The organism is Seleniivibrio woodruffii (assembly GCF_029267515.1).
GTDB lineage: Bacteria > Chrysiogenota > Deferribacteres > Deferribacterales > Geovibrionaceae > Seleniivibrio > Seleniivibrio woodruffii_A.
Map to the genome: position 1 here is coordinate 1 of NZ_JAJUIS010000006.1, position 57,671 is coordinate 57,671.

Below are 57,671 nucleotides of genomic sequence, written 5' to 3' on the forward strand. Positions count from 1 at the left end.
CCGCCAGGGATTTTTTATGTCCATTTTTCTGAAAAGCGTCTCATTACTTCGTCAGCTTTCTCACTCCTCGGTCATGTACACATACGTACACTCCCTTTGTCGTTCAAAACCTTCCTTGTTCTGCTCGCTTTTGAGAAAAATTGCTCGTCTTTGCGAGAAGCGAAGCGACGAAGCAATTATATACACACTCCCTTATTTGATCATCATATTGACTGCTGACAACATAAACTCCAGCTATTAAGGTGTATTTTACCAGATTGCACTTCTAAGTCTGATTTGTTTTATAGGATATACAATGCTATATTACATAAAATATACAAATGAGGCTTTTCATGAAAATCGGTTTTCTTTTTTCTTTACTATTAATTCTGACTTCCTGTGCAAATATTAAAGATACTGTGGTTCCTCCGGCAGATACTGAGCTTCGGAGCGGACTATCCGGCAAAGTGATCTATTCTGAGGGTTGCACATATAATGATGCTTATCTAAAAGTTTCTCATTATCAGGGAATATTGAGGATTCCAACTCCTTCATATTTTGGCGGGTTCCCCAAGTCCGAACGTGAAAAGATGCTTCAGCTTTCCGTTCAGAGTGCTGCTTTTGCTTTCTTCAGTCAGCTTCAGCAAACCGGTGTTACTGTCAGACTTCTTTCAGCGGATAATGTTCCTGAGGTCGGCAGTATAATGCTTAAATGCAATATATCAAAAATCAGGATAGGTATCTATGATGACGGATGGAGTGGTTATGGTTCTGCCGGAGACTTCTGGGAAGCAGAGACTGAGTTTAACCTGAAAGCCTATGTTAGCGGAAGAGAGTATTCACTTACTCCTGTGACAGGTAAAGGGCAGATCAAACATGCGCCCATCAGTCCTGGGTCTTTTCTGGATGCTGTTATTCTTTCTGCTAAAATAGCCACTTCTGCCATAAACGGCAGTATGTTCGGAGTTGTTAAAGAGGGTTTTATAGATTATGAAATAGACAATGATGCTAAATCACCTGTTGAGCCTGCGGCGGGTCTTGCCGCAGTGGAAGCTGCAAAACAGCTTGCTTTAATAAAATAATGGGGGCATGACTGCCCCCTCAAATTATCAGCATACCAGTGATGCGCCCAATTCAAAAGCCTTCTGGCGGTCGATTGGGAATTGATTATCTCTGCTTTCCTTCTTTGCAACAGGATCGAATGCGGAACATTCGTATTTCGAGTAGTCATTGAACTGATATGTATTGCAGGCAGTGATATATTCGCAGGAACCGAATATCTTGCCCATGTACGTTTTATTCATTTCAAAGAAATACTCGTAGCCGCGTGTCTTCATCATCTCTTCTTTCTGGTTCATGTCATATATGAATCCGGTCTTAATCTTTTTTGGAAATATGCTTGAATAGTTTTTATCATACATCATGAAAGGATAGAAGAGGCGCTCCATAAATGAGCGGGTCTCTCCTGTCACGTCCGCATAATAAATAGGAGAACCGATAACGAATGCGTCTGCTTCTGATATTTTCTCAAGAAGAGGTGTCAGACCGTCTTTAACGGCACATTTGCCATAACTATTACCGCCGATGAGCTTGCAGGCGAAACAGCTGTGGCATCCTTTAAAATCAATATCATACAGATGTACTACCTCTGTTTCTGCACCTTTAGATTTAGCCCCTTCAACAGCACTTTCAAGCAACAGAGCAGTGTTCCAGTTTTTTCTGGGGCTCCCGTTAACAGCTATAAACTTCATATACCCTCCCAAAATTAAGTAGTGTTTAAATATATAAAAGAAATGTTATAATAAATACCTGAAATGACTTTTGCAACCAGTAGTTAATGAGGTGATTATGAGTTGTGCTAAATGTACTGAAGTTCCAAGCGTCCCGCAAGGTGCAAAGGGAATATATATAAGTGCCTCCCACGAGTATATTCTGGAAAAAATTAGCTCAATACTGGCAAATGAATCATTTTCTACGACAAAACACGGAGCATATATCCATTTTGTAACAGACTGCTTTTCAGATGTTATAAGCAGGTGCGCTGCAAGCGGAGAGCTTACTGAACTGGAAAAACAGAATATAAGTATTCTGCCTTTGGGAGTTGACGAGATATTGGATTTCGGCAAGGCATCTGCGGCAAAATCCCTTGATTCATGGAATACGCTTATTTTATCCAAGGATCTGATCTGGATCCTTGAGAACGGTTCATTCACAGTTCATTTTCAGCCGATAATAGATGCTTCAACAATGACTATCTATGGTTACGAGTGCCTTTCAAGGGGTGTTTTACCGGATACGAGCATGATGAGTCCTGCAAAAATGTTTGATGCCGCAAAAAAGACCGGAATGTTGTTCAATCTGGACAGGCAGTGCAGGGAAACTGCAATCAAGACCTCAGCAGTTAAGAATATTAATAAAAATATCTTTATCAATTTTCTGCCCACTTCCATATATAACCCTGAATTTTGTTTAAAAGATACTGTGAAATGGGCGCATCAGTTGGAATTTGACCCCAGCACAATCGTTTTTGAAGTAGTTGAAACAGAAAAGGTTGACAGTGCGGCACACCTTCAGAATATCTTACGCTTTTACAAAGAGAAAGGGTTCAGAACAGCAATGGACGACGTAGGAAGCGGTTATTCATCATTGAACATGTTTGCCAGTCTTAGCCCGGACATAATCAAAATAGATATGGAACTTGTGCGTGATGTTCATAAGAACATTATGAAACAGTCTGTTTCCAGAGCACTGGTTTCGATGGCAAAAGAAGCCGGATGCAAAGTGCTTGCGGAAGGTATTGAAAATGTTGATGAATTCGAATGGTTCAAAGTGCTCGGAATAGATTATGCACAGGGGTATTATTTCGGGAAACCGTCGGCAGAACCGTTAAGACAGCTTTAATAACACTGCCGGTTAATCTTATTGTTATGGAGATAGTCAGAATCTTTTATTGATACGATATTAAATGATTATATTTCTCAGCCGGATATTGCGGCGAGGAAAATAATAAATAATAATTATCTATATTATTTTTCAGCAACATCAAATTATTTTATCTAATATTACCAAAGCATATCTTAACAAAATTTACAATATACGTAAATACCTCTTTTTTTGTATGAATTATCAGAGTCAAAAACTGTTGCCGGTTTAATAAATCAACATTTGATTAAAATTGTTTAAGCAGGTGTATAATTCATTGTTAGATTACGTTTCATATTTCAGGAGGTTGCCATGAAAAGTAAAAATGAAAGCGGTCTATCAAGACGCCGTTTCTTACAGACCGGAATGACAGTTGCAGCGGTAACGGCAAGCGGTATGGCGATGAACCTTTTATCACCCTCCGAAGCGGAAGCGATGGCTCCGAAAAAGATACCTGCCAAATGGGACAAAACTCATGACGTGATTGTAATCGGTTCCGGTTTCGCCGGACTGGCTGCGGCGGCTGAAGCGGCTGCCGGAGGGCTTGACGTTGTGATACTTGAGAAAATGCCTCTTTACGGCGGTAACTCTATCATAAACGGCGGTGAATACAATAGCTGGACGGATCTTATCCATCTGCGTGAAACACTCAAGCTCGGTGACGACAGCGCCGCACTGCACAAGGCAGACACGCTGAAAGGCGGTGACTTCTATGGAAACCCTGAGCTTGTACAGATACTTACAGATAACTCAAGCGATGCTTTGAACTGGATGGTCACTGAAGGCGGTCTTAAACTACGTCCCATCCTTAACCGTACCGGAGGTCACAGCGCATACCGTACACACACATGTGTGGAAGGTGTCGGACGCGGCTATACAGAGGCGCTTAAACGCATCGCAGAGAAACGCGGTGCAAAAATAATGCTCAACATGCCCGTGAGCTGGATATGGAGAGAGGAGGGCGACAACAAGCCCGTGCTTGGTGTTGAAGTTGACGTTAAAGGCAGGAAACGCAATCTGAAAGCCAGAAAAGCGGTTATTATGGCGAGCGGCGGTTTTTCACGCGACATAAAAATGCGTATGAGCTTTAACCCTGCGATAGTGCCTGAATTTAACTGTACTAACCAGCCCGGAGCCACAGGTGAGATGCTGAGATATGCACAGGCGATCGGCGCGGACAGCCTTCAGCTTTGCTTTATTCAGCTTTATCCCTACGCCGAACCGGAGACAGGTACTCTGGACAGCCCCGCAGTGTATCCGTTCAGAGGACCCGGTTACGGACTTATCTATGTTGATAAGAAGGGCAAAAGGTTTGTAAACGACCTTGAAAGAAGGGACGTGGTTTCACATGCCGAGATAAACACAGGCATGAAACCCACATATTCAATCTTCTGTCAGTCGATGATACCCCTTATGGGAACACAGGATGAAGTTGATAAAGGTATCGCTAAGGGCAGATTTTTCAAAGCGGATTCCATCGCTGAGTTGGCACAGAAACTCGGTTTGCCCGCTGATACTCTGGTTGCCACCGTTAACCAGCACAACCAGTATCTGAAAGATGGCAAAGACCCTGATTTCGGCAAGCCAATAACCGCCAGAATGATACCTATAGATAAAGGACCGTTCTACGGTATCGCCCAGTGGCCGGCAGTGCACCACACAATGGGCGGTCTGCGTATAAACGACACCGCACAGGTAATAGATATCTGGGGTAGTGTGATACCTAATCTCTTTGCATGTGGTGAGGTGACAGGAGGTATCCATGGCGACAACAGGTTGGGAGGAAATGCGATAGCCGACTGCGTTGTTTTCGGCAGGATAGCCGGACGCAGTGCTGTTAAATAAACATATTTCGGGCGGGGTTTGCCGCTCCGCCCGTCTTTATTATAAGGTGACGCCGTGAAAACTTTGATATTTATCATTACGCTGTGCATCTCAGGATTTGTGATTGCGGCGCAGAAGCCCGCCTGCCTTGAGTGCCACCAGCCCGCGGATGTTTTGCCGAAAGACCATAAAAAGGTCAAATTCCAGCCTGTGACCTGCCCTGCATGTCACAAAGGCGTTGATATCGGAAAAACAGATCCGTTTGCTGCCGGTATTCACCTGAAGCACAGCGACGGTGTTGAATGTTCCGTCTGTCACGAGATGAAAGGAAGCGCACCTTTCACGGTCAAGGGCGGAAAAAAGGGTAAGGTTACAGAGGAGACCGACCTTATCAAAGATACTATGGTAAGCTGGCAGACATCTGCTTTACTGGATAATAAACATGCAAATGCGCAGGTGTTCTGTAACGGATGTCATGGCAGGGAGCTGCCGGTATTCGCCGCTGAGGTGAGCAACGACGTTTGTCTGGTATGCCACGGACCGCTGGAGGATCTTCAGAAAAAGACAGAACCTATGGAGTTTAAGGACAGAAACCCGCATAAGTCGCATCTGGGTGATGTTGCGTGCAGTATGTGTCACCACATGCACACAGAACAGACGGCTTATTGCGTGAGCTGTCACCAAAAATTTGAAATGACTATGCCTAAATAAGAAAAGCCGGAGTTTTTTGCTCCGGCTTTTTTTTCAGACGTGTGCGCCTATGTATTCCTTTATATCTTCGATGCTGATAACTGTGAAACCGTTATGTTCCGCATATTCTGTGATATCCGGCAGTTTCATCATACTCCCGTCGGGGTTTGTCAGCTCGCAGAGCACCCCGCACGGTTTAAATCCTGCCAGCTTCATCAAATCTATTGTTGCTTCCGTATGTCCATCCCTTTCAAAGACTCCACCGCTTCTGGCAACCAGAGGGAAAACGTGTCCCGGTGAGGCGAGCTTTGCGCCGTTCATGACAGTCTGAACGGTTGTAAGTCTGTCTGCGGCTGAAACGCCTGTGGTAACACCCTCCGCAGCCTCCACGGAAACGGTGAAAGCCGTTCCGAACTGGCTTCTGTTGTTACGGGTCATCATTTCAAGTCCTAGTCTTTTACGCTGATCCTCTGTGATGCACACACAGACGATGCCGCTGCAGTCGCGGATAAGCCTTGCCATCTGAGCGGTGGTAAGTGTTTCTGCAGGATAGATGATATCCCCTTCGTTCTCTCTGTTCTCATCGTCAACGACAATTACGCCTTCGCCCGATTTCAGAGAGGCTAGAGCTTTTTCCATCCTTTGCTGTGAGTTTCCGAAAATTGACAGACCTTTCTGATTCATGATATGTCTCCTTTTTTACATGAATCAGGGCGTTTTGGGAGAGTAAGATAGCCGCGCGGACGCGTGACACATTCAAAGAATCCTCTTCCATCCGGACTTTAACCGTCGGCTACGGAATCTAACCGTATCTGCTGTCTCTGCTTTGAGGCAGACGCTCGCGGGCTACCCGAAAAGGGATTACCGCCGGTGGGGAATTGCACCCCGCCCTGAGAATATAACTAATATACTTATTTTACAGAAAATTGCAACTTAACAGAGCTTATCTCCGCAAATGAGCTGAGAAAATTCTTCCACAGGACAAGGTCTGCCGAAAAGATATCCCTGACCGTACGGAACATTGTATGACATCAGAAATTCAATCTGTTTGTGATTTTCAATGCCCTCGGCAATAACTTGCGCACCGATATCGTTTGCTATGTTTACAATATTCGGTATCAGGCTGGATTTTATTGAACCGTGCTCAATCTCGCGTACAAATGAACGGTCTATCTTTATATAGTCCGCGTTTATATCCCGCAGGTATGAGAGGCTGGAATATCCTGTGCCGAAATCGTCTATAGATATAACATATCCCCATGCTCTCAGTTCGTCTATTGCTATTGAAACCTGTGCCAGCTCAATGAGTTCGTCCTCTGTCAGTTCAAGATTGATGGTCAATTCAGGGTGCTTAACCCTGTACTGTCCTATCATATCCACTATTGTCTCCGACTGAAAATCCGAGGGGAAGATGTTGAAAGATATCTTGAATCCGGGGATGCTGCTTATGACAGGCGCAAGCTCGTCGAAAGATTTATCGATGATGATCTGCGTGAACTCTTTGGTTTTATGCAATTCCTTTATTATGTTCAGAAATTCATCAGGGGTTGCAACCCTTCCGTCAAAGTCCACCCAGCGGCAGAGTACCTCGCATCCGATAAGTTTTGAAGTTTGCATCTCAACTATTGGCTGATAGTAGCATAGAACTCTTTCATGGTTTATCCCGAACCGGAATCTGTTTCTGAAGCCTTTGAATCTGTTCAGCAGGTCATAGAGAAACTTCATGAAAAAGATAGTGCTGATGGCGGAGAGCATAACTATTCCGAATATCATGGACGCTTCTTTCTGAATTATCTCCGAATAAGAAACGTAGACCGCAGCACAGATGTTCGATGTTTCCGAACATCTGATGGTCTTCATCCCGTGCATGTCGTATATGGACTTTTTTCTTACAAAGCTGTCTATAGTAAGCTCTTTGTTTCCGCCGTAAAAATAAGGCGGTTTATTTTTCTGGACAACATATATTGCGATGTTTGATGCAGTTATGTCGTCCTGATCTATTTCACTGGTGTTGAATACGGCATTAAAGTGATCCACACGGACAACGTGAGCCATTTTTTCGAAATTAAACAGTTTGATGGGAACTTTAAGCCATACCAGAGCACCGTCGGGGGTAATAAGATCCGGCGGTAGCTCATTAAAGGGTTTTTCCAGCTTCCCCAAACCGGAGGTGCAGAGAAGTTTGCCGCCGTAACTGTATCCGATATCTTTGATGAATTTAGATTCAAACTGGGCAAAGCGCATCTGCTTTATCATTTCGTCGTCGCAGTTTGTAATGTCGAGACCGTTCAGCTTTGTCAGTGCCGTTTTGATATCCTCGGAAATCCGATCCATTTCGCCGATATATTTATGTGCATAGCTCTCGTTTTTTTCAGAGTAATCCTCAAGCATAACGGGGATAGCGCCGCCCACGAAAAACAGAAAAAGAAAAACAGATATGAAAAAGATAAGCAGCCTGATTGAATACCGCTTGTTGAGAAATTTAAATATGAAGTTCATTAACCTACCGCTAAATCAAATTTATACATAATACCATATAATACCAAACATGAAACTGATTGTTGGCGTTCCTGTGAATCTTTTACATGGAATAGGAGTAAATATATCCGTTGCGAAATCATGAATATTAAATTAAGCTCGCATTATATCATTGCGAGGTGCTGTCGGAACATGAAAAACAGTCACGATTTTATATATGCCGCGGTTAGCGCGTTACCTGATCCTGTATATGTGTTTTCCGAGAACGGAGACTATGTCGATGTTATCGGGCGAGGTGCAGGCGACGGAAAAATGCTTATTGGCAGAAATATTTATGAAGTTGTTGACAGACAGCTCGCAGACAGGTTCATTACCATAATCCGCGAGACGATATCCGCCGACGAACCCAATATTTATGAATACGATTTCGAAGAACCGTCCTGCCGTGTGGGCGGAGCAGAACCGGGAAAAATATGGTTCGAGGCGCGTGTTGCCCCGTTCAGCTTTATGGATAAAAAATGTGTCATATGGCTCGCCAGAGATATAACAGAGCAGAAAAATACTGAATCCAGACTGAAAGAAACGTCATTTTCAGATCCGCTCACAGGCGTTTATTCCCGCAGTTTTTTTATAACGGAGCTTAACAGTTTCTATCACAGGTTTCTGCGCACTTTCAGAACCTATTCGGTGATTTCCGTTGATCTCGACGGTTTCCGCGAAACAATGGAAACGTACGGACAGAAGGTCTGCGATTCCCTTCTTGTGCACGTTGCTTCGGTGATGCGCCGTGTGCTGCGCCAGTCGGATGTGATAGCAAGACTGGGCGGCGACAAATTTTCCGTTCTGCTTCCTGACACAGATTCCAAAGGGGCGGAAATACTTGCGGAGAGACTTCGCAGCGTTCTGGAAACAAGCGAAATAACTACCCCTTCGGGTAAACTGGTGCTTACGGCAAGTTTCGGATGCTCTCAGGTTTCAGCACAGGATGAAGCCTATGAAAACACGGTTTCACGCGCTGAAATTGCAGTCAGCATGGCAAAACTTGCAGGAAAAAACACGGTTCGCTCCATTCTCTGATATCATTTATCACTGTTTTGCTGATTTTGTGGTAAAATCAAATTAAAAACGGTGAGCTTATGTTCCTACTGAAAGAAATTCCTGATAAAAAAGAGATAAAAACAGCCGCTGGCGATGACAGAAACATCGACCCTTCTGCTGTGACCTCTGTGTTCTGCATACTCAAGGCATCCAGCGACATGCTGGTTGAGATAGAGAAGTTTTTTAGCGGGAAAAACCTTTCTCTTAGCAGATACAACGCTATTTCTGTTCTTGCCTCACATCCCGAAGGACTTTTTCCTTATGAGCTGGCAGATCATATGGGCATTTCCCGTGCCACAGCCTCCTCTGTTATAAAGGGGCTTGAGAGTTCCGGTTATGTCGGATCGGTTAAGTCCGGTGACGACAGGCGCATGAAAAAAATAACGGTTACAAAAGAGGGACTTTCTGTATACGAATCAGCAGTTGCGCAGTTTTATACTATTCTTACTCTGCTTTTTGGTACACATGATAAAAAAGATGTAAAATTAGTGAATACTGTAATGAAATCCATAAGTGAACGTGTGCAAAATTACAAAAATAACAGTTAAAAAATATTTTGTTTTCTGCTAGGTTTCTATATTCAGTTTTTGAAATAGGTTCATATGGACAAGATACTGGTTGTTGAAGACAGCAATATTCTGGGAACTCTCCTTAAAAAAAGGATAGAACTTGAAACCGGTCTGGAGGTTGACCACGCCGTAACATATGCAAAGGCGATGGAATACACATCGGCATTTGATTATTTTGCCGCTGTGGTTGACCTTAATCTTCCAGATGCCGCACAGGCGGGTATGGTTGATTTTGCACAGGATAAAAAGATTCCCGCAATCGTATACACCGGCGACTATGACGAGAATCTCCGCGAAAAGATCTGGAAAAAGAACATCGTCGATTACGTTCTGAAAAAGGATCCGGACAGCGACATATATATCGCGAAACTTCTTAAACAGATGATGCTGAACCGCAATATAGACGTTATAGTTGCTGACGATTCACGTCTGATGCGGAACAGAATAAAGGCGCTTCTTTCGGCACATCTTTTCCGTGTCCACACCTGCGAATCGGGTAAAGAAGCGTTTGAACTCGCCATGAAGCTGGAAAATCTGAAAATAGTAATATCTGACTACCTTATGCCTGAGATATCGGGTTTCGATCTGGTGCGTCTCATCCGAAAAAAATTCACCAAGGACAAGGTTGCTTTCATCGGTATGTCCAGAGAGGGAACGGCGGAGCTTTCGGCAAAATTTATTAAATACGGCGCAAATGATTTCCTGCTGAAACCGTTCAGCCCCGAACAGTTCTATTGCAGGGTAAACCAGAACCTTCAGACTCTGATGCTCATAGACCACATCCGCGATATGTCATATAAAGACTATCTGACAGGTCTTTACAACCGCAGATATTTCTTTATGTATATGAATGAAGTATTTGACATTGAGAAATCAAAAAGCATAGCTGTGCTGGATATCGACCATTTCAAACGCATCAACGATTCTTTCGGGCATGATGTGGGCGACTACGTTTTAAAGAGCATATCAAAGGCGATAACTGAATATGTGGGCAGGCGCGGACTTGTTTCACGATTCGGCGGCGAAGAGTTCTGCATATATGTTGAGCCGGGAGCCGACGACGAATATTTTGACGGACTGCGGAGCATGATTGAAAATTCAGGCGTATCGTATAATAACATAGAGATAAATATCACCGTGAGTATCGGAGTATGCTCAAGCTACGGCAAGGGGCTTGACAACATGATATCCACAGCGGACACTCTGCTTTATACCGCTAAGAACGAAGGCAGAAACAGGGTCTGCTCATCAAGCTGAAAACTCTTGTCCCGCTCTCAGTATTTTAGTAAGATAATTCCATTACGAACAATATCTTCGGGTGATTAATGAGAGACAGGCTATATCAGGAATTTCAGTTCAGAAAAAACCACATCGACAGCGTTATCGACCTTTATCTGGAAGGGAACACCGTTCCGTTCATTGCGCGGTACCGCAAAGAAATGACGGGGAGCATGGATGCGGAGGATATCCGCAATATCATAGACAGGTACGAGTACCTTGAAAACCTTGCCAAGCGTAAGGAAGAGGTCATCGCCGCCATCGACGAACGGGGCAAGCTCACCGATGAGCTTAAAAAGCGTATCCTCGCCGCAGAGACGCTTAAAGAGGTTGAAGATCTCTACGAACCTTATAAATCCAAAAAGAAAACTAAAGCGGACATAGCCCGTGAAGCCGGACTGGAGCCGCTTTCCTTCTATATCAAATCAAATGAAAATCTTTCCGGTCTGGAAAATGAGGCGGCTAAGTATATCAATGAAGCCGTTGCTGACGCTCAGACTGCAATAACCATGGCTTCGGACATCATAACCGAGGACATCGGGCACGATGTGGATGTGAAAAACCGCATCCGTGAGCTTTATACTCTTTACGGCGTTCTGGAATCATCTCAGAAAACCGAGAGCAAGGAACGCAACCCATACGAGGACTATTACCGGTTTTCACAGAAGCTCAGTGAGATACCGCCACACAGGGTGCTTGCCATGTTTCGCGGCGAACGCGAGAAGATACTGAAACTGAAACTGGTCATAGACGAGGAGATGTGCCTCAACGCCATCCAGAAGGTATCTGCGGACAAGGGCGTCGTGAAGAACGACATAACCGTTAAGTGTTTGCGTCAGGCGTTCAAGAAGATGATAGAGCTTTCCCTTGAGCTTGAGTTCCGCGGCGAACTGAAAGAGAAGGGCGAGCTGAAAGCAATAGAGGTGTTCGCGGACAACCTGAAAAACCTTCTGCTTACTCCAACCGTTAAGAACAAGACCATTATGGGTGTAGACCCTGCGTTCCGCACAGGGTGTAAATACGCCGTTGTTGATCCGACCGGGATGCTTCTTGGGCACGGAGTTATGTATCCCACGAAGCCGCAGGAGGACGTCGAGGGTGCGCGCAGAATTTTCCTGAAAGCAGTCAAAGATTTCGGCGTAAATGCAGTCGCCATAGGCAACGGCACCGCCAGCCGCGAAACAGAGGAGTTCATAGCCTCTGTGATAAAATCAGACAGTCTGGACATAAGATACACCATCGTCAGCGAAGCCGGCGCAAGCGTATATTCCGCAGGGGACGTTGCCAAGAAGGAGTTCCCAGACCTTGACGTTTCCATACGCGGTGCAGTTTCCATAGCAAGACGGGTAATAGACCCTCTGGCGGAGCTTGTAAAGATAGAACCGCAGGCTATCGGAGTCGGCATGTACCAGCACGACGTGCAGGGCAAAAAACTTGACAAAACATTGACGGAAGTTGTTGAAGATGTGGTGAATAATGTAGGGGTTGACCTGAACACAGCCAGCGCTTCCCTTTTGTCCTACGTTTCAGGTCTCAGCGCATCACTTGCGGAAAAGATAGTCCGTTTTCGCGAGAGAATAGGGCGTTTCACCTCGCGTCAGGAACTGATGAACGTTGACGGTGTCGGCGAGCAGACTTTTAGGCAGGCGGCGGGCTTCCTCAAGGTTTACGGCGGGCAGGAGAAGCTGGACAGTATGTTCATCCACCCCGAAAGCTATGGCGCGGTGCACGCTTTCCTCACGGCGATGAACCTTAGCGTGGATAAATGCGAGATGGTGAAACTTGCCGTAAAAGGCAAGGACATCCCTTCCATGGCAAATAAACTCGGTATAGGCGAGTACACTATTAAGGATATTATAGACAACCTTGAAAAACCGGACAGGGACATCAGGGACGATGTTGACCCTGTTATATTCAAGGCAGGGGTCATAAGCATTAACGAACTGAACGTGGGCGACATACTTACGGGCAAAATAAGCAACGTTGTGGATTTCGGAGCGTTTGTGGATGTGGGACTTAAAAACGACGGTCTGGTGCATATTTCCCAGCTTGCGGACAAGTTTGTAAAGGTGCCTTCAGAGGTTGTTAAGGTCGGTCAGATAGTCAGAACCAAGGTTTTAAGCATAGATAAGGAACGGGGCAGACTCTCACTGTCCATGAGGATATGATGTTTATACTGGACAAACCATATGTGTCTAAGGTGCTTCTGGACACAATAAAACGGAATAATTACCCTGTATTGGACAACGAGATGGCGCGTGAGCTTCTTGGAACCGGCAGCCACCTCATAAGCCCCGAAAGATTTGCGGACAGATTTCGAAGCAAACCCGTGATATATACAAATTCGGAGAACGCAGTCGCTTGGATAAACGAGAATCTGATGTTCTCTGATATAGTTGAGAAGGTTGATCTTTTTAAAAATAAAGTCAAATTCCGCGACCTTTTGAGCGGTATGTTCCCCGATTTTTTTTATCAAGAGGTGCTCTTCCATGAGATAGAGGCACTCAGAGCGAAGGATTTGCAGTTCCCTTTCATAATAAAGCCTGCGGTGGGATTTTTCAGCCTCGGCGTACACTACGTTGAGGATGAGAACTCATGGAAGACTGTTCGCCCGCAGATAATCGCTGAGATGCAGAAGGTCAGGGACTATTACCCCGATGACGTTCTGAATACCCACAGCTTCATAATTGAAGAGGTCATTGAGGGTATCGAATACGCCATTGACGGATATTACAATGCGGAGGGCGAACCCGTTATACTGAATGTGCTCAAACATTATTTTGCCGGAGCGGAGGACGTTTCAGACAGGGTGTATGTCACATCCGTGCCTATCGTTAAAGAGATATCGGAAAAGGTACGGAAATTTCTCATTTCTCTCGGCAGACTGGCAGTGGTCTCAAACTTCCCATTCCATATCGAAGTGCGCATCGACAAGAACGGCAAAGTGGTTCCCGTTGAGCTGAACCCGCTGCGTTTTGCCGGATGGTGCTGCACTGATATTTCTGTTTTCGCATACGGTGTGAACACTTACGAATATTTTGCAGAGAGCCGCGAACCCCATTGGGATGAAATTGGCGAGATATGCGGAGACAGAGTATACGCAATGATCGTTGTGGAGAAAAGTTCTAAGATAGATGACAGTATGCTGCTGGGATTCAATTATGAGAAGCTGAAAAGCAGTTTTACCCATGTTCTTGAACTGCGCGAGACGGATTTTGTTAAATACGGGGTGTTCTGTTTCCTGTTCGCGGAAACCGACAGGGAGGACGCGCCCGAACTGAAAGCTATTCTGAACTCTGATCTGTCGGAATATCTTTTATACTGCTGAAATAATTTTCCAGCATATCGTCAAGCTGCCGTCTGTCGCGGCACTCGTATACGCTGTTTCGAAGCGAAGCCGCGCCTGGCAGTCCTTTCATAAGCCAGACTATGTATTTTTTTGAAACGTCCAGATATCTGCTGCCTCTGGCATTCTGCATTTCGTATTCCATGATTTTAAAGATAAGCTCTTTCAGCCTGGAAGTATCCAGATAATTGTCAGGATCTTTTCCGTCTGCAAGCGCCTGAAATATCCACGGCTGCTTCATCATTCCGCGCCCTATCATAACGCCGTCAACACCGGTGGAAAGCATCCTGTCGTATGTTTCCATATCGATTATGTCGCCGTTTCCTATGATTGGCAATTTTGCCCGTGATTTCGCATCGGCTATCATTTCGTAATGTACCTGACCGCCAAAGCCTTCCGCTTTTGTTCGCCCGTGCAGAGTAACTGCCGAAGCACCCTCTTCGTGCGCTATTTTAATTATTTCGTTATAGTTTATGGTGCCCGCGTCCCAGCCGAGACGTATCTTTATTGAGAGCGGCACGTCTCCGCAGGCGGATCTTGCAGCGCTGATGACCTTCGCTATGTTCTCTTCGTCCCTTAGCATAGCAGCGCCGCTGCCCGTTTTGATAACTTTTTTGACCGGACAGCCCATGTTGATGTCTATGACGGCGGGAGTGATGGTATCCAGCACAACCTTTACGGCATCCGCATAATTTTCATGGCGGCTTCCGAAAAGCTGAACACCCAGCGGCATATCGCAGTCGTTGGTGCGCAGAAATACCATGGTGCCGGAACCTTTGCGGATGAGTCCTTCGACGCTGACCATCTCTGTAAAGAGCAGCCCGCCGGAGAAAAGCCGCACAACCTTGCGGAAAGAGGGTGTTGAAACCCCTGCCAGCGGTGCGCCGAACATCGGCTGATTTTTCAGCATTTCAAGATAATTACTTGTTAATGTGCTGTGCTCTGTCATGTGCCGTTTCTATGAGTGATGAAAATTTTCTGAGTTTAAAGAACCGATGCGCAGCAAAGGCTATCATATCGCCGTTGTCCGTGCAGAGTTTTTTTGACGGAAAATATACGTTAAAACCTTTCTGTGCCGCGAACGCCTGTCGTATGTATCCGTTGCAGGCAACTCCGCCCGCCACCACGACGTTCTTTCTGCCTGTTTCCTTCGCAACGCGAAGGGTCTTCATTATGAGGGTTTCCGCAACGGTCTTCTGAAAAGAGGCCGCTATGTCCGCAGGGGACACGCTGTTCTCCTTTATCTTGTTCATAACGGCGGTTTTAAGCCCGCTGAATGAATAATTGTTCTCTTTGCGTATGGCTATGGGAAAGTTTACAGCTTTTTCGTTTCCTTCCTTTGCCAGTGCTTCGATGAGCGGACCGCCTGGGTAGCCCAGTTCCATCATCTTAGCCACCTTATCGAAAGATTCTCCGGCAGCATCGTCAACGGTTTTTGCCAGCAGCTCGAAGTTATATGCCGCGTCCACGTCGTAAATATGCGTGTGTCCGCCGGAGATTATAAGGGCTGTATAGGGAGGTTTAAGTTCCGGATGTTCCAGTTCCGCAGCAAGGATATGGGCTGAAAGGTGGTTGACAGGTATAACCGGAATTTTCAGAGCGTATCCCAGTGCCTTTCCGAAAGATACGCCCACAAACAGCGCACCGATAAGTCCGGGGGCTGTTGTAACGGCTATCATATCAAGATCATGCGGGGTGAGCTGCGCTTGTTCCATACATTTTGAGAAGAGTTCCTCAACTTTCAGTATGTGGTTGCGTGACGCAACCTCCGGCACAACCCCTCCGAATTTATTGTGAATATCTATCTGGGAGTTGGTGAAACTCGCCAGTATCCCTTTCTCTGTGTCAAACACCGCAAGCGAGGTTTCGTCGCAGGAGGTTTCGATTCCTAAGATTATCACCTTGCCGCAAGCTCCTTAACGGGGACTATATCAACACCCATGGCTTCCAATTCGGGAAGCATTTCTACCAGAACATTCACCGTCGCTTCGCGCAGGTGACCAATCATGATGATGGAGCCGTTAGCCTTCGCAAGGTTTACGCCGTCCATTATCTTTCCTCTTATATATGCAGGATCGGATTCGTTGTCGATGAATTTGTTGTTTATTGCACAGACCATGCCCGCTTTCAGACATTCGTCGTATGCAACCGTCTTAGGCGAGGTGTAGCTGTCAACATAGAAGTTTGTATAGCTTTTCATAACGCTGAAAACCTGCTGCATCTTCTCGCGGCTTTCAGTAAGTCCAGAACCCATGTGGTTGTTGAATCCGTCTATTTTTCCGCCGAGGTCCTCAACGTTTTTGCGCAGAGATATTTCCACCAGACTTTCAGGCATGTTCAGCAGTACGGCTCCCTTGCCGGGGTCGTTCTGGGGATAGGATTTCGGCTCCATGGGCTGGTGCAGAAATACCGTTTTGCCCAGCCTGCGGAAAATTTCCGCAGATTCCCTGCTGTGGGGGGTATAGGGGATGATAGCCATTGCGAGGGGATATTTCACCCTGCCGAGCTTCTCCGCCAGAGGCACACTGTATCCGCAGTCGTCTATTACGAAAGCAATTTTAGCTCCGCCGTAATTGTGTGCAACAGGGGGCTTCTTTTCAGCTGCGGGTTTTTTTTCAACCGTTCTTTCGATGAAATCTATAACAGTGGCAAGGTTTCCGCTTTCAAAGGTAACTGATTTACCGACTTCCGGTTCAGCACCCATTGCGGAAATACGTCCGGCGATGCTCTCTTTAAGAGATTTAAGAGAGGCGTCGCCCTGATCAATTATGATATGGAGCCTGAGAACGTCGCCGTCCTGTTTTTCAGTGGTTTCTTTGATGCTGCTGCTGTCCAGTCCGTTGTCGAACAGGGAGAGCGCGACGGCATCCATAACTGAGCGCTTGTCAAGCCCCTGTGCGTGGGGGTTGTCATCCTTTGCGATGTCCTTTGGTGCATTGACAGGTGCCTGTACAACTTCTTTAGGCTTTTGTGCGGGAGCATCGTCTTTCAGAATGAAGTGGAGTATGCCCATGGATGCGAATATTGCCGCAACCACGGCAAAAGCTCCCACTATGAGGAGCTTTTTCATATCTGGTTTATTTTTATTACCTTTTTCAGGTTTCTGGCTGAAATTATTTTGCAGCTGCATTTCCTGCCATTTCCTTGATTTTGTCCAGAGCCGCTTTCAACTGAACGTCCTTCACAAGATCAAAATCAGCCTTGGCAGAGTTTGTCGTGAGGTCTTTGTCCAGTTCTTCATCCTCTTTTTTGTCCTGATGTTCCGCCGGATCTTCGTGTTTCGCTTCGATTTTTACATCGGGTTCGATACCGATTCCGTGGATGGAGCGTCCTTTGGGTGTGAAATACTTAGCCGTTGTCAGCTTTATGCCGGAACCGTCGGAAAGATGTATAACGTTCTGCACTGAAGCCTTTCCGTATGTTTTGGCACCGACAACCACAGCTCTTCCGTAGTCCTGAAGCGCTCCTGTAAGAATTTCCGAAGCGGACGCACTGCCTTCGTTAACAAGGAGGACTATGGGCTTTTTAAGCTCTTTGTTGAAGTATGAAGTGGATTTATAATCCTGTCTCTTCTGTGCTCTGTCCATTGTATAAACAACTATCTGGTCGTTTGGCAGGAACACACTTGAAACCTTGATTGCCTCGGTAAGCAGACCTCCGGGGTTGTTTCTCAGGTCAATTATGTATGCCTTAGCGCCCTGCTGGTCAACAGCGTGGAGTGCTTCGGTGAGCTGACCGGAGATATCGTTGCTGAACTGGATAAGTCTGATGTATCCGATATTCTTTTCTATCATGGTATATTTTACGGATTTTATCTTGATGATGGCTCTTTTCAGCTTAACGTCGAAGGGTTTTTCAACGTTTTTGCGCATAACGGTGATGGTGACGTCGGTTCCCTCTTTGCCGCGCAGCTTGCTCACCGCGTCGTCAATGGTGATGTCCATTGTGCTTTTGCCGTCAATTTTTATTATCTGGTCCCCCGCTTTTATGCCTTTTTTAAATGCGGGTGTGTCTTCAAGGGGGGCAATGACGGTGAGAATTTTGTCTTTCATTCCAATGGTTATACCAAGACCGCCGAACTCGCCCTGAGTTTCAACCTCGAATTCGTTAAGTGTTTTTGGATCCATAAAGGCTGAGTGGGGGTCAAGTTCCTGTGTCATACCCTTGATCGCGCCGTAGATAACTTTTTTGTCATCAACAGGTTCCACATAGTTATTTTCTATCAGATAGAGAGCCTGTGTAAATATGTCAAGGTTCTGATACTTATCCTGTTTTGCCGCATATACGTTTTTGGAGCGGAAAAGCGCCACGGACGTAATTATAAGGGCAATGGTTAAAAGAAGTGTCAGAAACGGAAGAAACCTGAATTTGAATCTCATTTGTATCTCCTAATATATCAAGAGGCAAGCCATTCCAGAGGATCGACCGCCTTGTCATGTATGCGTATTTCAAAATAAAGATACGGTGTATTCGTTTCATGGTCAACATCTATTGTGCCCAGATTTTGTCCTGTTTTCACTTTTTCGTTCTTAGAGACGCTTATTCCGTCCATATTTGCATACAGACTGTAAAAACCGGACGGGTGAGCCACTATGAGGAAGTTGCCGAGACCCCACGCGTTGTCCCTGTGGATTACTATACCGTCATATACCGCCTTAACGGAGTTTGACGTGGGCACAATCTTTATCCCTTTTTTAAGTATCACACCTTTGAATCCTTCGACAGTTTTAACGCCGAATTTTTCTATAACATGACCGTGAACAGGCCATATAAGTTTTCCTTTTTGTCTTCCGAACTCGGAGGAAAGCCCTTTAAAGCTGACCGGAGCGGACTTTGCGAAATCCCTTTTAATTTTGGCAAGCTGTGCCTGCAACACTTTTGCACGAGCCTGAAGTCTTGCCAGATACTCTTTGCGCACTTTTTCGTCTTTAACGGCGTCGCGGTACATTTTATCGGTGTTCTGCTTTTTCTTACGGTAATTTTCCAAAGCATATTTTTTTTCAGCAACCGCAGCCGCCATTTTTTTCTTTTTGATTTCAAGCTCGGCTGCCGTTTCTTTTATCTCTTCGTTTGTTTTTTTAAGCTCAACAACGGAATCGTACAGCTTTGAGTTTACCTCGCCGATAATCTGGCTTAAAACGGCGGCGTTCTTCGCACTGTCGGACATTATCACCGCTTCCAGCATGTCGTATTCGCCGGAGGAAACCATATATTTATTTGCCGCTTTAATGGTTTTTATCAGTTCTGCGTGCTTACGCTCCAGCTTTCTGCTTTTTGCGGTCAGCCGCCTGTGTTCCTCTTTCACAGAGGTGTATTTCAGATTTATCTGACGTACGGCACTCTGCTGGCTCTGTAACTCTTCCTGTGCCTGTTCCAGTTTCTGTGCCATCTTCTTTTTTTCTTCCGCCGCCTGTTTGACAGACTGGTTCTGTCTGGATATCTGCTTGCGTATGTCGGTCAGCTTATCCTGTTTCGCTGCAAAAGCATTGAAACAGAAAAGAACGGCGAGGAGAAAAACGCTATATTTCATTGATGCTCTTCTGTTTCATTAGAAATGTCACGACGCTGTAAACAGCCGAAAGCCCCGCAAGGGACATAAGAGCCACATAAAGCACAGTGTTGTGCCAGAATCCCGGTGTTGTCAGCACGAAGAATGAATCTTTCAGTATGTATCCTGCCGCAAAGCCAACAAACAACTTGTTGAGAAACCATGCCAGAAAGAAGGCACATGTAGCCTCAAACTTTGATGATACGACGTAGGGCAGGGTGATGAACCGTCTTGTAGCACCAACCAGCGTATAAACCATGATGGCTCTGTGATGTCTGTAAAGGCTTAATCTTATGTTATTGAAAACTATGAACGCACACGATATGCCTGTCAGAAGGGTGAGCGTGAAAACGAAAAGACCGGATATGCTTTTGATACGCTGCATCTTTTCGTTCTGTTTTTTACCTGACTCAACGGATTTGACGCCGTCTATGCGGGCTATCTTTTCAGAGAGCGAAACCACCTGAGTGTCGCTGTCTGTTTCGTTTACGGTATTTATCTCGAAAAAGCGCGGGAAAAGCTCTTCAGGCAGCTCTTTCAGGTTGTCGGCGTTGGGTGCGACCTCCAGAACGCGCTCCTTCGCGTCGCTCCTGTTGAAATATACTATGTCGCCGTCAATTTTCATTTCATTCAGTTTTGTTTTAACCTCTTTTGCGTCGGCATCGTCCTGAATAAAAACGCGCACCAGACGGCTGTCTGTCACGTTTCCAATGGCTTTTGCAACGGACGAGTTTACTGTAAACACGGCAAAATAGAGAAACAGCAGTGTGCCGAGGGTGAGTATGGAAGGGATGCTGTGTTTTAGATCTTTGCGGAACATCCCCCATCCTTTTATAAATGCGAATTTATATTGCTCAAACATTAGCGGTTCCTTGTGCTTTGCTGTCGAATGTGAGTTTTCCGCGGTCGAGATGTATCACCCGTCCCGGGTAATCTTTTATTATGCGCTGGTCGTGGGTGGCTATGAGTATCGTAGTACCCTTTGCAGACTTGTGCAGCAGCATATCCATTATCTTATCCGCGTTTTTCGGGTCGAGACTGCCTGTAGGTTCGTCCGCAACCACTATCAGCGGGTCGTTGAGAAGCGCCCTTGCAACCGCCACTCTCTGTTTTTCGCCGCCGGACAGTTTTTTCACGTCGGAATCCCTGTGCTGAAAGATGTCCAGCGCTTTAAGGATACTGTGTATTTTAGGCTCTATGATGTTTTTACTCAGATAGAATATTTCCAGCGGAAGCACAAGGTTTTCGTAAACCGTGGCGTCTTCCAGCAGTTTGAAATCCTGAAAGATAACGCCCACGTTGCGCCGCAGAAAAGCCTTGCTGTTGTGGTTCATACTGCCGATGTCCTGTCCTTCCAGCTTAGCTATGCCGCGGGAGGGCATTATATCGGCGTACATCAGCCGCAGCAGTGTGGATTTTCCGGCACCGCTGCTGCCTGTAACATAAACAAGCTCGCCCTTGTCGATTTGAAGTTCAATGTTTGAAAGTCCTTTGTTTCCGTCCTCATAGGTCACGTCGACCTTGCGGATGTCAATCATCTTATACCCCTGAAAACAAATAATACCATATCGGCGTGGTCAGAAGGGAAAGCGGAATACCCACTCCCAGCATCATTACAGCCAGTTCTTCGTCAAGTCCGTATTGGATAGAGACTATTCCAGCCGTTATCATGGGTGCCATTGCCGATTCGAACAGCGTCACCTGCATGTTTTTACCCGCACCGCCGAGTATCAGAACATACAGCAAATAGAAGAAAGCCGGAGCGAGAAAAAGTTTATAGCCGAGACCGAAAAATAATTTATTTATTATTCCGCCGGATTTAATCAGTTTAAGCTGATATCCGACAGATACCATTGCAAGCGGAGTTATGGTAAGTCCCAGAGTTTTCATTGAAGACTGCGCCCACCACGGAATTTCAAACGAACGCAGAAGAACCGCCAGCAGCATAGCCTGAAACGGCGGGAAGGTGAACACTTTTTTAATCAGTCCCATGGGGCTTACTGAACCGGATGAGTAATACGCCGCGGTGGCTATTCCGAGGGTTGAAAGCACAAGGAAGCTGCCGGGCTGGTCGCAGAGAACACCCACGCCTAGATATTCAGCTCCATAATATGCTGTTATCAGCGGAAAACCAACAAAAGAAGTGTTGCCCAGACCAGCGGTCAGTATAATTGTTCCAGTGGTTTTGCGGTCGTATTTTTTCCATTTCGCAATGAAAAAGAACAGCCCGAACGCCAGCGCAAAGTGTATCCACGGCATGAACACCGGAAACAGCAGCGACGCGTCGAACTTCATCCTGTGGATGAAAAGGAACGTTATCGCAGGCATGGACAGGTTTATTATGAAGTTGTTCAGCACTATGGGCGTGGAAGAGGGCAGAAGCTCCATCTTCCGCGCCAGCATACCGAACAAAAAACAGAATATAAGTAATACTAATGAATCCATAGGCGTTAAGAATAGCAGATTTCCGTGCGGATGCAAAATAATAAATTGACTTGTAAATTGCGTTTTCTCCATTTATACATTTATAGTCGATGCGGAGAGGCAAATGTTTAACAGCATAAGAAACTGGACGGTTTTTTTCTTTGTGGCTCTGTTTGCGGGCAGGATAGGCGACGGCGATTTGAGAGGCGACAGCATCAATTACGCCTCCATATCAAAAAACGTACTTACCGGCGACAATCCGCTAATCCTCACTCTTAACGGCGACCTGTATATGAACAAACCGCCGCTCTTTTTCTGGCTTAACGCCCTTTGTATGAAGATTTTCGGTGCAACGGTGTTCGGCGCTAAGATTGCCGTTGTCATAGCTGTTGCCGGAATCGCGTGGGTGCTCTATTCACTTGCAAAAAAACTCTTCGACGACGAGGACATAGCTGTTGCTGCGCCTATGATGTTCTTTTTTTCTTATGTGGTTTATAAGAACACGCAGATGCTCAAAATGGAGGCACTGCTCTCATTCTTCATAATAGCTTCCGTTTTTCTGATGGTACTTTACATTCAGCACCAGAACAGACTTTACGCTCTTGCAGCGGGGCTTTTTATGGGATTTGCGGTTTTCACAAAGGGACCGATAGGCTATACTCCGCTCATAACAGCTTTCGCGTTTGTTTTCTTTGGCAGAAATATCAACAGAAAAAGATATCTGCTTGATCTGTTTCTGATGCTGCTGGTTTCAATACCCGTATATGCGTGGTGGTACGCTTACGTTCTTGTTAAAAATCCGTATTTTTACGAGCATTATTTCCTGAAACAGAATCTGGCGCGGTTCGGTACGGAACAGTCGGAGATTGCTGATTATGCAATCCGTCCGTTCTGGCAGTACCTTAAATATATGTTTGTCCACGGTATATATTTCACCCCGTTCCTGCTTTACGGTCTCTATAAATTGTTCAGCAACAGGCGCATTACGGAGCAGATAAAGTATATGCTTGTCACTACAGGCGTTTTCTTTGTCGTGATACATTTTGCGAAGACCAAGGAACACAGGTACCTTTACGAGTTTTATCTGTTTGCAAGCGTGTTTGCTGCATACGGTCTTATGGGGCTGGTACGGCGTGGACTCTCCGGTCTTGTTCGCGGTGCCGCGGTATTTGTCCTTGCGCTTTATACCTTTCTGCCGCCGGTCACAAAGCCCACAACCTATGACGCTCTTTTGTTCGCGGATAAAGTGGCTAAGGAGCGCGGGATACCGGTTGTTGCTGAAAAGAGTGAGATAACTGATCCCAACGATATCGCTGCAATGAACTTTTATTTCGACAGCTATCTCAGCGAACGACCACAGAATGGCGAATATATAGAGATTGTTAAGAAGAACACGAAGGTTTTTGACGCAGAAAGACTGTATGTTTTCAGGAGATTAGCGGTTTATCTGATTACTCAGAAAGAATCTGCTTCACAGTAGGCAGCATTTCTCCGATGAAGTTGCTGCTCTCGTGTCCGCCTTTTTCGTATCTGTAGATATTGCATCCGAATTTTTCCGCTATTTCAATAACTTTAACGGCGTCCAGCACCTCGTCGTCCATGTTCATCAGTATATGGATGTTGGGATGTCTGCTTTTCAGCGGCTGAGCTTTGATGGCTTCGAGCTGCGCAGGTTTTATGAAGCTGAGTTTGTTCGGATGTTTTTCCATGAGCATGGAGAAGCGTTTATCCAGATAGAGCGACGGATTGACGCTTATGCACTTTTGTCCTGTGATGACAGCCATGTTGAAAGCGAAATAGCCGCCGAATGACGAACCGAACAGCACGTCGTATTTCTCCACCTGTCTGATGCTCTTTTTCGCGTCGAAATTGCGGTAGTCGAAGACTTCGCAGTCGCATATCTGCATCAGATGCACAAGTTTATAGCTCTGCGCAAATTCGTAGTCGTCGGCGAGAACAGATTGTACTCCGGGAAAATATAACAGTTTCATGAGACATATTACCATTGAAAACTGTTATTTCAAAGATAATATTGTCATATGATTATATATTTTTGATGAAGTTTTCGAGTTTTTCCCGCATTTTTTTGGATTTCGACGGATCTTTTCCTTCGGTTGATATGGAAATGACGAAATCACCGCTGCGTATCACGGAAGTTGTATGAAAATCCGAAGCGTCCGGATCGTCTGCAATATTTACAGGAATACGCAGTTTTTTGCAGATGTCAGCCGCCTTACCGTTTTCTTCTCTGTCGTCTGTACAGCAGAAAACAAGAGCGTATTTTTCAGTTATGTCAGCATCCTCACATTTTCGTCTGATAACGTCTGCGCCGCTTTCCGCTATCTCCTGCGTAACTTCCGGCGCAATTACCGTTATTTCGCAGCCTTCGTTCAGAATAGCTTTCAGCTTTCTTTCCGCAACCTTCCCGCCGCCTATGAAGAGTATTTTACGCCCTCTGAGGTTAAAACTGAACGGCTGCATCACATCACCTTCCACAATGTGATAAGGCAGCAAATCACCGCCCATATCACCGATGAGGTCTCCATCAGCCGCACGGATTTTGTTATGTCCGCTGTTTCCGCCGACCTGTCGCTGTCACCGATATACGGCTTTTCGGTCAGTTTTCCGAAATAGCTTACGGTGCCGCCCAGCCGCAGGTTCAAAGCTCCTGCAAAGGCGCTCATGGGGTGAGCTGAGTTCGGGCTTGCGTGGGAAAGTCTGAATTTTCCGAAGCACCTTATGGCGTTCTTCGTGTTAAGACGCAGGATGAGCGAGGCAAGGGTGACGGGGATTATGGAAAGTCTCGCGGGCAGGAAATTCAGCACGTCGTCGAAACGCGCGGCAAACCTGCCGTAGTAGAGGAATTTTTCGTTTTTGTATCCTATCATGGAATCCATTGTGGAAACTGTTTTGAAGAGCACAGCACCCATGGGACCGAAAAGCGCCGCAAACAGCATTGGGGAAACCACTGCGTCAACGTAGTTTTCGGAGACAGATTCCACGGCAGATGTGACGATTTTTTCTTTAGGCATGTTTTCCGTGTCGCGGGACACAATTTTTGAAAGCTCTTTTCTGCCTTCGTCTTCGGATTTTTCAAGTCCTTTTCGCACGTTGTCAGCATGTTCCGCCAGTGACCGGACACTGATTGAAAAATAGATTATAAGGGTGCTTACGACAAAATACCAGAAGCTGCCCGCTTTCGCCGCGTAATAGAGTGAAACGCCCGCCGCAGACAGTGTGAATGTCAGTGTTATCACGGCAGAAAGCACGCCTTCGAATATGGTGCCCTTGCGCCGCAGCGATTTTTCGCAGTAGCTAACTGCGCTGCCCGCTATGCGCACAGGATGGAACGGGATATCCGGTTCGCCCAGAAACCAGTCCAGCCAGAAAGCGGCTATCAGAGCCATGAAGTCAATATAAAGAAGAGAGGATAGTGTCGGTGTCAAGGTGCTGTTCCAGTGTATCGGCGAGCAGGTCAAGCTGCGCCTGTTTATTTTTATGGTACGAATAGTCGGGGTTGATTGCTTTTCCGCACATGGCGATAACACGGGAAGCGATGTCCGCGCTGTCGAAAAGTCCGTGGATATAGGTGCCCAATACTTTATTTTCAGTGTCGGCGATGCAGATATCATTTTCCGCACAGAGCTGTGTATACGTGTGCGCTGTGGTCGATTCGCCCATGTGTATTTCGTATCCGGTGAAATCTATGCCGTCAAACTGCGCCAGACCGTGATAGGTCTTATTCAGAAGGGTCTTTTCTGGGGTAATGACGGTTTCCATGTTCAGAAGCCCAAGCCCTGCGCACTCCCTGTCGTCGCCTTCGATGCTGTCGGGGTCTTTTATTGTACGTCCAAGCATCTGGAACCCGCCGCATATGCCAACAACAGCGGTTTTGCCCGCCATTGACAGTATCTTTTTGTCAAAACCGCGCATCCGCATATCTTTCATGTCGGCAATGGTGCTTTTGCTGCCGGGGACGATAATTATGTCAGCGCCCGTCAGTTCGTTGGGCGATTTTGCATAGATAAGGTTGATATCGGGACAGGTGGCGAGCGGTGCAAAGTCCGTAAAGTTCGACATACGGGCGAGGCGCACCACGGCAACCGTGACGAAGCCGCCCTTTGTGCTGTCGTTTATGCTCTGGCTGTCCTCCTCCTCAAGGGTGAGGTTCAGCATGGGTACGGTGCCCACGACTGGCACAGGGACAAGCTCCCTGAACATTTCAATGCCGGGCTGGAGCAGTGAGATATCGCCGCGGAAACGGTTGATTATGAATCCTTTTACGCGGGGTTTGCCGTAGTCCGGCAGAAGGTCATAAGTGCCTTTCATCCATGCGAAAACACCACCTCGGTCTATGTCGCCGATTATATACACGGGAGCGTCGGCAAACTCCGCCGTTCTCATGTTTACAATGTCTGTTCTGTGCAGGTTTATTTCCGCAGGGCTGCCTGCGCCTTCGATTATGACGCAGTCATATTCTTTCGCGAGGCTTGCGTAGGCTTCAATGGCGGTTTTAAGATTGTCCTGCGACATTTCGTAATACTGTCTGGCGGTGAAGTTGCCCACTGGTTTGCCCATGCGTATCACCTGACTGGTGGAGTTGCCGATGGGTTTCAAAAGGACGGGGTTCATCCGCACGTCAGGCTCTATGCCCGCCGCCTGCGCCTGTAAAATCTGCGCTCTGCCCATCTCGCCGCCTTGTGCAACGCCGCTGTTGAGCGCCATATTCTGAGACTTGAACGGAGCAACCTTTATGCCTCTGCGCCCCAGCATACGGCAGAAGCCCGCGCATATGACGGATTTGCCCACACCGCTTCCGGTGCCCTGAAACATGATGGGTTTTGCTTTCATGCAAATATCCTGAAATACACTTCCGCAAGACGGCAGAAAGTGTCCATATGCACCTGTTCCTTTACGGCGATGCGGATATATTTGTCGGAAAGTCCAACGAAGTTTGAGCAGTTGCGCACAAGTATCCTGTGATTCAGCATATATTCGCAGAATGACGGGGCGTCGGATTTCATCAGCTTCATCAGTATGTAATTCGTTTCGCCGGGGATAATGCGGAGATTTTCATTCTGTGCCAGTCTGCCCAGCGTATTTGCCTTTATCTGGCGAAGCTGGCGCATGTATGCGGAGATATCCAGCTTAACGGCTTTGAGGCAGACCTCCTGTGCCAGTGTGTTGATATTCCACGGTGACATGGAGCTTTTAAGCTCGCCCAGCAGGTGTTTGTTCTGGGAAAAAGCGTAGCCCGCACGCAGTCCGGGGATGCCGTATGCCTTTGAAAAGGAGCGCAGGACTATTATGTTTGAAAGTGTGCATCCTATGAGCGTGGGGTTTCTGTCCACGCAGAAATCTATATATGATTCGTCTACAACAAACATCGTTTTTTTGAACATATCGGCAATGAACCGCAGTTCGTCTTTGCCCACAAGCACTCCGGTGGGGTTGTTCGGGTTGCAGATGAAGCATACGTCCGCGTCCGGCAGACATTGCAGAAGCTCGTTGTCGTCGAATGCAAATTTTTTCTTTTCGCTCATGATGCAGTCTGTGACGGTCATTCCGGTAAGCTGTGCGTGCTTCATATAGTCAACGTAAGTCGGTTGTACTATAACGGCGCGCTTTTCCGCATATATTTCGCATATTCTGTGGATAAATTCAGTTGTGCCGCTGCCGGCGAGAAAGTTTTCCGAGGGCAGGTCGTGAAGCTGTGCAACTGCGTTCGTCAGCGTTCTGCTGTGTGGTTCAGGCAGTCGCGAAACGATGCTTCTGATGTTCAGTCCTTTAAGTAGCGCATCCGGTGTGAAAGGGGAAACGTTGCTGCTGAGGTCGATTATCTCGTCCACATGACAGCCTGCCGCCTCCGCCGCAGAATATACGTTGCCTCCGTGCTGAAACATCACCATAAACACCCCGCAACAAGGAACAGAAGCGCCTCGGACGATTCGCACATAGCGCCCAGCATATCGCCCGTTATACCGCCTATCCTGTTTTTATACAGTCTTGTAATAAGATAGATAAAAATGAGAAAAGCGGTATTGAAAATAACGAACTGATAAGCACCGAAAAAATAGGATATGCCCAGCAGCAGGATGCCCTGTGCGAATACGGCGGGCGGAAAATTACCGAAAAATGCCGCCGCAGTGCCGGTTTCCCGTGCGTATTTAAACATGTAGAACCCGAAGACCATGCTGAACCGCGAATAGGCGGGGATTGCCAGCAGATAGAGCGGGTTTGATATGGAATAGGCTGAGAAAGCCTTTATCATAAGCGTCATAACTACAGCGACAGCGCCCATTGTGCCGATGCGGCTGTCCTTCATTATCTCAAGCATCTTTTCGCGGTCGCGGAACGAAAACAGACCGTCCGCCGTGTCCGCCAGCCCGTCAAGGTGCAGAGCACCCGTTATCAGCACTAGGTACAGCACCGTTATAACAGCCATCCCCGTCTGCGGCAGATAAGCCTGCGCAAAGGTGTAGAACGCCCAGAGTGGCAGCCCCACCGTGAATCCCACCGGAACGAAGCTGTAGACCGCTTTGCGACCGTCAAAATCTTTGGTGTTGAACCGCAGAACCGTCAGAAAGCTGAGTGCATCGAGATAGCTTTTAAAAATGTTACATCTCCTTGCCGGAAACGCCCGCTTCGGCAAAGGTGGCTATCTCGGTTATGACCCTTACGCCCGCTTCAACGGAGTGCATCGCCATAACCGCGCCCGTTCCCTCGCCAAGCCTGAGTCCGAGATCGACCAGCGGTTCAAGCCCCATGTATTGAAGCATTTTTATCTGCCCCGGTTCAACGGATTTGTGTCCGCTTATCATATATTCAACGGATACGGGTGAAAGCCCGAAAGCTATCAGTGCACCCGCCGCGGAGATTATACCGTCTATCATAACGGGTATTTTATGATACGCGCCCGCAAGGATAACACCTGCAATAGCGCCTATCTCAAGCCCGCCGACCTTTGAAAGCACGTCCAGAGCGTCCGATTTATCCGGCTTGTTCAGCTCTATGCCGCGTTTTATAACGTCTATCTTGCGATTCAAAGCCTCGTTGTCGATGCCCGAACCGAAACCTGTCATAACTTCCGCCGTTTCACCTGTGAAAACCGCACCGATGGCGCTTGAAGGCGTTGTGTTGCCTATGCCCATGTCGCCTGTGGCTATGAGGTTCAGTCCGTGTTTTTTTATCATTTCGTCAGCAATCTCAAACCCCGCCATGACGGAGGCTTCCGCCTCTTCGCGGGTCATTGCCGCACCTTTGGAAAAGTTTGCAGTGCCTCTGCGTACTTTCTTTATAATAAAAGTATTGTCAGGGTCGGCAGGAACGGCGTTCACATCGCATACGGCGCCGATATCAGCCACCAGAACCTTTGATTTAGCCTGTTTTGAAAGGATATTTATAGATGCGAGTCCGGCGACGAAAGCACCCATCATCTGACCTGTGACCTCCTGCGGAAATGCGGCGACGCGCTCCTCCACTATGCCGTGGTCGCCCGCCATAACGAACACCATGCGTTTGTCAACTTTCGGCTTCATTGTACACTGGATGGCGCATATCTTTTCGCCTATATCGTTGAGCCTTCCCAGCGCTCTTGGCGGCATTATCAGGTTCGCAGTTCTGTCCTGCGCCTGTTTAAAAATCTCTCTGTCCGTCGGTTTGATTCCCGCAATAATCTCAGCTAAATTCACTTTTTTCCTCCCTTGATGAAAAGCGGTATGGACGATATCATGAAGATTACGCTGTCTGATACTGCGGCGAGTCTTGTGTTCAGCTTGCCCAGCTCATCTGCGAATTTGCATCCTTCCGGATTTGCAGGCATAACGCCCAGCCCTGTTTCGTTGGTCACTATCACAACGGGCTTTTTACAGCTTTTCAGGCGCTCCATGAAATGCTCGATATGCTTTTCTGTGTTGAGTTGTTTATATATAAGGTTGTTAAGCCACATGGTAATACAGTCTATAAGGATTACGTCCTGTTTCTCCGCGTTGTCGAAAACGCTGTGCAGGCTGACTGGTTCCTCGATGGTTGTCCAGCTTGCGTCCCGCTCGGCTTTGTGCAGGTCTATCTTGTTCTGCATTGCATCGTCGAAGGCTTCTGCCGTTGCCACATATGTTTTGAATTGATATTGCCCGCAGAGTTGAATTGCGTATGCGGTCTTTCCGCTTTTAACGCCGCCCGTAACAAGTGTTATCATGTGTGTTTCCTGATTATTTCCAAAGATTTGAGGAAATCGTCCTGTCTGAAAACCTCAAGACAGACCGTCGCCCCGTAAATTTTTGCATTAGCAAGGATGGATTCTAGCAGATTGGGTTCTATATGCTCAAGACTTTTATGGTGTTTTCCGTCCGCTTCGCCTTGCAGGTGATATTCGCGGATGTGTGATTTATATCTGTCGAGAAAATCACGGGCTTTATCTCCTGCGTGGGGGTTGTCGAAACATAACCCGAAGCCCATATCCGCGGCATCATCGAAAAATGAGCCGTAAAAATCGGTGTTTTCGATTATTATGTTATGTTTCCGCCGCTTATCCATTTCGTTCAGAAAGAAAGCGCTTTCTGCGGGATGAATCACCATGCGCAGTGGTTTAAGTGATTGGAGTTTGTCGATGTACGAGTCTATTACCTGCCAGCCGTCAGTTGTGTTGAGGTCTGCGTCGGTGGGCAGGTGGATGCTGTAGTCCATATTCAGCGCCGCAAGTTCCGCTATCTCACCGTTGGCTGGCATGTCGAAATCGTGCCTGCTGTCGAAGAACAGAAGCTCAACCTCATGAACAAGCGGTTTCAGATATTTTACGTTGTTTGCCCTGCTGTCGGGGATAACGAATGACGGTGCGGATATTTTCATCCGGTCAGGGTAGCCTTTTTTTTCTTCCCTTGCAAGATTATAGATAATGCAATAATCTCAGTGTATGTTCAGTTCATTCATGATAGCCGCGGACAAGAGCGGTTCCGGCAAAACAACTCTGACAACAGGAATAATCAGATATCTGACCCGCAATGGACACATTGTTGCGCCCTTTAAATGCGGACCGGACTACATAGATACGCGCCACCTTGAGCGGGCGTCCGGCAGAAAAGCCTATAACCTCGACAGTGTTATGCTGTCGCGTGAGATTGTGCAGAACGTTTATGCGCGTGGCTGTGCCGGTGCGGACTGTGCCGTTATCGAGGGTGTTATGGGTGTTCTGGACGGCGTTTCCCATACGGATTTCGCCGGAAGCAGCGCCGATATTGCCGCCATCGCCGACTTGCCGTGTGTTCTCGTGCTTGACTGTTCCGGCAGTTCATACACCGCGGCGGCAACCATACGCGGCATAGCGGAGCTTGGCAGGATGCGCATTGCGGGCGTTGTGCTGAACAACATAGCCTCAGACCGCCACGCATTTCTGGTGCGCTCTGCGGTTGAAACTCATACTGACTGCAAGGTGCTGGGCACCCTGCCGAAAAACAGCGAAAACCTGCTCGGTTCAAGACATCTTGGCATAAAGACCGCCATGGAGGTTGAAGAAAGCTATCTGGAAGCGTGCGCAGATTTTGCATCGGCGAACGTGAACGTGGATGAACTTCTGACGCTGTGCCGGACGGAGAAACCTGTTTATGCGCCGCAGACAGCGGTGAAAACTGATAAAACAGCATACGTTGCATATGACAAAGCGTTCCAGTTTTACTATAATTCCAATATAGAGTTCCTCGCTTCGGCTGGGTACGAAGTGAAATTTTTCAGTCCGCTGGCTGGAGAAGGCATAGACGGCGCGGACTTTGTTTACATAGGTGGCGGATATCCCGAACTGTACGCAGAAGAGCTTTCGGAAAGCCCCACTGCAAAGATTATCAAAGATTATGCGGAGGCGGGCGGAAAGCTCTATGCAGAGTGCGGCGGGCTGATGTTCCTGTCGCGCGGCATCCATACCGACGGCGGTTTTTTCCCAATGGCAGGCGTTTTCGGCTGCGAGACCAGAATGTGCAGCAGGCGGCAGGCGCTGGGCTACGTCCGCGCTGAGCTTGTTAAAGACTGCATCATGGGTAATGCCGGGCAGGCGAACGTCGGACACGAATTTCACTATTCTGCCATGGAGGGCTATTCAGGAGAATATGCCTATAAGCTGACCCGCATAACCGACGGCAAAACGTCCGGCGACGGGCTGATATATAAAAACAGCTTCGCGGCTTACACGCACCTGCATTTCCTGTGCGATAAACCGCTGATAAAGAATATGATATAAATCAAGATTGCTTCGTCACATGCGTTCTGCGCCAGCTCGCAAAGACGTCATTGCGAGGCGCGGAAGCGACGCGGCAATCTCATAATATGTTCAGGAGTTGAGATGAAAATTTACGGAATCGGAATAGGACCCGGCGACCCCGAACTGCTCACCGTCAAAGCGGTGCGCCTTATGAACGAAAGCGACGTCGTCGTTGTTCCCCAGTCAGACAAAACAGGCAGAAGCCTTGCACGGGATATTATCAAAGACATTGTCCCCGAAGGGAAAATATACATGTACTATTTCCCAATGACGGGAGATAAGGCAGATCTTGACACCAAATACGCAGCGCTTGCCGCCGATATCTACGGTATGGTCAGAGAGGGAAGAAAGGTAACGTACGTCACCATAGGAGACGCGCCGATATATTCAACACTGAACTATCTGGCGCATAAGCTGGAGCACCACGGCGTTAAGATGGAGTTTGTGCCGGGCATATCCGCCATTTCCGCTGTGCCGAACATCCTCTGCCTGCCGGTTACTGAGAAGGACGAGAGCTTCTGCACCGTTGAAATGAAGGACGATACGGCGTTTCTTAAAGAGTGTACGGAAAAATTCGCCACAGTGTTCGTTATGAAGGTGCATAATAAACTGGACGTGCTGAAAAAATTCGTGCGCGAAAACGGGATAAAAACAGCCTACGTCATATCCCGCGCCACTCTTGCTGACGAAATAATCCTCGACCTCAACAGCGACGAGACTAAACAGATAAATTATCTTTCCACAGCAATACTTAAAAAAGGTGAAGCGTGAACAAGGGCGACAGGATAGAGAAGGAATCTTTTGAGATAATAGAGGCGGGATGCGACCTTTCGGCATACGATGAGCGCCAGAAAAAGGTCGTCATGCGGTTGATACATACCACAGGTGATTTCGAGTTCGCTAAAATGACCCTTTTCAGCGTTAACGCCATAGATCGGGCAATGGACGCTCTTGAACGCAGACTGCCAGTGATATGCGACGTGAATATGGTGAAAACTGCCATCACAGCTAAATACTCCGAGGCTGTCGGCATTGAGCGGCACTGCTTCATAACCAACGAAAACGTTATTACAGAAGCAGCGGCACAGGAAAAGACCCGCGCGGAATACAGTATGGAATACGCTGCAAGGCACTTTCCTGACGCTATATACGCGATAGGCAACGCGCCCACGGCTCTGCTTAAAATAATGGAGTTGCACAAAGAAGGAAAAATCAATCCCGCTCTGGTAATCGGGCTTCCAGTCGGTTTCGTTATGGCGGCGGAGAGCAAGGCTATGCTGACCGAAAGCGGCATGGAGTACATCACCAACGTTGGTACGAAAGGCGGCAGTCCGTGTGCCGGAGCAGTCGTTAACGCGCTAATAAAAATTAAGGCTGGGATATGACGTATCTATTTGCTGCCATAACCTTTATCGTAGGATGTATTTGCGGTTTTGCCGCGGCGTATCTTCTGCGCCGCAGGGAACAGGAGATGGAAGAGGGGCTTAAAAACGTATTCGCGCAGGTGTCCATGGACAGCCTTTCACGCAATTCCGAAGAATTTATCAGGCTGGCGAAGGTTACACTGGACGCGAAAACAGGCGAGGGTGAGCGTCAGCTTGAAGGTAAAAAAGAGCTTATAGACGCCCAGCTTGTGAATATGAAAGAAAGCCTTGAGAAATTACAGGTTTTCATGAACTCGCTGGAAAAGGACAGGGAATCGAAATTTGCCGAGATTTCGGAACAGATAAAGGGAACCGTGCGGCAGACGGAACGGCTTACGGATGTTGCAAATGACCTTAACCGCGCGCTGTCTTCATCCGCCGAAAGGGGCAGATGGGGCGAACGCATGGCGCTGGACATAATCCGCGCTGCGGGTATGATAGAGACGGTCAACTATAAAGAACAGCAGACCATGAAGAACGGCAGCAGACCTGATTTCACGTTCTTTATGCCGAAAGGTATGGTGTTGAACATGGACGTGAAGTTCCCGCTGGATAACTATGTGAGGTATTACCAGACAGAGGGTACGGAGCGGGATGCCTGTCTGAAACTTTTCATAAAAGACGTTAAAACCAAGATAAAGGACGTTAAAGACAGAGGATATGTTGATAGAGGTGAAAACACTCTGGACGTTGTTCTGCTGTTCATCCCCAATGAGAGCGTATATGAGTTTATATACGAGAACGACGACACGGTTATGGATTTCGCGCTGTCAAACGGCGTGGTGCTGACATCGCCTATGTCTCTGTTTGCCGTGCTGGCTGTTGTCAGGCAGTCTGTGGAGAACTTTGCGTTCGAAAGCACTTCCGCGGATATGCTGAAACTGTTCAGCGAATTTTATAAGCAGTGGCGGATGTTTACGGATAAATTTGAAACACTGGGTAAGCGTATAGACGACGTTAAGAAAGAGTTCGAGGCGCTGACCACTACCCGAACAAAACAGCTTGAAAGACCATTGGAAAAGATAGACAGTTTAAGGAAAGAGAAAGGTTTGGAGATAGAATAGGCGGGGCAACCCCCGCCATTTTTTCATCTCAGTTTCCAATCTGCTTTGCGTTTTTCAAAAAAAGCGCGGATGCCCTCGGCAGCGTCCTCTGTTTTGCAGAGTCCTGCGAAGACCTTTGAACCGTTATCTATGGACGCATGAAATCCCATGTCGTATGTCGTGCTCAGTCCTATTTTACCCGCCGCCACAGCCAACGGGCTTTTAGATGCCAGTTTATCGGCTATCTCCTCCGTTTTCGCCTCAAGCTCGTCGTCCGGTACCACCCAGTTCACAAGTCCAAGCTCAAGCGCCTGCTGTGCCGTGAGCTGATCGCCCAGAAGTATCATCTCCATAGCCTTCTTTTTGCTGACGAGTTTTGAAAGCGGTACGCCCGGTCCTGTACATATCAGCCCGATATTCACCGCCGTTGTGCCGAACCGTGCCGATTCCGCAGATATTGTCATGTCGCAGCCGAAGCTGAGGCTTGCGCCGTTTGCAACACAGTAGCCTTTTACGGATGATAAAACGGGGGTTCTCATGTTTGCGATGGTGTGGTTGTGCCTGTCCATAAGCGAAATGAACTCAAGCAGTTTTGAATCATCAACTTTTTCAAGCTCGTGCAGGTCGATACCCGTAGAAAAATGTTTACCGTTGTTTTTAACTATCACCACACGGACTTCATCATCCCTGTCGAAATCCTCCAGAGCCTTGTTAAGCAGGAGTGCGAACTCTTCAGAAAATGTGTTGTATGCGTCAGGGCGGTTGAGAATGATGTAGCCTTTATGACCGGATTTTTCAGTGATGATTACAGAATTGCTCATATTTTTTCCTCCTGCTAAAACCATGTTATATTATAACGATTTTTTTGGAAGGAACAAGCAAAAAAAAAGGCGGAGGTTTCAGCCTCCGCCTCTGAGACGAAATATCGTCCTTAATTACTTAGCAGTACATTTACCGCCCGCACAGTTAACATATGCGTCAAGATAGTAGAATCTTGAGATGTCGGACAGTTTGCATTTATCTTTCAGGAAGTCATAAACTTCCATTGCGCGTCCGCCGGAAGCACAGTGGAAAACAACGTAACCTGTTTTGGGAAGCTGTGAAACGAAAGCGTCGCATCCTTTCGCAGTCTCTTTTGAGGAGATGTTGATTGAGCCGGGGAAAACGCCGTCAGTGATTTCGTTTGCGTTGCGCACGTCAACAACTGTAACGTTTGCAGGTTTTTTAGCTGCGTCTGCAACAGTGCTCATGAAAAACTCTGTGCTTACGATACCGGGTTCATCGCCCTGGGGAAGACCAGATGCTGCTGCAGCGGGAGCGGCAGCCTTAGGAGCTTCAGCGGGAGCGGCAACTTTGCCTGAGGGAGCGAGGGGATAGCCGGCTGCCTGCCATTCGGGCACGCCGCCTGCGTAAACTTCAACTTTTTTATAGCCGAGTTTGAACATTTGCTCTGCTACAAAGTGAGATTTTTCACATTTAAATCCGCCACAATAAGGGATGTAAAGGGTTTCTTTGTCAGCAGGGAGGTTAGCTTTTGCTGTTTCCCACTCTGTGTCGGGGATATTGACTGAACCGGGGATGGAGCCTTTTGCAAAAATCTTTGCGGGGCGTGCGTCGATGAAAACTGCTTTGCCGTTGTCAAAGAATTTTTTAGCTGTGTCGATTGTTATCTCGCCATAGTTTTTTGCTTCCCAGTCGGGCATACCGTCAAGATACATCTTAACATTAGTGTATCCTTTTTCTTTAAGGTATTTTGCTACGATGAGAGATTTTTCACATTTGACACCGCCGCAGTATGTGACGATGTAGGAATCTTTTGCGAGACCAAGTTTTTCGAATGCAGGCCAGAAGTCAGCGATTGCTGTGTCTGACATAAGGAAGGCAGTGGGAATGTGTGATGCTGCGTAAACTTTTGCGGGGCGCGCATCAACGAGTGTTCCTCTGGTTTTGTCATAGACGCCGTTTCCGACTATCTTGTTGACCTCATCAAACTTAACCAGTTCAACTTTGGCAGCTTTTGCCATGTCGGCAACACTTGCTGCCTCGGCGGCTTTGGCAGGAGCGGCGGGAGCTTTTGCTGCTTCTCCGCAGCCCATAACAAAAAGAGCCGCAATCAGCGAGAGTAACATAAACAGTCTGCTCATAAAACGCATAAAATAACCTCCAACGTTTCTAATGCACTGTTGTCCACAATCTCAAACATAGTTTGTTTCTTATGTATATCGATATTCAAAAATACATATATTCTGTATACTGAATACAATATCCATCCATATTTAGCTTTGTTATTAATGAAATAAAAATTCAGAAACTTCTTTGTGAGTATCAACTGATGTTTTGATTATACACATTCGAATATATTTTTCAATGAATATTGTATAATGTATACAATTTAAAGAAAAAAAAAGGCGATCCGAAGACCGCCTTTTGCATTGGTTTGTGAATATCTTAGTGATGTTCAGGTGTTTTAAGGTCAAGAAACTTTTCAGCGCTGAAATAAAGAACCATTGCAACGCCTATTCCCAGAAGGAAAATTCCCCACTCTGCTATTGAAGGAGAGTATATGCCGAGACCTGAAAGGTCGGCGTGTACACCGGAACCGTCTGTCGCTTTACGCATAACGGGCATCTGACCTGCGACAATGTAGTTAACCCTTGTGAAGTACAGACCTATCATGAAGATAAGACCTGCGATGCCGTATTTTTTTGTGCTTCCCTTTGCTGTAAGAAGGATAACAAGGGGAATTATGACCGCAAGAAGCATCTCGCCGATCCAGAAGTTAGCAGCCAGAGGTCCGGCGATGAGTGCCATTGCAGACTCGTATGAACCAATAGGCTGTGTGAAGATGGATGTGAGGAACTTCCACAGGTACATAAGCATCATTATGCCGATACCGCCGCCCATGAGTTTTGCAAGTGCGTCCATGGAGGGTTTGTATTCTTCGGGGATGCTGAATTTGTATGCTATGTTATGCACAAGCATAAGAAGAGCCGCACCAGCTGTTATGCCGGACACAACGAGGAACAAGGGGAAGTGTACGCCGTACAGCCAGGGACGTGCTGTGAGTGAACCGAACACGAAACCGAGGTTGCTTGTTGCGAGCGTACCGACCACCATTGCCGCGAAACCGAGCATAGCTGCGGTTTTGTGGTCTTTTTCAGTGGGATGTGCTTTGAATGCGTAGTAAAGCTCCAGAGCGAGGATAACAAGTTCTATTGAGTAGAACACGCCCATCCAGAGGATAGGAGCTGCAAAGTTTGGTGAAAGCATCATCCATATTATCATGCGCACAGGGTGTCCGAGTTCCATAAGGATCTGTGTGAAACCTGCAAGCAGAACAAGAGTCGCGAGAACGACAATGCGTCTGCCTATCTTTGCGAAGTTCTCGAATCCGAACGCGTGTCCCAGACCGCCTATGAAGGCGAGACCTGTTGATGTGATAACAAAGTATGCGTATGTACCGATGAGCATACCCCATGGCACCTCGCGGTTAACTGCATACATTGCTTCGTGACCTTTTACAAGCACAACCACAGCAGTAACAGCGCCTATGCCTGCAAGAACCAGACCGATGATTATAAGCGGCATAACAGGGATATCTTTGTTAAAGGTTATCAGACTTTTAATGGCTGATACCATTCCTTGTTTTGTTTCAGTATCGTGAGCTGACATTCTTTCCTCCGACCTTACTTGATTATGTAGAACAGTCTGGGTCTAGTGTTTTTCTCCGGCTTGAGCTGATATGTATCATGCTTTGCCAGCAGCTTCGCAGCTTTTGAATTGGGGTCGTTCAGGTCGCCGAACACCCTTACCTTTGTGGGGCATGTTTCCACGCACGCGGGCTCTCTGCCTTCGGGAAGTCTGTGATAGCAGAAAGTACATTTTTCGATTGCGTGGTGAACTTCACTGACGAATCTTGCATCATAGGGGCACGCAGTCATGCACGCTTTGCAGATGATGCACTTTTTATAGTCGATAAGAACCACGCCCTCGTCTGTTTTGTAAGTTGCGCTTGTGGGGCAAACGCTTGCACAGGGGGTGTTTTCACAGTGCTGGCACTGTGAAGGTTCAAAATCCAGACGCAGGTTGGGGTATGTTCCTTTCAGATCTTTTTCCGCAACCCAGATTCTGTATTGCTCGTCGCCAACTTCAACGCCGTTTTCAAACTTACAGGCGACTGTACACGCCTTGCAGTTAAGGCAGTTTTTAGCATCTAATACGATTCCGTATTTTTTCTGACTCATTTCAGCCTCCATTAAGCCTTAGCGATTGTTACAAAAGTTTCGTGCATAGCAGCGTTGCCTGATATCGGCTCAAGGTAGTCCTCAAGAATGGCTGCCTGAGATGCGCCCTTTTTGTATACAAGGCTGAGCTGGGGTGAAAGACGTCCGTATCCGTGTGCGAAGAATACGCAGTCTTTGCGTATCTTTTCTGTCGAAAAGACTTTTACCTGCTGTTCGCCTACGGAGCTTTTCACAGTTACATAGTCACCGGAGACAACACCGAGCTTTTTCGCTTCCTGTGTGTTTATCCAGATAACGTTCTCTTTCTGGATCTCCCAGAGATATTCGTTGTTCTGTGTTCCGGTGTGTGTGTTGAAGCCGTGGCGACCGAGGATCATACGGTATTTGCCGGGTTCGGGCTGACGGGGTGCCGCATAGATTGGCAGCGGGTTCAGACCTTTGTCGGCATATTTAACGTTTGCAAGCTCGATTTTTCCGGTTCTTGTTTTGAAGCGGAACTCAGGATTGCGTGTTTTTCCGTAAACAGCCTGATCGGAAAGATAGAAAACGCCTTCTTTCATCATCTGCTCGTAAGCGCCGGGATGGTCTGCGAGCTGACGTTTGATATATTCTTCCATGGGCTTGCCGAAGATGTCTTCAACAACATCGTATTTGAAGTCTTCGACTTCAAGTTCATCGGCATCGTCCCAGAGTTCGGGCAGTTTAAGCATTTCGTTTATTATGCCGCCTGCGATTTCGAACATGGATTTTGTTCCGAAAACAGGTTCCACAACGGGCTGACGGAATGTAGCGATAGGCCATATACCTGCGAGGTTGTGAACGGAGTCCCAGCGCTCAAGGTAAGTTGATTCGGGGATAACAAGGTCTGCGAAATATGCAACCTCAGTCATCTGAATATCTATAACTGCCATGAACTTGATCTTTTTCAGCATTTCCATCGTTTTTGCACGGTTGGGAACTGCTTCGATGAAGTTCTGTTTGTAAACTATCATCGCTTCAACAGGATAGGGATCCTGCGCGATTATCGCGTCTCTGAATCTCAGCCAGCTTCCGTCTTTTTCGCCAAGGTATGCCACGCTGTCTGTGGGCATATTTTCGGATCTTTTGTCCTTGGGCAGTTTATTTTTAACAGTGGACGCAACGTCAATACGGTCGTCTGACATTTCAAAATAGGGGAAGAGGGGGTCAAGGTTTTTGATCGGCACAGACGCTTTCGGGCAGATACCGCCGGGGGCATCCCAGCAACCGCAGATAGCTGTAAGGATAGCGCAGGCTCTGCGGAAGTAAACGTCGTTAACGTACCAGCTTGTTCTTCTGCCGGGGTATGCAACTGCCGCGGGAGCAGCTTTTGCAAACTCTCTTGCAACCCAGCGGATCTCAACAGCGGGGATTTCGCACTCTTTTTCAGCCCATTCGGGTGTGTGGGGAGCAATCATCGCCTCAAGATCTGCAAAACCATCGCAGAACTGTTCAACAAAAGCCGCGTCGTACAGTTTTTCTTTGATGATAACGTTTATAACGCCGAGAACGAACGCAAGGTCTGTTCCGGGCTTAACTGGGAACCATTTGTCAGCCTTTGCCGCTGTGTTTGTAAAGCGGGGGTCAAGGTAGATAAGTTTTGCGCCTTCGGGTTTATATTTAACAAAGTCGATTGTGTCGGGAGTAACGATGGCTTCAGCTCTGTTTGCTCCGAACATGATTACGAACTTTGAGTTTTTAAGGTCAGCATCCGGATATACGCCGTAAACGGAAGACCATCCCTGAATAACAGAGGACAGGCAGAGAGTGGGGTGGCGTACGGTGTTTGTTGAACCGTATGACTGCACAAGATACTGGAATATCTCTTCCTGAAAACCTTCAGAAGATGCAAAGGCGACGGAACATCTGTTCTCGTTTTTAACTTTGAACTCTTTCAGTTTTTCAGCAACAAGTTTAAATGCCTCTTCATAAGAGATTTCTTTCCATTTTCCCTCGCCTCTTTCGCCGACGCGCAGCAGAGGTTTGGTAAGTCTTTCAGGGTTATAGGGTTCTTCGGCGCCTGCGTTTCCTCTTGCGCAGAGCATGGCGCGGCTTTTGAAAAACTTAGGATTGGGGTTAAGTTTTTTAAGTCTGCCGTCCACGACATGAGCGAAGAAACCGCATTTGTTCACGCACATTTCGCAGCTTGATGCGATGTGCTTCTCTCCTTTCTCGCCGGTAGGAGCGGACGCATGTCCGCCAGCCACTGCTTTAAGAGTGGAGAGGTTTGCAGCTACGAGGCCGGTCGCAACAACACCGCCTGAGGCTGCGAGGAACTTTCTACGGCTAATATTCATACCGGAAAGCGTCATAGGGGGACCTCCTGATTGTGTAACAACATAAGTATCTTACAAATACTATTCATACATCTCTATGTATACGGTATACAATATACAAATTTTCATACATTTAAGCAAGTGATTTTTAGCTTTTTTTGTCAGTTTTTAAACGTTGTTAGATTTTTATATAACGCTTTAAGTGGTTCATATAAAAAGGCTAAAATTAGTTGTATTATTGTTGGATGTTTAAGTGTATTCAGCGGAAAACGGACGCAGGTTTATTCTCTTTAATTATAATTTATTTAAATTAAGATACATATGGTTTTATTTTAACGTATTGATTTATTGTTACATTATTATGAAGAAAAATTGATGAAAAAGTATGATTTGCAAAGAGTGGAGATGATTATTATCAAGGTTTCAGCATCCGCAGCTGCGGATGCCATTGAAAAAAAAGTGCAGTATCCGATGATTCACCGGACACTGCACGGCATGTTTCAGACTCTGTTTACACGCAGGGGACATTCGCAGTATTTCCCGCACCGTTTCATCTTGATAACATCGGGGGAACCGCATTTTTCGCAGGTTGTCGCTTCATCTTCCTGACAGAATCCCTGACACCATTCATGTCCGCACACGATACATTTCAGGTCGCGTTCGCATACCTCAATATTCTCGTCATAGGCAATGTTAAGTATGTAGCCGTTGATAAGGGCGAAAGTGACAGATTGTCTTGCCTGTTCAACTATTCTGCCGAAGGTCTGTCGCGAAACGCCCATCTGGTCGGCAGCATCGTTTTGTGACAAACCTTCCAGATCTGCAAGGCGCATCGCCTCAAGCTGGTCTGCGGGGATAGCAATGAATTTCATGTCTTTGTTTTCTTCCGGATTTACAGGACCGAAAGATTTGTAAGTAAGCCTGTGCTTAACAAGCCTCTTCTTTACGGGTCGTGCCATATTTCTTCCTTTCGCGCATAAAATAAAATATTAAAAATAAAATGGTGCTATTAATATGCGCTGATTTTTTCCGGTTTATTACCGGAACGAAATATGGACAAAACAGCAGGCGCGGCAAAATTTGCCGTGTTGTGCGGCTTTGCATAGAACGTACGCTTCGAATAAATTTGCGTTTGCGGTAATAAACTCATGATTCCTCAATGCGCGCAGGATGTATATGCGCACATAAATAAATATACTACTATCAATACCTGATTTCTATGGATATTCAAGAATTAAATTCGCAAAATTAGATTTTTAACTAAAATTTATTGTTTTAAAAGGGCATAAAAAAAGGGCAGGTGTGAAAACCTGCCCTTCTTATGGAACCTACAGGGGATTAATATCTGTAAGTGAAGGAAGCGTATACTTTCTCAACTTTGTCAGCTACTGCTGTCATAGTGTTCATAGCAGTTGCATCTTCAATTTTTACAGGTGCTCCAAGGTAGCTGCCTGAGTTGGTGTAGTCATAGTCAAAATACTGATAGCCGATTGTAGCGAACAGTTTGTCGCCGACGATAGGCTGGTGATAGTAGAGTTCATAAACATCACCGCGAACAGCGAGTTTAGAACCTACAAGGTCGTCCTCTGCGCCTGTCATTGCAACCCAGTATTTAGAACCGTGGTTGTATTCGAAGCCGAGTTTACCGCCTGTTACAGGAAGTTCAGGAGTTGAGAAACCTACCCAGTAGCTCTGACCGTTTTTGCTGCTGTCAGAACCAAGAAGGGTATCTTGTCCCATAAACTGATACATTGCGCTGTTTGATGTATTGCCGTTCGGGTGAGATTTGCTCATAGAGTATGATGCGAACCAGTCAAATCCGAAGTTTTTACCCTGTGCAAGGAAAGAGTGCCATTCCATGTCACCAAGGTCAGCAGTTGCCTCAGTTCTTGATGATGAGCCTAAAGTGTTCATATCAAATGTGTATGCGTCATAGTCACCATCAAGATCATAGTCTGAACCTGTGATGCTGTAAGGCATAACAACTGAACCTGTAAAGCCGTCTGTTACACCGAATCCTCTGGCATAGTTGTACCAGAATTTGTAGGTTTCATCGTCATAAAACTTAACGATTGTTCCGAAGAACTCAACGTCGTCAACAGAAGGTGTTGCGATAAGACCGTTGTTTGCGCTTGTGGCGTTGCTTGAACCCCAGCCGGATTCATAGCCTTTTCCATAGCAGAACTTGATGAAAGAACCGGGGAGTGCTTCAATAACGTTTTCAAAATCGAATTGAAGTGATCCGCCGTCGAACTGCCACTGGATTATGTGTGCAAGGGGAGAACCGCCCTGTGTAGCATTGTTGCGAAGCTCTTCGCCGGGACCGTAGTCGGAAGGTCTTCTACCGAAAGAGAAGTGATAGGGAATGGGACCCATATCATTTTTATACACGAAGTATGCTCTTTCAACGTGAAGTTTGTCGTCTGTGGGAACTGCCGCAGCGTTGCCGTCCATGTACATGGAGTTATATCCGCCGTTGAACCAGCGTGCGTCAGTTGCATCGCCCCAAGTTTTGTACATCACAAGACGACCGGTGAAAGTAAGGTTTTCATTAACAGCGCTGTTCAGACGAATGCGCAGTTTGTTAGTGAAAATAGTGTCGTTGTTTGTGTCGTATTTGCGGGGTTTAATAGAGTTGAACATGAGCATCATCATGTCATATTCACTTGCTCCGCCTAAATTGGCGTCAGGAGTTGTTGTGATGACATTATCTGCAAGCATTATCGGCATCATTTGCAGCATTGCCTGGCTGACTGCGCCCACTTGCTGTTCTGCTGTCATTGCGTTCCATGTAGCTTCACCGACCATTTGGCTCATCATTCCCTGAATCATAGGGTCAGCAGCTACCGTTTGCATAAGGTCTGCAAATTCAGCAGATGAACCGTATGCTTGTTCCCATGCATCGTTGATGCCATCGGGCATAGCTGTGTCGTTCACGCCAATAAGCGTTCCGTTAAGCCACATTCCCATCATGTCGTTGGCAAAAGCGGGAAGTGCTCTCATGTCTTCATACTGGATGCTGTCAACTCTTGTTCTGAGTTCTATGCCGAGATCAACTTTATCTTTGATTCGGTGAACTTCGTTTTTGTCAACACGCTGAGACATCGTGTTGATCTGGTTTTGAAGATCTGAAATCTGGCCTTTCAGTTCTTCAAGGGTGACATCCGCTGCATAGGCAGAAGCAGCAAACATCGTAAGGAGAATAAATGACAATACTTTCCTCATACAATACTCCCTATAGTATTACGAACGGCTTGTATGTAACCGCTCTATGTAAAAGGGCATACAAGATTTACCCTTTTAGTTACCTTTGAAAAGTTCCGGGACTGCTTCGCTTTCTTCAGCCATAAAATGAATGGCTGACTCATTCAGCCTTCGGCTGGTGGTCGCAGAGACAATAAGGTTCTGTCTTTGCAAACCCTGAAAGGGTGAAACAATCTCATGATAGGGGAATTTACTCTCCGTCGGAGAGCACATCCTCCAGAATCGTGTCGATATCCTTTATAAAACTGTCGAGCAATACGGCTGCTGCTGCGTAAAAGGGCATTTCATTTCTTTGCTGCACCAGCTTTGCGAACTCGTCCGTGATAACGGCGCCGTAAGTATCCGTTAGTCTGTAAAGGTTCTGGAGTGTCGCGTACCATGTTTCAATATTTTCAGGCTGAGCAAGCCTGCCGAAGAGCGCCGAGAGGAACTCCAGTACAATATAGATATTATCCTCAAGGTCGGGTGTCTCCGTGTCGAGAACAAATCCTTCGGTTGCCATCCACTCTCTGATTTTGAAAGTGCTTTCTCCGTAAAGGGTTTTGTTTTCTTCTGTGTAGTATGAGATATAGGGAACAACTTTGCTCCCTTTGAAGTCCTGTTTGAAAAGTTTGATGAAGTCGCTCTGCATCTCTGTCTGATCGTATAGTGCGGGAAAATCCGACGTGTATTCATTAAGAAAGTCGCCGAAAGCCTCCCAGTTGTCTCTCAGAAGGTCGTAAACGTTGTCGTCCGGATAGCGGAAGAGCAGCGACAGGAACATTGATGAGTTTGCAAGAGCTGTGAAAGGTGCTGTGTCGAGATCGGCGTCTTTAAGCTGGTTTTTCGACGCTTCAAAATCGCCGTTTTTAATATTCTCTTTAAAATCCGTATATATGGACATACAAATAAACCTTTTTATCGAGAGTTCTTTAGACAAGTGTTTCTGTCTTTGTAATTCTATTGGCATTTTTTATATTTGTAAAGCCAAATATATATATTTTCTGCATACTTGCATACTCTGATATGGAGATATAGGGTTATTTTCATGCTTTAAAAATCCTATATGTTTCTGGGAGTTGACATATCTAAAACAGTCAAAATCAGACTGATTTCTAAATTTTTTATGAAGAATAATCTGCGTACATTTGTAATAAAAATGTAGAATATTCTACTTTACTCTCCTTGTGTTTTGATAAGTATCTGACATCAGTAGTTTTATTTTTACGGCATAAAGGTTGCTTCGTTAAGCCCTGTAAAATGTTACGGAGGAATTATGCGTAAATATATTTTTGTACTTTCTGTTCTTCTTTTGGCTTTCGCTCTGTCTGCCTGCGGTTCAGGAGGTAAATACAAGGAGCTTAAAGCCGTGAACGGGGTTGTAACGATTTCAGAATCCGATGTGAGCGATACGGAGGCTCATTATTTCTACACTGTTGTGGACGGAAAGGAGATAAAGTTCTTTCTCATCCGGGCAGGGGACGGGGTTGTCCGTGCGGCTTTTGACGCTTGCGACGTTTGCTATCCTGAAAAGAAAGGGTACAGACAGGAAGGCAGCGTAATGGTATGCAACAACTGCGGGCAGAAGTTTGACACAAGCAGGATAAACGAGGTTAAAGGCGGCTGCAATCCTTCGCCTCTGCAAAGGGTCAGTGATGGAAAACAGATAACTGTCAGGGTTGAAGATATCCGCTCCGGCGGCATGTACTTCTAGGGTGCCGTATGAACATATTCACGCTGCCTTTCAGAAATCTCAGACGGAAACTGCTGCGCACAGGAATACTTGTGGCGGTCTTTACGCTGGGGATACTTTCCGTGGTGCTTCTGTATAACGTTTCCCGCACTATCGGGCACTCTCTTGAGGAGAAGATGACGGCATTCGGCGCGAATGTGGTCATATATCCGAAAACGGAATCGCTGAAGATAAGCTACGGCGGTTTTTCTATGGGTAATCTCGCCTATCAGGTGAAGTATCTGCCGGAGAAAGAGACTGTAAATGCTATCTACAGTATTGAACTGAACAAGAATATAAGCACAGTGGCGCCTAAGCTGCTGGAACTTATACACTACAAAGACAAACCCGTAGCCGTAATAGGCGTGATTTTTGCGCAGGAGATGCGCATCAAAAGTTATTGGTCGGTCATTGGGGGCAAGCCTGGAAAGGCTGACGGAGTGATCGCAGGAAGCAGGGCAGCGGAACATCTGGGACTGAAAACGGGTGAGATTATCCCTATCGGTGATAAAAAGTTCGTTGTTTCAGGTGTTCTTAAACCCACTGGTACAGAGGACGACAACAGCATATTTGCAGACCTCCACAGTCTTCAGACGGCGGTAAATAAGCCCAACCTGATAAATTATGCGGACGTTGCCGCCCTTTGTGCCGGCTGTCCCATTGAGGATATAGTTCACCAAATATCGAAAAAACTGCCCGATACCGAGATAAACGCCATGCAGAATATAGTCAAACAGCGTATGGCTACCATCCAGACCGTTCAACACCTTGTACTTGGGCTTGGAGGAGTGATACTCCTTACAGCTTGCTTCATGCTGTCCATGTTCATGCTTGCTTCCGTAAATGAGCGGAAGAACGAGATAGGTATATTGCGGGCTCTTGGTTATTCAGGCAGTAAGATATTCATAATATTCAGCTTCGAATCGCTTATAATCGGTGCTTTGTCCGGCATACTCGGTTATGCAGGCGGATATCTTGGCAGCGGAGAACTGCTGAAAATACTTTCGCTGGGCGAAAATGCACATATCACGTTCAACTGGCTGCATCTGCTCATAACTGTTGCTGCGGTTTCCGTGCTTTCCGTATGTGCGTCTGCGTTTCCCGCTCTAAAGGCGGCACAGATGCGCCCCACAGATGCGTTCAGCAGAATATAGGTGAAAAAATGCTTAATCTGAAAGACATACATAAAACATACACAGCAGACGGCGTTTCTTCTGAGGTGCTGAAAGGCGTCAGTATAGACGTTTCCGAAGGCGAATTTGTCAGCATAGTCGGCAAGTCAGGCTCCGGCAAAAGCACGATGATGAACATCATGTCCACCCTTCTGGAGCCGGACAGCGGGAGCATATTTTTTAAAGGCAGGGAACTTACGCAGGCTTCCTCCGCCGAAATAAACAGCGTGCGCCGCAACGATATATCAGTTATATTTCAGGCGTATCACCTGTTCCCTTATCTCACAGCGGCGGAGAATGTGCTTCTGCCATTTATGCAGGGTTTTGCCCCCATAGGAAAGGCTCTGAGGGAAGAGGCTTTTGAGGTGCTTTCACGCGTGGGCCTCAGCGGCAAAGAGAACCGTCTGCCGGTCAAACTTTCCGGCGGTGAACAGCAGCGTGTGGCGATAGCGCGGGCGCTTATCAAGAAACCTTCCGTGCTGTTTGCGGACGAACCTACCGGAAGTCTTGATAGCAAAACAGGAAATGCTATAATAGATTTACTGAGGGAACTGAATGCGGCGGGGCTTGCGGTGGTGATGGTTACGCACTCGCCGGAATACGCCAAAGCGGGACACACAATAGTCAGCATGGAGGACGGTCTGGTAAGTGGAATCGAAAAGAACGCCGGATAAAGACACACTGCTATCAATCGGCATTATTGTCCTGTCCACCGCTGTTGTGACATACTTTCACTACAGCGTTCCGGGGCATTTCAATGCCGTGCATCTGGCGCATTACTATATATTTTATATAATCGTAATATACGCCGCCTTTAAATTCGGTTTTAAAGGCGGTGTTATAGTTGCCGCCGTAATGACGGTGATATACAGTCCGAATGCTTATATAGGTGTGCTCAGCGGACATTTCGGTCATCATCATGTGCCGTCTCTTGTGGAGATATCCATGATATATGCCGTGGGGATAGTTTCCGGCTATTTCTCAGGCAAGCTGAAAGACGAAAAGCGCAAGGTTGAAAAGATGTCGGCTGAAAAGCTGCTGCTTGAGAAAAAAATGGCGCACGACGACAGACTGCGTTCGCTGGGACAGCTAAGTGCCGGTATAGCCCATGAGATACGCAACCCTCTTGCGGCGATAAAATCCGGCATAGCAATGATAAAAAGCGGAAAGAACGACCCTATGATAACTGATATCCTCGAATCGGAGATAGAACGTCTGAACAGCTTTGTGGACAGATTTCTGCAATACGCCCGTTTCGGCAACAATGACCCGTGCGATATCCCCGTGGGTTCATTTCTTATGGAGATAGCTGAGCTTTCAAAACTCACAGCGTCCCGCAGGGATGTGGAGGTCAGGGTTGAAAATACGCTTCCGCAGGGATTTACTGTCTTCGGCGACAAGAACTCATTGAAACAGGCGGTGCTAAATCTGGTTCTGAACGGTATCGATGCAGTTGAGGGAGTGCCGGAGGGCAGGGTTACTCTCTGCGCAGGGCACGAAAACGGAAGGACTTACTTTTCCGTTGCGGACAACGGGCACGGTATGGATAATACTGACAGGATTTTTGAGCCTTTTTACACCACAAAGGACGACGGAACGGGACTTGGGCTGCCGATAGCCGGAAAGATAGCTCTGGCGCACGGCGGAGAGATCAGCGTTAAGTCGGGAAAAGACGGCACGGTGTTTACAATGTATATACAGGACAGGCAAAAATGAGCGTTTTAATAATAGAGGACAACGTTTCTCTGGCTACGCTGGTTTCAATGTTCCTCACAGGGGAGGGCATAGCGAACGATGTAGTGCACAACGGATTCGAAGGTTTATCCAAACTTTCTGAACAGCGCTACGACGTTCTGGTGACGGATATCCGCCTGCCAAAAATTTCCGGCATGGAAATATTCGAGAAATCGAAACAGCTTTACCCTGACATGCCTGTGATTATAATGACCGCCTTCGGAAATATTCCCGATGCTGTCGCCGCCATGCGCAGCGGCGCATATGACTACATAACGAAACCTTTCGAGAATGAAGATCTTCTCAATACTATCAGAAAAGCCATAGAGGTCAGCAGTATCCGCAGGGAAAACAGCAGGCTGAAACAATACATGAGAGAATCGAACATGCCCAGAATGGCGGGCAGCAGCCCGGCTTTCAGGGCTATGCTTAAACTTGCCGAAACCGTAGCCCCCACTGATGCTCCGGTGCTTGTGCTGGGGGAGAGCGGAACCGGAAAAGAGCTTGCCGCGAGGTATATTCACGCAAAAAGCAGCCGATCCGACAAACAGTTTGTCGCGGTAAACTGTGCGGCTATACCGGAACAGCTCTTTGAAAGCGAACTTTTCGGACACAGGAAAGGCTCGTTTACAGGTGCGGAAAGGGATTATAAAGGAAAAATAGCCGAGGCTGAGGGCGGAACCCTTTTTCTGGACGAGATAGGTGAAATGCCTCCAAGTGTGCAGGTGAAACTTCTGCGTTTTTTACAGGAGTCTGAAATTCAGCCTGTTGGTTCGGCTCTGCCTGTAAAGATAGATACAAGGGTTGTCGCCGCTACAAATAAAGACCTTAAAGAGATGAGTGAAACAGGCAGTTTCCGCGAAGATCTGTTTTACAGGCTGAACGTGTTTCCTGTCGAGGTGCCGCCGCTGGCACAGCGCAGGGAGGATATCAGCGAGCTGGTGGAACTTTTTTCCAGAAAATACGGTTCAAAAGTTACTTTCTCAAAAGAGGCGGTGGCTAAGCTGGCAAATGCCCGCTGGAAGGGCAACATACGCGAGCTGGAAAATACTGTCTACCGTCTCTGCATACTGAAAGGGCAGGGAGAGGTTGCGGAAAACGACATAAAGGCGGATAATGCCGATATCGTCTCCTGTATGAATATGCACCTGCCGGAAGACGGGCTTGACCTTGAAGAGATGGAGAAGACCATCATATCCCGTGCGCTGGCGAAATTCGGCGGCAACAAGAGCCGTACGGCAAAGTATCTGAATATTCCTCGCCATGTGCTCCTTTACCGGCTGGAAAAATACGGAATGGAATGAGGATTTAATGAGTTATATCGAAGAAACGGCAAACCATGACGAAAAAATAGTATATACCTGCGGAGTAAAGATTTTTCCGCTTCTGCCGCCGATGTTGTTCGGTGCGTTTCTGGCTCTGGTCGCTTTCAGCGGAATGACTGCCGGCGCATCATCAGGACTTGCCTATCGCGGTATATATACTCTGGTTCTGCTGGCAGGTCTTTATCCGTTCTTTTTTGCTTTCATGCACATAAAAAATACTGAAATAGGGTTTACTGACAAACGGTTTGTTGTTACACGCGGCATACTTAGACGGAGCGTTGTTCAGCTTAATACGCGTGATGTAAATCTTATAATAGCGGGTAAAGGCGTTATGGGCAGATTATTCAACTACGGTACTATCGCGGTTTTTTCATCAGGCAGTCTGCTTGCTGTTGTTAAAGGCGTGGGCAGTCCCGACGAACTGCTTGCAAAGTTGCATAAATATCAGGATTTTGTCGAGAGCGAAGAGAAAGAGAGCCATATCCTTTTGAACTGTCTCCCTCTTTAGTAAAAAAAGGCGCCCGAAAGCGCCCTTGGCTAATCAGGCGGTCAGTTTTTCATACAGGGGATAAAGCTGTATTTCCTCTCTGCGGATGCGCATTTTAAGAGTTGAAATTATCCTGCCGAGTTCTTTTGCATATTCCATATCGTTTTTTGAAGTTTCAAGCCTGTTAATGAAATCCAGAATTGTACCTGTCAGTCCTTTCATCTCGCTTGCGAATTCGTTTGCCGTTATTGCCGAACCGCTTTTGGCGAGCTGGGGATATAGTTTCGTATCCTCTTTGATAAGGTGGTCTGAGAGGAGTTTTTTACCCTCAAGCAGTTTTTTACGTCCGGCGTCGGTGACAAGACCGAGGTTCTGAGTCTGCTGAAGTATTTCAAGAAGTTGTTCGTGGTCTTTTTTCAGTTCGTTTATAAGTGCGTTCATTATAAGCCTCCGTATTTTTCTTTCTGAGGTTATAATATGTGCGGAATTCGTTTTGATGTTTGATTCAGGTCAATTTGAATGGAAAAAATAAAAAAAGACCGCCTCCTTTAGGAAGCGGTCTCTGAAAGTTTCTTACAGACTGCTTATGAAGGGAATCGCAAGCAGTGAAACGATGTTGATTACCTTGATCATCGGGTTGATGGCTGGTCCTGCGGTGTCTTTGTAGGGGTCGCCCACTGTGTCGCCTGTTACAGCAGCTTTGTGTGCGTCGCCGCCTTTTCCGCCGAAGTGTCCGTCCTCGATGTATTTTTTAGCGTTGTCCCATGCACCGCCGCCTGTTGTCATTGAAACAGCGATGAAAAGACCTGTTACGATAGAACCGACTATCATACCGCCGAGCGCCTTGGGTCCGAAAATGGCAAGGATGAGCAGGGGGGATACTATCGGGATAAGACCGGGGATGATCATCTCCTTGATAGCCGCTTTTGTAACGATGTCCACGCAAGCAGCATAATCCGGTTTGCCTGTTCCTTCCATAATGCCTTTGATTTCTCTGAACTGGCGTCTTACTTCGTCAACCACAGCACCGCCAGCCTTACCGACTGCGTTCATGCAAAGTGACGCGAAGTAGTAGGGAATCATACCGCCGAGGAAGAGACCGATTATAACCACTGGGTCGGAAAGAGTGAAAGCTGAATCGCTGAACGCTTTTCCCATACCCTCAAGGTGAGTGCGGAGTTCCTGTGTGTATGATGTGAAAAGAATAACCGCCGCAAGTCCGGCAGAACCGATGGCGTAGCCTTTTGTAACCGCTTTTGTGGTGTTGCCAACAGCGTCAAGAGGGTCTGTTACGTCTCTTACGGAGCTTTCCATGTGAGCCATCTCAGCAATACCGCCTGCGTTGTCTGTGATGGGACCGAAAGCGTCCATCGCAACAACGATACCTGTCAGCGAAAGCATGGATACTGCTGCCACCGCGATACCGTAAACGCCCACGCAAGTATATGAAAGAAGGATGCCCAGTGCGATTACGATTGCGATGAGTCCTGTGGAGCTCATTGATATCGCAAGACCGGCAATGATGTTTGTTGCGTGACCTGTTGTGGAAGCCTTTGCCAGCTTCTGAACGGGTGAGTAGTTTGTACCTGTGTAAAATTCTGTTATCCAGAATATCGCTCCGGTAACGGCTATACCGACAACGGCAGCGCCGAATACGTTGAGAGCGGAATAAGTTGTTCCGTTAAGCTCAAGACCGTTGGGGAAGAAGCTGTTCGTTATGAAATAGAACGCAACGAGAGCTATTCCTGCGGAAACGATGAGTCCTTTGTAAAGGGCTTTCATTATGTGCTGGTCTTTGCCGAGTTTGACAAAGAATGTGCTCACTATGGAAGCGAGGATTGAAACACCGCCGAGCGCAAGAGGATATGAAACAGCGGCGCTGTCTGCGAATGTTATAGCGCCTATGAGCATAGCCGCGATGAGCGTTACAGCGTATGTTTCGAAAAGGTCGGCAGCCATACCTGCGCAGTCGCCTACGTTGTCGCCTACGTTGTCGGCGATAACAGCGGGGTTTCTGGGGTCGTCTTCGGGGATGCCCGCTTCAACCTTACCCACAAGGTCTGCACCCACGTCAGCGCCTTTTGTGAAGATACCGCCTCCAAGTCTTGCGAAAATGGAGATAAGAGATGCACCCAGACCGAGACCGACAAGGTGGTTGACCACTTCTCTGAGTTCCGCTTCAGGCGCGGTGAGCTTGAGAATGGAAAAATATCCGGCAACGCCGAGAAGACCGAGACCGACAACAAGCATACCTGTTACCGCACCGCCTCTGAACGCTACGTTCATAGCTTTAACCATTCCTTCTTTTGCTGCCTCGGCTGTGCGCACGTTTGCTCTTACAGAGATAAACATGCCTATGAAGCCTGTGAGTCCTGAAAGAAGAGCACCGATTGCAAACCCGATTGCAGTAACTGCACCGAGAGTGATGAAAAGAAGAACAAAAATGACTGCCCCAACTATTGCAATGAGGGTGTACTGCCTTTTCATGTAGGCTGATGCGCCCTCCTGAATAGCAGATGCGATTTGTGTCATTCTTTCGTTGCCCTGCGGCAGACTGAGAATCCATTTTGCGGAAACTAGTCCGAAAATGATTGCCGCAACAGCGCAAATGATCGCAAAAATATCTGTCTGAAATGCCGTCACTTAAACCTCCGTTATAAAAGTAATTTATGAATCCTGCAGCTTTGAGCTGATTGTTTCTATAACTGCAGCCGCATCATTGATTGCCGTATATATAAGGTTGGGATGCTTCTGCTCGGATATCGAGCCGTCCGCCATTTTCATGTATGAAGGGGATATGGCGCCGCCTATCATGTATATTCCTTTGCGTGTTGTCTCGAATTCGCTGTTGAGCATGACGAGCCTGTCTCCCTCTTTGGCAACTTTGCATATCCCTTCCGTACAGGATATGGTCTGTATCTGAAGATTGTCCAGAAGTGTTGATGAACCCTGAGAACCTATGCACGCTATAACGTTTTTCATAGGAAAGCTCATAGCGTGGTAAAGCTGTATACCGTCTGGTTCGTGGAACTCGTTTATACGGATAACCAGCCTGTCGATTCCCTCTTCGTCCACCTCGCCTATCCTCGGTGTTGCGCCGGGAAGAAGACGTATGTGACCGCCGAGGAGTATCTCTTCTCCGAGTCTTTGTGCCGTCTCTTTGTTTACATCGAATTTTTCAGAAAAATGTGCCCAGTAAACGGGCTGATGGTCGTTTTCCTGTCTTTTGACCTTTAATATGGAAATAACGACGTCCGCCGCTGTATTTCCGCCGCCGATGACCAGTGTTCTGAGTCCCAGATATTTTCTGGGATCGTCAAGGGTCTTCGCGACCATTTTGGCGTCGCCGTATACTGTCAGTTCTTTCGGAATGCTGTTTCCGAAGGACAGCACCACCTTTTTACCTCTGAAAGCACCTTTGGATGTTACAACTGAGAAAAAGCCCCTGTGGGTTTCAATGTCCTTAAAATCCGCTTCCGTAACGACGGACAGGTTCTCGTGCTGAACGAAATGCTGAACGTACTGAACGTACATTTCAACTGTTACAGGCTTGTCAGGCGGACGCAGTTCGTCTATGAGAAAATTGTCAGCCATATCCTTGGGCTTTGAGGCATATACCTTTTTACCTTCAGGATATGTGTTTATGATTCCCTGATAGACAGATTTTCCGCTTTCGATGAGCAGATAGGACAGACCCTTCTTCTTGCACATGAAGGCACATGCAACACCGGCGGGTCCTGCACCCACTATTACAACATCATATATAGTATTCATGGTGCGCGATTCTATATCCGAGGCTTTTTTGTGTCAATAAAAATAAAATGCCCCTGTTTAATTACGGTATGTTTTATTTGCAAATCAAATAGGTGAAGGCGTGATATTCTATAATCGGCAGTTCCGACCTCCGGTTTCAGGTTACGAATGGAGAAAACTGGATATGCCAGTCATTATCATTTCAACTCCGAAAGCGCCCATAAAAAAGCCGTTGATGCGTATCAGTATTGCGAGAACCTTGTCGAAAACTGCTGTGATGCTGTCTTTAAGATGATATCTTACGGCGGCAAGCAGCGCGACTATGGCAAAGGCTGCCGCGGCAACTGCAAAGTTTACTCCGGCAGCTTCAAGTCTCCCCATTTTACTTCCAAGCAGTATGCACACGGATATTGTTCCCACGCCTGTCATGAAGGGCATGGCAATCTCCGAAGCGATGTCGTCGAGACTGCCGCGTATGCTGATCAGCGCCTTCTGCCCCTGTATGATGGACATCAGCGATATGCTGAGAAGCACTATACCGCCGAAAATCCTGAAAGAATTGAAGTTTATCTTGAACACCGAACGGAATATCCATTCGCCTGTGAATGTGAAGAAAAGGTTTATCGCCAGAGATATCATGGTTGCCATGAAGAGCACCCGCAGAAAATCCCTCTCTGAAAGATCCTGACGCACAGGCGCAAGGTATACGAATACCGCCACTGGGTTTACTATCGTTGCCAGAAATATGGCTTCCCTGAAAAAATCACTCATGCTTGTTTGTACCATACATTCATGCTTTCTATGCCGCCGCCTATATTAGTGTTGTTGAAAAGCGTGCCTGTGAAGGTGTATCCGCATCCGGCGAATGTTTTGTTCATTCCGTAGGATACGCTCCTTGCTATGGTATAATAACATTTAACCCCATCGTTATAAAGGCTTTTTTCCATCTCTGCGTTAAGCGCCGCCGCAAATCCCAGTCTGCGGTATTCCTCCAGAGTTGCGAAGTCGCTCATTTCCGCGTAGTTCTTTTCTCTGTCGGTCTCCGCACTGGCTGCCGCAATTAGCTTTTCTCCTGAAAAGATGCCGAAATAGCGCGTGTTTTCCGTCATAGTTCTCCGCAGATAGTCCGCGTTGTGGATGGGGAAGGGATACGTTTCGAAAACTTGTCTGTAAAGCTCTGACAGAGAAACTGTATCTTTTGAGGAAAGCCTCTGTATCCGCAAGTCGCTGGCATGGCTTTTCACCTCCGTATTTTCGGCTTCAATGAGCACATCGGTGATTATTATTCCGTTTTTAACAGCCATCCGCTCGGCTTTTAGATATTTTGCCATGAATGAAACTTTTTTCCCGTTTTTCAGAGGAAAAAACGCCTCGCATTGGTAGCCGTTTTCAGTGAACAGATCAGGTTCTTTGACCTTGGCGATTATTTTTGAATAGCCAGCTTTTTTCGCCGTCAATTCTATTCCTTCAAGGTCAGACAGACAGAAGCAGGGCGCAGTTTCGGTGATGTATGCCCTGTCGCTGAATTTTCCGTGATGTACTGTTGCGTTGTATAATTTTTCAAACCTGTCAGTCATTATCCCTCCTCCTGATACGTTCGTTGTCCTCCGGAATGAGGGCTATCCGCTTGTCATAGTCTGCCATTAGCTTTTCAATTCCAACTGGCGGCAGACATTCTGTACCTTCTGTATTGAACTGGAGGTTGCAGTCGGTGCAGTTCCGGTCGCAGTATACGGGCTTGTATTTGTCCGGTTCTTTATAGGTGCAGATTATCCCTTCATAGTTGCGCAGAATAACCTTGTTCGCAGACCACGACACCAGATAATTAGGCGAAACGGGTATCTTTCCGCCGCCGCCGGGGGCATCTATGACGTATGTCGGCACCGCAAGTCCGCTTGTGTGACCGCGCAGAATCTCTATTATTTCTATTCCTTTGCTGACCGGCGTTCTGAAATGTGAAAGACCTTCGGAAAGATCGCATTGATATATATAATATGGACGTACTCTGTTGCGCACCAGCTTGTGCATAAGCGCTCTCATTATCATCGGGCAGTCGTTTACGCCGGCCAGAAGAACGGTCTGGTTGCCAAGAGGTATTCCTGCGCGTGTCAGCTTTTTTATAGCTGTCACGGCAGATTCGGTTATCTCGCGGGGGTGGTTGAAGTGGGTGTTTATCCATAGATTGTCATATCCTGAAAATATCTCCGCAAGCCTGTCTGTGACACGGTAAGGCAGAACAACGGGCATACGCGTGCCTATGCGGACGATTTCAACGTGGGGGATTGATGATATTCTGTCCAGAAGCCATTTAAGCCTGCTGTCGGATAGCATCAGCGGGTCTCCGCCGGATATAAGAACGTCCCTGACTTCAGTATGTTCGCGGATATATTGAAGCCCTGTCTCCAGCGTCTCTTTTGACGGTATGGTGTCTTTGTCGCCCACTTTTCGTTTTCTGGTGCAGTGACGGCAATACATGGCGCACATGCTGCTCACATGGAAAAGAACTCTGTCGGGATATCTGTGTGTTATGCAGCGGACAGGGCTGTCGTGGTCTTCGCCGAGCGGATCTGCCATGTCCCACTGGTCGATGTTCAGCTCTTCCACAGAGCAGAAGGACTGTCTGAACACCGGGTCGTCTTTAAGGTTGTTTCTGTCGATAAGGGATGCGTAGTAGGGAGTGATTGCCATAGGGAATTTTTTGAGAGTTTTCTGCATCATTGTCCGTTCCGATCGCCCGAAACGAACGTCCATAATGTTTTCGAAATCCTCAATGGTGCTGATACTGTGGCGAAGCTGCCATTTCCAGTCTTTCCAGTCG

54 protein-coding genes and 1 riboswitch (1 of these 55 running past the window's edge) are annotated in these 57,671 nt (G+C 47.0%); of the genes, 20 read left to right on the top strand and 34 right to left on the bottom strand.

The features are described from left to right. The first annotated feature begins 332 nt into the window (after positions 1-332). On the top strand, positions 333-1,061 hold the full coding sequence (locus Q7P67_RS07645; protein ID WP_303851370.1) for a hypothetical protein: 729 nt from the start codon (positions 333-335) through the stop codon (positions 1,059-1,061). Positions 1,062-1,088: 27 nt separating this feature from the next. On the opposite strand, the gene Q7P67_RS07650 is transcribed toward Q7P67_RS07645, so the two are convergent. Continuing rightward, a complete protein-coding gene (locus tag Q7P67_RS07650) occupies positions 1,089-1,730 on the bottom strand; it encodes a flavodoxin family protein (RefSeq protein WP_303851371.1) in 642 nt (213 codons plus the stop codon). Between the two features lie 97 nt (positions 1,731-1,827). Between Q7P67_RS07650 and Q7P67_RS07655 the strand changes: the two genes are divergently transcribed. The 3 genes from Q7P67_RS07655 to Q7P67_RS07665 all read left to right on the top strand — a co-directional run bounded on the left by Q7P67_RS07655 (position 1,828) and on the right by Q7P67_RS07665 (position 5,436). After that, a complete protein-coding gene (locus Q7P67_RS07655; protein ID WP_303851372.1) occupies positions 1,828-2,880 on the top strand; it encodes an EAL domain-containing protein in 1,053 nt (350 codons plus the stop codon). A gap of 333 nt (positions 2,881-3,213) precedes the next feature. Next, positions 3,214-4,746, top strand: coding sequence for a flavocytochrome c (locus tag Q7P67_RS07660; RefSeq protein ID WP_303851373.1), 1,533 nt, complete (start codon positions 3,214-3,216; stop codon positions 4,744-4,746). Between the two features lie 54 nt (positions 4,747-4,800). Beyond that, the gene (locus tag Q7P67_RS07665) at positions 4,801-5,436 is read left to right on the top strand and encodes a cytochrome c3 family protein (protein ID WP_303851374.1); all 636 of its coding nucleotides are present in this window, start codon (positions 4,801-4,803) and stop codon (positions 5,434-5,436) included. Between the two features lie 33 nt (positions 5,437-5,469). Here Q7P67_RS07665 and ribB read toward each other — a convergent pair whose 3' ends face one another. Both ribB and Q7P67_RS07675 read right to left on the bottom strand, forming a co-directional pair. Then, a complete protein-coding gene (gene ribB / locus Q7P67_RS07670; protein ID WP_303851375.1) occupies positions 5,470-6,099 on the bottom strand; it encodes a 3,4-dihydroxy-2-butanone-4-phosphate synthase in 630 nt (209 codons plus the stop codon). 75 nt (positions 6,100-6,174) lie between these two features. Beyond that, positions 6,175-6,317, bottom strand: a riboswitch (FMN riboswitch). A gap of 31 nt (positions 6,318-6,348) precedes the next feature. Next, entirely contained in the window at positions 6,349-7,914 is a 1,566-nt protein-coding gene (locus Q7P67_RS07675) for an EAL domain-containing protein (RefSeq protein WP_303851376.1), read from the bottom strand. A gap of 171 nt (positions 7,915-8,085) precedes the next feature. Between Q7P67_RS07675 and Q7P67_RS07680 the strand changes: the two genes are divergently transcribed. From Q7P67_RS07680 to Q7P67_RS07700, 5 genes are all read left to right on the top strand, one after another. Continuing rightward, entirely contained in the window at positions 8,086-8,970 is an 885-nt protein-coding gene (locus tag Q7P67_RS07680; RefSeq protein WP_303851377.1) for a sensor domain-containing diguanylate cyclase, read from the top strand. A 59-nt stretch (positions 8,971-9,029) separates the two neighbouring features. Beyond that, positions 9,030-9,539 (top strand): MarR family winged helix-turn-helix transcriptional regulator, encoded by a 510-nt coding sequence (locus Q7P67_RS07685; protein ID WP_303851378.1) that lies wholly within the window; start codon positions 9,030-9,032, stop codon positions 9,537-9,539. Between the two features lie 54 nt (positions 9,540-9,593). Further along, on the top strand, positions 9,594-10,817 hold the full coding sequence (locus tag Q7P67_RS07690) for a diguanylate cyclase (protein ID WP_303851379.1): 1,224 nt from the start codon (positions 9,594-9,596) through the stop codon (positions 10,815-10,817). A gap of 68 nt (positions 10,818-10,885) precedes the next feature. Then, positions 10,886-13,006, top strand: coding sequence for a Tex-like N-terminal domain-containing protein (locus tag Q7P67_RS07695; protein ID WP_303851380.1), 2,121 nt, complete (start codon positions 10,886-10,888; stop codon positions 13,004-13,006). Then, the gene (locus tag Q7P67_RS07700; RefSeq protein WP_303851381.1) at positions 13,003-14,166 is read left to right on the top strand and encodes an ATP-grasp domain-containing protein; all 1,164 of its coding nucleotides are present in this window, start codon (positions 13,003-13,005) and stop codon (positions 14,164-14,166) included. Before Q7P67_RS07695 ends, Q7P67_RS07700 begins: the two co-directional genes overlap by 4 nt. Here Q7P67_RS07700 and Q7P67_RS07705 read toward each other — a convergent pair. From Q7P67_RS07705 to Q7P67_RS07740, 8 genes are read right to left on the bottom strand one after another with little or no spacing between them, the layout of a single operon-like run. Then, positions 14,123-15,094, bottom strand: a complete 972-nt coding sequence (locus Q7P67_RS07705) for a tRNA-dihydrouridine synthase (RefSeq protein WP_303851382.1) — start codon at positions 15,092-15,094, stop codon at positions 14,123-14,125. The two genes, Q7P67_RS07700 and Q7P67_RS07705, sit on opposite strands and share 44 nt — an antisense overlap. A 10-nt stretch (positions 15,095-15,104) precedes the next feature. Next, positions 15,105-16,085 (bottom strand): tRNA (adenosine(37)-N6)-threonylcarbamoyltransferase complex transferase subunit TsaD, encoded by a 981-nt coding sequence (gene tsaD, locus Q7P67_RS07710; protein ID WP_303851383.1) that lies wholly within the window; start codon positions 16,083-16,085, stop codon positions 15,105-15,107. Next, positions 16,082-17,254, bottom strand: a complete 1,173-nt coding sequence (locus Q7P67_RS07715) for a divergent polysaccharide deacetylase family protein (protein ID WP_303851384.1) — start codon at positions 17,252-17,254, stop codon at positions 16,082-16,084. The genes tsaD and Q7P67_RS07715 overlap by 4 nt, the downstream gene beginning before the upstream one ends. A 43-nt stretch (positions 17,255-17,297) precedes the next feature. Next, on the bottom strand, positions 17,298-18,563 hold the full coding sequence (locus Q7P67_RS07720; RefSeq protein WP_303851385.1) for a S41 family peptidase: 1,266 nt from the start codon (positions 18,561-18,563) through the stop codon (positions 17,298-17,300). Between the two features lie 17 nt (positions 18,564-18,580). Then, on the bottom strand, positions 18,581-19,714 hold the full coding sequence (locus tag Q7P67_RS07725) for a murein hydrolase activator EnvC (RefSeq protein WP_303851386.1): 1,134 nt from the start codon (positions 19,712-19,714) through the stop codon (positions 18,581-18,583). After that, positions 19,704-20,594: an ABC transporter permease gene (locus tag Q7P67_RS07730; RefSeq protein WP_303851387.1), complete on the bottom strand. Its 891-nt coding sequence runs from the start codon at positions 20,592-20,594 to the stop codon at positions 19,704-19,706. The genes Q7P67_RS07725 and Q7P67_RS07730 overlap by 11 nt, the downstream gene beginning before the upstream one ends. Beyond that, positions 20,587-21,270: a cell division ATP-binding protein FtsE gene (locus Q7P67_RS07735; protein WP_303851388.1), complete on the bottom strand. Its 684-nt coding sequence runs from the start codon at positions 21,268-21,270 to the stop codon at positions 20,587-20,589. The genes Q7P67_RS07730 and Q7P67_RS07735 overlap by 8 nt, the downstream gene beginning before the upstream one ends. A 1-nt stretch (position 21,271) precedes the next feature. Next, positions 21,272-22,177, bottom strand: coding sequence for an AEC family transporter (locus tag Q7P67_RS07740; RefSeq protein ID WP_303851389.1), 906 nt, complete (start codon positions 22,175-22,177; stop codon positions 21,272-21,274). Between the two features lie 103 nt (positions 22,178-22,280). On the opposite strand from Q7P67_RS07740, the gene Q7P67_RS07745 reads away from it, so the two are divergent. Continuing rightward, a complete protein-coding gene (locus Q7P67_RS07745; RefSeq protein WP_303851390.1) occupies positions 22,281-23,636 on the top strand; it encodes a glycosyltransferase family 39 protein in 1,356 nt (451 codons plus the stop codon). Here the strand turns inward: Q7P67_RS07745 and Q7P67_RS07750 are convergent. From Q7P67_RS07750 to cbiR, 9 genes are read right to left on the bottom strand one after another with little or no spacing between them, the layout of a single operon-like run. Then, a complete protein-coding gene (locus Q7P67_RS07750; protein ID WP_303851391.1) occupies positions 23,608-24,147 on the bottom strand; it encodes a YqiA/YcfP family alpha/beta fold hydrolase in 540 nt (179 codons plus the stop codon). The two genes, Q7P67_RS07745 and Q7P67_RS07750, sit on opposite strands and share 29 nt — an antisense overlap. A gap of 52 nt (positions 24,148-24,199) precedes the next feature. Continuing rightward, the gene (locus Q7P67_RS07755) at positions 24,200-24,682 is read right to left on the bottom strand and encodes a bifunctional precorrin-2 dehydrogenase/sirohydrochlorin ferrochelatase (RefSeq protein WP_303851392.1); all 483 of its coding nucleotides are present in this window, start codon (positions 24,680-24,682) and stop codon (positions 24,200-24,202) included. Then, positions 24,637-25,563: an adenosylcobinamide-phosphate synthase CbiB gene (cbiB, locus tag Q7P67_RS07760; protein ID WP_303851393.1), complete on the bottom strand. Its 927-nt coding sequence runs from the start codon at positions 25,561-25,563 to the stop codon at positions 24,637-24,639. The genes Q7P67_RS07755 and cbiB overlap by 46 nt, the downstream gene beginning before the upstream one ends. A 4-nt stretch (positions 25,564-25,567) precedes the next feature. After that, entirely contained in the window at positions 25,568-27,007 is a 1,440-nt protein-coding gene (locus tag Q7P67_RS07765) for a cobyric acid synthase (RefSeq protein WP_303851394.1), read from the bottom strand. Then, on the bottom strand, positions 27,004-28,065 hold the full coding sequence (locus tag Q7P67_RS07770; RefSeq protein ID WP_303851395.1) for a histidinol-phosphate transaminase: 1,062 nt from the start codon (positions 28,063-28,065) through the stop codon (positions 27,004-27,006). The genes Q7P67_RS07765 and Q7P67_RS07770 overlap by 4 nt, the downstream gene beginning before the upstream one ends. Then, positions 28,059-28,808, bottom strand: a complete 750-nt coding sequence (cobS, locus tag Q7P67_RS07775) for an adenosylcobinamide-GDP ribazoletransferase (protein ID WP_303851396.1) — start codon at positions 28,806-28,808, stop codon at positions 28,059-28,061. The genes Q7P67_RS07770 and cobS overlap by 7 nt, the downstream gene beginning before the upstream one ends. Next, a complete protein-coding gene (gene cobT, locus Q7P67_RS07780) occupies positions 28,774-29,847 on the bottom strand; it encodes a nicotinate-nucleotide--dimethylbenzimidazole phosphoribosyltransferase (protein ID WP_303851397.1) in 1,074 nt (357 codons plus the stop codon). Before cobT ends, cobS begins: the two co-directional genes overlap by 35 nt. Then, positions 29,844-30,353: a bifunctional adenosylcobinamide kinase/adenosylcobinamide-phosphate guanylyltransferase gene (gene cobU / locus Q7P67_RS07785; RefSeq protein WP_303851398.1), complete on the bottom strand. Its 510-nt coding sequence runs from the start codon at positions 30,351-30,353 to the stop codon at positions 29,844-29,846. Before cobU ends, cobT begins: the two co-directional genes overlap by 4 nt. After that, positions 30,350-31,003, bottom strand: a complete 654-nt coding sequence (gene cbiR, locus Q7P67_RS07790) for a cobamide remodeling phosphodiesterase CbiR (protein ID WP_303851399.1) — start codon at positions 31,001-31,003, stop codon at positions 30,350-30,352. Before cbiR ends, cobU begins: the two co-directional genes overlap by 4 nt. Before the next feature lie 64 nt (positions 31,004-31,067). Here cbiR and Q7P67_RS07795 point away from each other — a divergent pair, with 64 nt between their 5' ends. The 4 genes from Q7P67_RS07795 to Q7P67_RS07810 all read left to right on the top strand — a co-directional run bounded on the left by Q7P67_RS07795 (position 31,068) and on the right by Q7P67_RS07810 (position 34,890). Then, complete coding sequence (locus tag Q7P67_RS07795; protein ID WP_303851400.1) at positions 31,068-32,381, top strand: cobyrinate a,c-diamide synthase; 1,314 nt, start codon at positions 31,068-31,070, stop codon at positions 32,379-32,381. 102 nt (positions 32,382-32,483) lie between these two features. Further along, entirely contained in the window at positions 32,484-33,173 is a 690-nt protein-coding gene (gene cobI / locus Q7P67_RS07800; protein WP_303851401.1) for a precorrin-2 C(20)-methyltransferase, read from the top strand. Beyond that, entirely contained in the window at positions 33,170-33,787 is a 618-nt protein-coding gene (locus Q7P67_RS07805) for a precorrin-8X methylmutase (protein ID WP_303851402.1), read from the top strand. The genes cobI and Q7P67_RS07805 overlap by 4 nt, the downstream gene beginning before the upstream one ends. Further along, positions 33,784-34,890, top strand: a complete 1,107-nt coding sequence (locus tag Q7P67_RS07810) for a DNA recombination protein RmuC (RefSeq protein WP_303851403.1) — start codon at positions 33,784-33,786, stop codon at positions 34,888-34,890. Before Q7P67_RS07805 ends, Q7P67_RS07810 begins: the two co-directional genes overlap by 4 nt. Before the next feature lie 23 nt (positions 34,891-34,913). On the opposite strand, the gene Q7P67_RS07815 is transcribed toward Q7P67_RS07810, so the two are convergent. The 8 genes from Q7P67_RS07815 to Q7P67_RS07850 all read right to left on the bottom strand — a co-directional run bounded on the left by Q7P67_RS07815 (position 34,914) and on the right by Q7P67_RS07850 (position 45,554). Continuing rightward, positions 34,914-35,690, bottom strand: coding sequence for an enoyl-CoA hydratase/isomerase family protein (locus Q7P67_RS07815; protein ID WP_303851404.1), 777 nt, complete (start codon positions 35,688-35,690; stop codon positions 34,914-34,916). A gap of 114 nt (positions 35,691-35,804) precedes the next feature. Further along, positions 35,805-37,013 (bottom strand): rhodanese-like domain-containing protein, encoded by a 1,209-nt coding sequence (locus tag Q7P67_RS07820; protein WP_303851405.1) that lies wholly within the window; start codon positions 37,011-37,013, stop codon positions 35,805-35,807. Positions 37,014-37,317: 304 nt separating this feature from the next. After that, entirely contained in the window at positions 37,318-38,541 is a 1,224-nt protein-coding gene (nrfD, locus tag Q7P67_RS07825) for an NrfD/PsrC family molybdoenzyme membrane anchor subunit (RefSeq protein ID WP_303851406.1), read from the bottom strand. A gap of 14 nt (positions 38,542-38,555) precedes the next feature. Beyond that, positions 38,556-39,113: a 4Fe-4S dicluster domain-containing protein gene (locus Q7P67_RS07830; RefSeq protein ID WP_303851407.1), complete on the bottom strand. Its 558-nt coding sequence runs from the start codon at positions 39,111-39,113 to the stop codon at positions 38,556-38,558. 11 nt (positions 39,114-39,124) lie between these two features. Then, a complete protein-coding gene (locus Q7P67_RS07835) occupies positions 39,125-41,443 on the bottom strand; it encodes a molybdopterin-dependent oxidoreductase (protein ID WP_303851408.1) in 2,319 nt (772 codons plus the stop codon). 464 nt (positions 41,444-41,907) lie between these two features. Further along, the gene (locus tag Q7P67_RS07840) at positions 41,908-42,366 is read right to left on the bottom strand and encodes a DUF134 domain-containing protein (protein WP_303851409.1); all 459 of its coding nucleotides are present in this window, start codon (positions 42,364-42,366) and stop codon (positions 41,908-41,910) included. A gap of 379 nt (positions 42,367-42,745) precedes the next feature. Further along, a complete protein-coding gene (locus tag Q7P67_RS07845; protein WP_303851410.1) occupies positions 42,746-44,632 on the bottom strand; it encodes a DUF3373 domain-containing protein in 1,887 nt (628 codons plus the stop codon). Between the two features lie 229 nt (positions 44,633-44,861). Continuing rightward, complete coding sequence (locus tag Q7P67_RS07850; protein WP_303851411.1) at positions 44,862-45,554, bottom strand: molecular chaperone; 693 nt, start codon at positions 45,552-45,554, stop codon at positions 44,862-44,864. A 372-nt stretch (positions 45,555-45,926) separates the two neighbouring features. Here Q7P67_RS07850 and Q7P67_RS07855 point away from each other — a divergent pair, with 372 nt between their 5' ends. From Q7P67_RS07855 to Q7P67_RS07880, 6 genes are read left to right on the top strand one after another with little or no spacing between them, the layout of a single operon-like run. Further along, positions 45,927-46,364 (top strand): DUF2318 domain-containing protein, encoded by a 438-nt coding sequence (locus Q7P67_RS07855; RefSeq protein WP_303851412.1) that lies wholly within the window; start codon positions 45,927-45,929, stop codon positions 46,362-46,364. Between the two features lie 8 nt (positions 46,365-46,372). Continuing rightward, entirely contained in the window at positions 46,373-47,536 is a 1,164-nt protein-coding gene (locus tag Q7P67_RS07860; protein WP_303851413.1) for an FtsX-like permease family protein, read from the top strand. Positions 47,537-47,544: 8 nt separating this feature from the next. Beyond that, complete coding sequence (locus tag Q7P67_RS07865) at positions 47,545-48,228, top strand: ABC transporter ATP-binding protein (protein ID WP_303851414.1); 684 nt, start codon at positions 47,545-47,547, stop codon at positions 48,226-48,228. Further along, positions 48,203-49,270 carry a sensor histidine kinase gene (locus Q7P67_RS07870; protein WP_303851415.1) on the top strand — a complete coding sequence of 356 codons (1,068 nt, stop codon included), beginning with the start codon at positions 48,203-48,205 and terminating at the stop codon, positions 49,268-49,270. Before Q7P67_RS07865 ends, Q7P67_RS07870 begins: the two co-directional genes overlap by 26 nt. Next, positions 49,267-50,592: a sigma-54 dependent transcriptional regulator gene (locus tag Q7P67_RS07875; protein ID WP_303851416.1), complete on the top strand. Its 1,326-nt coding sequence runs from the start codon at positions 49,267-49,269 to the stop codon at positions 50,590-50,592. Before Q7P67_RS07870 ends, Q7P67_RS07875 begins: the two co-directional genes overlap by 4 nt. Before the next feature lie 7 nt (positions 50,593-50,599). Beyond that, complete coding sequence (locus tag Q7P67_RS07880) at positions 50,600-51,121, top strand: PH domain-containing protein (RefSeq protein ID WP_303851417.1); 522 nt, start codon at positions 50,600-50,602, stop codon at positions 51,119-51,121. 33 nt (positions 51,122-51,154) lie between these two features. Here Q7P67_RS07880 and Q7P67_RS07885 read toward each other — a convergent pair whose 3' ends face one another. The 6 genes from Q7P67_RS07885 to ablA all read right to left on the bottom strand — a co-directional run. Continuing rightward, a complete protein-coding gene (locus tag Q7P67_RS07885; RefSeq protein ID WP_303851418.1) occupies positions 51,155-51,541 on the bottom strand; it encodes a hemerythrin domain-containing protein in 387 nt (128 codons plus the stop codon). A 132-nt stretch (positions 51,542-51,673) separates the two neighbouring features. Next, positions 51,674-53,743 carry a sodium-translocating pyrophosphatase gene (locus Q7P67_RS07890; protein ID WP_303851419.1) on the bottom strand — a complete coding sequence of 690 codons (2,070 nt, stop codon included), beginning with the start codon at positions 53,741-53,743 and terminating at the stop codon, positions 51,674-51,676. A 24-nt stretch (positions 53,744-53,767) separates the two neighbouring features. Then, the gene (locus Q7P67_RS07895) at positions 53,768-54,874 is read right to left on the bottom strand and encodes an NAD(P)-binding domain-containing protein (protein WP_303851420.1); all 1,107 of its coding nucleotides are present in this window, start codon (positions 54,872-54,874) and stop codon (positions 53,768-53,770) included. A 141-nt stretch (positions 54,875-55,015) separates the two neighbouring features. Continuing rightward, entirely contained in the window at positions 55,016-55,624 is a 609-nt protein-coding gene (locus Q7P67_RS07900; RefSeq protein WP_303851421.1) for a MarC family protein, read from the bottom strand. After that, positions 55,621-56,430: a putative beta-lysine N-acetyltransferase gene (gene ablB, locus Q7P67_RS07905; RefSeq protein WP_303851422.1), complete on the bottom strand. Its 810-nt coding sequence runs from the start codon at positions 56,428-56,430 to the stop codon at positions 55,621-55,623. The genes Q7P67_RS07900 and ablB overlap by 4 nt, the downstream gene beginning before the upstream one ends. Further along, positions 56,423-57,671, bottom strand: partial view of a lysine 2,3-aminomutase gene (ablA, locus tag Q7P67_RS07910; protein WP_369696014.1) — the 3' portion only. Its footprint extends 65 nt past the window's final position; the window shows 1,249 of its 1,314 coding nt (coding positions 66-1,314); the start codon falls outside the window, past its right edge; it ends in the stop codon at positions 56,423-56,425. The genes ablB and ablA overlap by 8 nt, the downstream gene beginning before the upstream one ends.

Excerpts from the sequence above, each read along its gene's own strand:
- Q7P67_RS07650 (WP_303851371.1), bottom strand. The coding sequence starts at position 1,730 with ATGAAGTTTATAGCTGTTAACGGGAGCCCCAGAAAAAACTGGAACACT.
- cobU (WP_303851398.1), bottom strand. The coding sequence starts at position 30,353 with ATGATAACACTTGTTACGGGCGGCGTTAAAAGCGGAAAGACCGCATAC.
- Q7P67_RS07770 (WP_303851395.1), bottom strand. The coding sequence starts at position 28,065 with ATGGTGATGTTTCAGCACGGAGGCAACGTATATTCTGCGGCGGAGGCG.
- cobI (WP_303851401.1), top strand. The coding sequence starts at position 32,484 with ATGAAAATTTACGGAATCGGAATAGGACCCGGCGACCCCGAACTGCTC.
- Q7P67_RS07695 (WP_303851380.1), top strand. The coding sequence starts at position 10,886 with ATGAGAGACAGGCTATATCAGGAATTTCAGTTCAGAAAAAACCACATC.
- Q7P67_RS07850 (WP_303851411.1), bottom strand. The coding sequence starts at position 45,554 with ATGTCCATATATACGGATTTTAAAGAGAATATTAAAAACGGCGATTTT.
- Q7P67_RS07810 (WP_303851403.1), top strand. The coding sequence starts at position 33,784 with ATGACGTATCTATTTGCTGCCATAACCTTTATCGTAGGATGTATTTGC.
- Q7P67_RS07835 (WP_303851408.1), bottom strand. The coding sequence starts at position 41,443 with ATGACGCTTTCCGGTATGAATATTAGCCGTAGAAAGTTCCTCGCAGCC.
- Q7P67_RS07735 (WP_303851388.1), bottom strand. The coding sequence starts at position 21,270 with ATGATTGACATCCGCAAGGTCGACGTGACCTATGAGGACGGAAACAAA.
- Q7P67_RS07685 (WP_303851378.1), top strand. The coding sequence starts at position 9,030 with ATGTTCCTACTGAAAGAAATTCCTGATAAAAAAGAGATAAAAACAGCC.
- Q7P67_RS07725 (WP_303851386.1), bottom strand. The coding sequence starts at position 19,714 with ATGAAATATAGCGTTTTTCTCCTCGCCGTTCTTTTCTGTTTCAATGCT.
- Q7P67_RS07755 (WP_303851392.1), bottom strand. The coding sequence starts at position 24,682 with ATGGGCGGTGATTTGCTGCCTTATCACATTGTGGAAGGTGATGTGATG.
- Q7P67_RS07680 (WP_303851377.1), top strand. The coding sequence starts at position 8,086 with ATGAAAAACAGTCACGATTTTATATATGCCGCGGTTAGCGCGTTACCT.
- nrfD (WP_303851406.1), bottom strand. The coding sequence starts at position 38,541 with ATGTCAGCTCACGATACTGAAACAAAACAAGGAATGGTATCAGCCATT.
- cbiR (WP_303851399.1), bottom strand. The coding sequence starts at position 31,003 with ATGAAAATATCCGCACCGTCATTCGTTATCCCCGACAGCAGGGCAAAC.
- Q7P67_RS07855 (WP_303851412.1), top strand. The coding sequence starts at position 45,927 with ATGCGTAAATATATTTTTGTACTTTCTGTTCTTCTTTTGGCTTTCGCT.
- Q7P67_RS07900 (WP_303851421.1), bottom strand. The coding sequence starts at position 55,624 with ATGAGTGATTTTTTCAGGGAAGCCATATTTCTGGCAACGATAGTAAAC.
- Q7P67_RS07865 (WP_303851414.1), top strand. The coding sequence starts at position 47,545 with ATGCTTAATCTGAAAGACATACATAAAACATACACAGCAGACGGCGTT.
- Q7P67_RS07700 (WP_303851381.1), top strand. The coding sequence starts at position 13,003 with ATGATGTTTATACTGGACAAACCATATGTGTCTAAGGTGCTTCTGGAC.
- Q7P67_RS07875 (WP_303851416.1), top strand. The coding sequence starts at position 49,267 with ATGAGCGTTTTAATAATAGAGGACAACGTTTCTCTGGCTACGCTGGTT.
- ribB (WP_303851375.1), bottom strand. The coding sequence starts at position 6,099 with ATGAATCAGAAAGGTCTGTCAATTTTCGGAAACTCACAGCAAAGGATG.
- Q7P67_RS07690 (WP_303851379.1), top strand. The coding sequence starts at position 9,594 with ATGGACAAGATACTGGTTGTTGAAGACAGCAATATTCTGGGAACTCTC.
- Q7P67_RS07845 (WP_303851410.1), bottom strand. The coding sequence starts at position 44,632 with ATGAGGAAAGTATTGTCATTTATTCTCCTTACGATGTTTGCTGCTTCT.
- Q7P67_RS07720 (WP_303851385.1), bottom strand. The coding sequence starts at position 18,563 with ATGAGATTCAAATTCAGGTTTCTTCCGTTTCTGACACTTCTTTTAACC.
- Q7P67_RS07715 (WP_303851384.1), bottom strand. The coding sequence starts at position 17,254 with ATGAAAAAGCTCCTCATAGTGGGAGCTTTTGCCGTGGTTGCGGCAATA.
- Q7P67_RS07705 (WP_303851382.1), bottom strand. The coding sequence starts at position 15,094 with ATGCTGAAAAATCAGCCGATGTTCGGCGCACCGCTGGCAGGGGTTTCA.
- Q7P67_RS07840 (WP_303851409.1), bottom strand. The coding sequence starts at position 42,366 with ATGGCACGACCCGTAAAGAAGAGGCTTGTTAAGCACAGGCTTACTTAC.
- Q7P67_RS07830 (WP_303851407.1), bottom strand. The coding sequence starts at position 39,113 with ATGAGTCAGAAAAAATACGGAATCGTATTAGATGCTAAAAACTGCCTT.
- Q7P67_RS07730 (WP_303851387.1), bottom strand. The coding sequence starts at position 20,594 with ATGTTTGAGCAATATAAATTCGCATTTATAAAAGGATGGGGGATGTTC.
- Q7P67_RS07880 (WP_303851417.1), top strand. The coding sequence starts at position 50,600 with ATGAGTTATATCGAAGAAACGGCAAACCATGACGAAAAAATAGTATAT.
- Q7P67_RS07645 (WP_303851370.1), top strand. The coding sequence starts at position 333 with ATGAAAATCGGTTTTCTTTTTTCTTTACTATTAATTCTGACTTCCTGT.
- Q7P67_RS07765 (WP_303851394.1), bottom strand. The coding sequence starts at position 27,007 with ATGAAAGCAAAACCCATCATGTTTCAGGGCACCGGAAGCGGTGTGGGC.
- Q7P67_RS07675 (WP_303851376.1), bottom strand. The coding sequence starts at position 7,914 with ATGAACTTCATATTTAAATTTCTCAACAAGCGGTATTCAATCAGGCTG.
- Q7P67_RS07895 (WP_303851420.1), bottom strand. The coding sequence starts at position 54,874 with ATGAATACTATATATGATGTTGTAATAGTGGGTGCAGGACCCGCCGGT.
- Q7P67_RS07885 (WP_303851418.1), bottom strand. The coding sequence starts at position 51,541 with ATGAACGCACTTATAAACGAACTGAAAAAAGACCACGAACAACTTCTT.
- Q7P67_RS07820 (WP_303851405.1), bottom strand. The coding sequence starts at position 37,013 with ATGAGCAGACTGTTTATGTTACTCTCGCTGATTGCGGCTCTTTTTGTT.
- Q7P67_RS07660 (WP_303851373.1), top strand. The coding sequence starts at position 3,214 with ATGAAAAGTAAAAATGAAAGCGGTCTATCAAGACGCCGTTTCTTACAG.
- ablB (WP_303851422.1), bottom strand. The coding sequence starts at position 56,430 with ATGACTGACAGGTTTGAAAAATTATACAACGCAACAGTACATCACGGA.
- Q7P67_RS07795 (WP_303851400.1), top strand. The coding sequence starts at position 31,068 with ATGTTCAGTTCATTCATGATAGCCGCGGACAAGAGCGGTTCCGGCAAA.
- Q7P67_RS07750 (WP_303851391.1), bottom strand. The coding sequence starts at position 24,147 with ATGAAACTGTTATATTTTCCCGGAGTACAATCTGTTCTCGCCGACGAC.
- Q7P67_RS07860 (WP_303851413.1), top strand. The coding sequence starts at position 46,373 with ATGAACATATTCACGCTGCCTTTCAGAAATCTCAGACGGAAACTGCTG.
- Q7P67_RS07655 (WP_303851372.1), top strand. The coding sequence starts at position 1,828 with ATGAGTTGTGCTAAATGTACTGAAGTTCCAAGCGTCCCGCAAGGTGCA.
- cbiB (WP_303851393.1), bottom strand. The coding sequence starts at position 25,563 with ATGGCTCTGATAGCCGCTTTCTGGCTGGACTGGTTTCTGGGCGAACCG.
- Q7P67_RS07815 (WP_303851404.1), bottom strand. The coding sequence starts at position 35,690 with ATGAGCAATTCTGTAATCATCACTGAAAAATCCGGTCATAAAGGCTAC.
- Q7P67_RS07745 (WP_303851390.1), top strand. The coding sequence starts at position 22,281 with ATGTTTAACAGCATAAGAAACTGGACGGTTTTTTTCTTTGTGGCTCTG.
- Q7P67_RS07740 (WP_303851389.1), bottom strand. The coding sequence starts at position 22,177 with ATGGATTCATTAGTATTACTTATATTCTGTTTTTTGTTCGGTATGCTG.